Source organism: Pigmentiphaga soli (genome assembly GCF_039541095.1).
Taxonomy (GTDB): Bacteria; Pseudomonadota; Gammaproteobacteria; order Burkholderiales; family Burkholderiaceae_B; genus Pigmentiphaga; species Pigmentiphaga soli.
This window is the reverse complement of sequence record NZ_BAABFO010000018.1, coordinates 56,375-108,976: the sequence shown is the minus strand read 5'-3', so window position 1 is coordinate 108,976 and position 52,602 is coordinate 56,375. Positions and strand designations below refer to the sequence as shown.

Genomic DNA, 52,602 nt, shown 5'->3' with positions numbered 1-52,602 from the left:
CAGGGGGTCAGTTTTACCTCGGCGCCAGGGGTCAGTATTACTTCGGCGCTGACACGTATCGTCAATGCGCGCCGTACGCAGAGCCAATTGCAGAGCTTTACACAGGGGATCGATGTGGTTTCCCTGGTGTATCCAACGCCGTTGGCCGGGCAAGATGGGTGAAGTTAGCTAACCGGCAAGCAGGTCATCTATCTTCACTTCGCCTTATTCGCACCTGGTGCTCAACGGGCATCTTGCTCTGCGAGGCGCGTGGAACTCGGTCGTGATGACGAGGCTATCTGCCGAAGGCCATGCCGTTTTTTTAGCGGCTAAAATCACATGCAGCAGGAAAGTGCTCGGTGATCTCATTCCTTCGGACCTGGCTTCCTGAGCGTCCATTCGTCAATCATGTCCGCCCAATCCTGTAGCATCGCCGTCCGCTGCTCGCGGTACTCGGCTTTGTTGTACACAGCCCTGACGCCTCTCTGCTCGTGCGCTAGGCACTTCTCGATCCAGTCCGTGTTGTAGCCGGCCTCATGCAACAGCGTGCTGGCCGTACGGCGCAGGTCATGCGGCCCAAATTTGGCTAGCGATTTCCCCTCCTTCTGCGCCAGTCGGTATGTCAACGTCAGCACCTGGTTGAGTGTGGCACTGCTCATGGGTAGGTCCGAGTCATACCGCGACGGAAGCACATAGGCCGATCCGCCGGCAAAAGTCTTGAGGGCGATGAAGATGTCCAGCGCCTGCCGGGATAGGAATACCAAGTGCGGATTGCGCCGCTTCATCCGCTCCTTGGGGATTGTCCAAAGCGCCTCGCTGAAATTGATTTCGCTCCAGGTAGCGTTGGTCAACTCGCTTTTGCGCACCATCGTTAGAAGCAACAGCTTCGCGGCTGCCCGGATGGATGGTGTCGTGCCGATCCGCTCCATGTACTGGTACATCAAGCCGATTTCATCGGGTGTCAACGCACGGTCACGCGGCTCGAATTTGGCGATGGTCGTCGGTCGCACCAGTTCTGCCGGGTTCTCCACCTTCTGACCACGCTCAATGGCCCAGCGATAAACCTGCAACACGATCTCGCGGGAATGCACCGCAGTCGCTGGCGCACCGCGCTCGACAATGGCATCGGTTAGTGCCCTCAAATCTTCGTGGGTGATCTCGATCAGCTTCTGATTGCCGAATTTCGGCTTCAACTCACGCTCGTACACCGAACGACGCATATCGCGGGTGGAGTCCGCCATCTGATAGCCCCGCAGCCACTTTTCCGCCCAGGCTCCGAACGTCTCAGCGCCCTTGACACGGGCTTTATCGCGCGCCTTCTCCTTGGCAGGTGACTTGCCGGCTGCGATCAGCTTCTTTGCCTCCCCCAGCCGCTCGCGCGCTTCTGCGAGAGAGATGCCGCCGAGACCGTAGCGTCCGAAGGTGATCGTCTCCTGCCTGCCGTGAATTGAGTAGTTGTAGCGGAACGAAATCGAACCCGCCGGAGTGACCGCCACGTAGAGGCCATCACGGTCATTCACCTTGTAGAGCTTGTCCTTTGGCTTGAGGTTGCGCAGCTTGGTATCAGTCAGCATGGTTCGTGCAATTCTCCATGTCAAAATACCATGCTCAGAGACGCCCGCATTTCTCAACAAAAATCTTTATAGATCAATGCGTTATCTAAATTCAATACCATGACAACCCTGTCATAGACAGCATGGTATCGAGCGCCAAACATGGCATCAGGTTCAGATAGTACCACCTACCATGCCATACAAACGGCGTGCTTGGCGATGCGAAAATTTGCCAGACAGTGCCGGACTCAGAATAGAAAAAGCCCGCAGTTACGCGGTCTTAGAGGTGGTTTCGTGCTCTTTGGTGCCGGTCTATGCCGGACGCGGGATCATTCCCACTCGATCGTCGCCGGCGGTTTCGACGAAACGTCATAAACCACCCGATTGATCCCCCTGACCTCATTGATAATCCGCCCCGATACCTTCGCCAGCAAGGGATACGGCAACGGCGCCCAATCCGCCGTCATGAAATCCGACGTCTGCACCGCCCGCAACGCGACCACGTAGTCATAGGTACGCCCGTCCCCCATCACCCCCACCGACCGCACCGGCAGGAACACCGCAAACGCCTGTGCCGTCAGGTCGTACCAGCTCTTGCCGGATTCATCCTTGAAGTTGCGCAGTTCCTCGATGAAGATGGCATCGGCTCGCCGCAGCAGATCGGCGTATTCCTTCTTGACCTCGCCCAGGATCCGCACGCCCAACCCAGGCCCCGGGAACGGATGCCGATACACCATCTCGGGCGGCAGCCCCAGCGCCACGCCAAGCTTGCGCACCTCATCCTTGAACAGTTCGCGCAGCGGCTCCAGCAGCTTGAGATGCAGCGTATCCGGCAGCCCGCCCACATTGTGGTGCGATTTGATCGTGACGGCCTTGCCCGTCTTGGCCCCAGCCGATTCGATCACGTCGGGGTAGATCGTGCCCTGCGCCAGCCACTTGGCGCCCTTGAGCTTACCCGCCTCGCGCTGGAACACTTCCACGAATTCGCGGCCGATGATCTTGCGCTTGGCCTCCGGATCGCTAACGCCAGCCAGCTTGCCCATGAAGTCATCGGTGGCGTCGACATGAATGACCTTGACACCCATGTTGTCGGCGAAGGTCTTCAGCACCTGTTCGGCTTCGTTCAAGCGCAGCAGGCCATGATCGACGAACACGCACGTGAGCTTGTCCCCGATCGCCTTGTGGATCAGCGCCGCCGCCACCGACGAATCGACCCCGCCCGACAGCCCGAGAATGACTTCGTCGTCGCCCACCTGCCGGCGAATGGCTTCGACAGCCTCGCTCACATAATCCGGCATGTTCCAGTCATGCGCACAACCGCAGATCTCATGCACGAACCGGGACAGCATCGCCTGCCCCTGCACGGTATGCGTGACCTCCGGGTGGAACTGCACCCCGTAGTAATGCCGCTGCACATCGGCCATCCCGGCGATCGGGCACGACGGCGTGGACGCCATCAGCTTGAACCCCGGCGGCAGTTCGGTAACCTTGTCGCCATGGCTCATCCACACCTTGAGCATGCCATGCCCCTCCGGCGTGGAGAAGTCCTCGATGCCCTGGAACAGCGGCGTATGCCCATGCGCCCGCACCTCGGCATAGCCGAATTCGCGATGGTCGCTGAAGCTCACCTTCCCGCCCAGCTGCATCGCCATGGTCTGCATGCCGTAGCAGATGCCCAGCACCGGCACCCCGACCTCGAACACGGCCTGCGGCGCGCGCATGGAAGCCTCGTCATAGGCCGATGCATGGCTGCCCGACAAAATGACGCCCTTGAGCCCCTTGCCCAGTTCCGCGCGGATGAAGTCGTCGGAAACGTCGTAGGGATGGATTTCGCAGTAGACCTGCGTTTCGCGCACGCGGCGCGCGATCAGCTGGGTGACCTGGGAGCCGAAGTCGAGGATCAGGATGCGGTCGTGCACGCTCATTCCATGCGGTAGTTGGGGGCTTCTTTGGTGATCTGCACGTCGTGGACGTGCGATTCGCGCATGCCGGCGCTGGTGATCTCGACGAATTCGCTCTTGGTGCGCATATCGTCGATGGTGGCGCAGCCGCAGTAACCCATCGAGGCGCGGATGCCGCCCACCAGCTGGAAGATGATGGCGGTGACGCTGCCCTTGTAGGGCACGCGGCCTTCGATGCCTTCGGGCACCAGCTTGTCGGCGTTGTTGGCCGGATCCTGGAAGTAGCGGTCGGCCGAGCCGTCCGTCATCGCGCCCAGGCTGCCCATGCCGCGGTAGCTCTTGTACGAGCGGCCCTGGTAGAGCACCACTTCGCCCGGCGCTTCTTCGGTGCCGGCGAACATGCTGCCCATCATCACGCTGTAGGCGCCGGCCGACAGGGCCTTGGCGATGTCGCCGGAATAACGCACGCCGCCGTCGGAGATCAGCGGCACGCCGGTGCCTTCCAGCGCGCGGGCCACGCTGTCGATGGCGGTGATCTGCGGCACGCCCACGCCGGCCACGACGCGGGTGGTGCAGATGGAGCCGGGGCCGATGCCGACCTTGACGCCGTCGGCGCCGGCTTCGACCAGCGCGCGGGCGGCTTCGCCGGTGGCGATGTTGCCGCCGATCACCTGCATGCCGGGGTAGTGTTTCTTGATCCAGCGCACGCGTTCGATCACGCCGGCCGAGTGGCCGTGGGCGGTATCGACCACGAGTACGTCGGCGCCGGCGGCAACCAGCTTCTCGACCCGTTCCTCGGTGCCTTCGCCCACGCCCACCGCCGCGCCCACGCGCAGCTTGCCCTGGGCATCTTTGCAGGCATTGGGGTGTTCGGTGGTCTTGATGATGTCTTTGACGGTGATCAGGCCGCGCAGCTCGAAGGCGCTGTTGACCACCAGCACGCGTTCCAGGCGGTGCTTGTGCATCAGCGCCTGGGCGGCTTCCAGCGGCGCGCCCTCGGGCACGGTGATCAGGCGCTCGCGCGGCGTCATGACCGTGCGCACCGGTTCGTCGAGGCGGTCTTCGAAGCGCAGGTCGCGGTTGGTGACGATGCCGACCACCTGCCGGCCTTCCACCACCGGCAGGCCGGAGATGCCGTGCTGGCGCTGCAGGGCGATGGCGTCGCGCACTTTCATGTGGGGCGCCAGCGTGATCGGGTCGGACACGATGCCCGATTCGTAACGCTTGACCTTGGTGACTTCGCGCGCCTGCTCGTCTGCCGTGAGGTTCTTGTGGACGATGCCCAGGCCGCCTTCCTGCGCCATCGCGATGGCCAGGCGGGCTTCGGTGACGGTGTCCATGGCGGCCGACAGCAGCGGGATGTTGAGCCAGATGTCGCGGGTGAGCTTGGTGCGCAGACTGGTGTCGCGCGGCAGCACCGAGGAGTAGGCTGGCACCAGCAGGACGTCGTCGAAGGTATACGCTTTCTGCACGAGACGCATCGGGAACCCCATTTGCCGCAATAAACCGAATATTGTAGCGCAGCGCCATGGCTGGCGCCGGTTGCCGGGGCGGGCGCGGCGTCTTGCGGAGGCGGCCGTTGCGCCGCGGCAAAAGCATCGCGGCAAATCGCACCGCAAGGCCGCGGCGGCGGCTGCGCTCAGCGTTTGGCCGGCGGCGTCCGGGCCGCGGGCCGGCGGCCCTTGGCCGCCTTGTGCGCGGCGCGCCGGCGACGCGACTCCATCGGATCGAAAACCAGCGGGCGGTAGATTTCGACCCGGTCGTGGTCGCTCAACACATGGTCCAGGGGCCGCGCGTGGCCGTACACCCCGGTGCCCGCCCGTTCCGGATCGACGTCCGGAAAGGCTTGGCGGAAACCGCTGGCCTCGATGGCCCGGGCCACGGTGGCGCCGGCCGCCAGCCGCACGGTGCGCAGCCAGGGCTGGCCGGTCGGCGCATGGCACACCGTGACTTCGATTTCGCCCTGCCCCGCCCGGCCGCCAGGAGCGGTGCCGGCATCATCCTCGCCGGCCTGCGCCTGGCCGGCCTTGCCGGCCCCGCCGTCAACCGCCGTAGCAGGCATCGGCCCGTTGCGTAAAAGCATCGATGAAACTCGTGGCGATGCGGTTGAACACCGGCCCGATCACCATCTCCAGCGTGCGGCTGGCGAATTCGTACTGCATCGTGAACACCACCTTGCAGGCGTCCTCGGCCAGCGGATGGAATTCCCAGCGGCCCTGCAAGGCGGAGAACGGCCCGTCGACCAGGGCCAGTTCGATGCTGTCGGGATAGTGATGGGTGTTGCGGGTGCGGAAGCGCTGGCGCAGCCCCGCGAACTGGATCACCACCGAGGCTTCGATGCCGTTCTCGTCGCGGTGGTGGACCTCCGCGCCGCCGCACCAGGGCATGAACTTGGGATAGTCCTCGACCTTGGCGACGAGGTCGAACATCTGCCCGGCGCTGTAGGGCACCAATACCGACCGTTGCACTTTATGCATGCGTGATTGAACCGAGGTGGCAGTTGCTAGAATGGGGGATTTTACCGGCCCGGCGAAGGTCCGCCCGAATGAGCATCATCGACAACCGCAAGGCATTCCACGATTACTTCATCGACGAGCGCTTCGAGGCCGGCCTGGTCCTGGAGGGCTGGGAGGTGAAGGCGATCCGTGCCGGCCGCGTGCAGCTCAAGGAAAGCTACGTGATCGTGCGCAACGGCGAGCTGTGGCTGCTGGGGATGCACGTCAGCCCGCTGGAAACGGCGTCGACCCACATCCATCCCGACGCCACGCGCACCCGCAAGCTGCTGCTCAAGGCCGAGGAAATCAGCAAGCTGATCGGCAAGGTCGAACAGCGCGGCTTCACCCTGATACCGCTGAATCTGCACTACAAGGGCTCGCGCATCAAGCTGGAGTTCGGCCTGGCGCGCGGCAAGAAGCTGTACGACAAGCGAGATACCGAGCGCGAGCGCGACTGGCTGCGCGAGAAAGCCCAGATCATGAAGCACGACACGCGGCAGCGGGGCTGACGCCCGCGGCCCTTACTTCGCCTGCACCACCCCGCCGCCCTGCGTGGCCTTGACCACCGTCATCGCCGAGGCGATCAGCCCGCCGATGTCGCTGACGTTGGCCGGCACGATCAGCGTGTTGTTGGTCTTGGCCAGGTTGCCGAAGGCGTCCACGTAGCGTTCGGCCACCTTGAGGTTGACTGCCTCCATGCCGCCGGGCTGCCGCACCGCCTCGGCCACCTGGGTAATGGCGCGCGCTGTGGCTTCGGCGATCGCCACCACGGCGGCCGCCTCGCCCTGCGCCTGGTTGATCTGCGCCTGCTTCTCGCCCTCGGAGCGCGCGATGGAGGCTTCGCGCTCGCCGGTGGCGATGTTGATCTGTTCCTGCCGGCGGCCTTCGGAGGCCGCGATCAGCGCGCGCTTTTCGCGCTCGGCGGTGATCTGCGCCTGCATCGCGCGCAGGATTTCGTTGGGCGGGGTCAGATCCTTGATTTCGTAGCGCAGTACCTTCACGCCCCAGTTCAGCGCGGCCTCGTCGAGCGCGCTGACGATGCTGCTGTTGATCTGTTCGCGTTCCTCGAAGGTCTTGTCCAGCTCCAGCTTGCCGATCACCGAGCGCAGCGTGGTCTGCGCCAGCTGAGTGATGGCGATGATGTAGTTGGACGAGCCGTACGAGGCCCGCATGGCGTCGGTGACCTGGAAGTACAGGATGCCGTCGACCTGCAGCTGGGTATTGTCGCGCGTGATGCAGACCTGGCTCGGCACGTCGAGCGGGATTTCCTTCAGCGAATGCTTGTAGGCGACCCGCTCGATGAACGGAATGACGAAACCCGCGCCGGGCGACAGCACGCGGTCGAACTTGCCCAGGCGCTCGACGACCCAGGCGTTCTGCTGGGGCACGATGGCAATGGCCTTGACGACGATGACAATCGCCAGGAACAGAATGACCAGCAGCACTATGGTGGCTTCGCTCACGATGCTTCCCTCATGGTGAACCTTCCGGGCGACAGGAGTGGACGAAACCGGCCGCGGGCCCGCTCCCGCGGCCGGTTCGGGCAATCAGAATTGCGGCGTCAGCACGAGGCAGTTGCCGCGCAGTTCCGTAATGACGTACTGGCCGGGCGCGGCAACCGCGCCCGGCGCCAGCGCGGCTTCCCAGTGAGCGCCGCGGTACCACACGCGGGCGGTGCCGTCCGCGTTCCAGGCATCCACCTTGACCGTTCCGCCGATGTCGAGGTTGACGTCGGCATTGCGCGAGGGGGCGGTGGCCGGCCGCTTGCGCAGCACGCCCACGCGCCGCAGGATCAGCATCGCGGCCACCACGGCCACCGCGCAGACGGCCAGCTGCCAGGCGAAATCCAGCCCGCCCCAGGCGGCCGCGGCCGCGATCGCGCAGCCGGCGGCCACCACCAGCAGGTAGAACGTTCCGGTCATGACCTCGCCGATCAGGGCCAGGGCCGCGAGCCCCAGCCAAATCCAAGCGGGATTCATAGCAGCCTCCGTGGTTGAGGCCCCTATTATGACGGCAGCCGGTGACTGCGCAAGCTCGCTGACACGCCGGAACCTGGCACGATGTCATCCAGGATGCGGCGGATCCGGCTCCGCCGGGCCGCCCGCATCGCCCCCTGGGGCGCGCGTGAGCGCGTAGGCGGGAACCCTCACCCGGCCAGCTTGTTCCAGGTGTCGACGACTGTATCGGGGTTCAAGGACATCGACAGAATGCCCTGCTCCTTCAGCCACAGCGCGAAATCCGGATGGTCGGACGGCCCCTGGCCGCAGATGCCGACGTACTTGCCGGCCTTCAGGCAGGCCGAGATGGCCCGCTTGAGCAGTTCCTGGACGGCCGGGTCGCGCTCGTCGAAGTCGGCCGCCAGCAGTTCCAGGCCGGAGTCGCGGTCCAGGCCCAGCGTGAGCTGGGTCAGGTCGTTGGAGCCGATCGAGAAGCCGTCGAAGTATTCCAGGAAGCGTTCGGCCAGCACCGCGTTGGACGGCACCTCGCACATCATGATGAGCTTGAGGCCGTTCTCGCCCCGCTTGAGCTTGTTCTGCTCCAGCAGCTTGACCACGCTCTCGGCCTGGTGCAGCGTTCGCACGAACGGCACCATGATCTCGACGTTGGCCAGCCCCATGGTTTCGCGCACCCGCTTGAGCGCCTCGCACTCGAGCCGGAAGCACTCCTCGAAATCGGGCGAGATGTAGCGCGACGCGCCGCGGAAGCCCAGCATGGGGTTCTCTTCCTCGGGCTCGTAGCGCGAACCGCCGATCAGCTTGCGGTATTCGTTCGACTTGAAGTCGGACAGCCGCACGATCACCGGCTTGGGCCAGAACGCGGCGGCGATGGTGCCCACGCCTTCGGCCAGCTTCTCGACGAAGAAGGCGCGCGGGCTGGCGTAGCCGCGGGCCACCGATTCCACCGCCTTTTTCAGGTCGCCGTCGACGTTGGGATAGTCGAGGATGGCCTTGGGGTGGACGCCGATGTTGTTGTTGATGATGAATTCCAGCCGCGCCAGGCCCACGCCGGCGTTGGGGATCTGGGCGAAGTCGTAGGCCAGCTGCGGGTTGCCCACGTTCATCATGACCTTGACGTCGATCTCGGGCATCGCGCCGCGGCGCACTTCCTCCACCTCGGTCTCGATCAGGCCGTCGTAGATGCGGCCCTCGTCGCCCTCGGCGCAGGACACGGTGACCGGCTTGCCGTCTTGCAGCAGGTCGGTGGCGTCATTGCAGCCCACCACGGCCGGGATGCCGAGCTCGCGCGCGATGATGGCCGCGTGGCAGGTGCGGCCGCCGCGGTTGGTGACGATGGCCGAGGCGCGCTTCATCACCGGCTCCCAGTTGGGATCGGTCATGTCGGTGACCAGCACGTCGCCGGGCTGGACTTTGTCCATGTCGGACACGTCGGCCACCAGGCGCACCGGGCCCGAGCCGATCTTCTGGCCGATGGCGCGGCCGGTGACCAGCACGTTGCCGGTGGCCTTCAGGCGGTAGCGCTGCTGCACGTCGCTGCCCGACTGGCGCGATTTGACCGTTTCCGGGCGCGCCTGCAGGATGTAGAGCTTGCCGTCGACGCCGTCGCGGCCCCATTCGATGTCCATCGGCCGGCCGTAGTGCTGCTCGATGATGACGGCATAGCGCGCCAGCTCGATCACTTCGTCGTCCGACAGCGAGAAGCGGTTGCGCAGTTCGGGGGCGACGTTGACCGTGCGCACGGCGTGGCCGTTGGTGCGCTGCGGGTCGAACTCCATCTTGATCTGCTTGGAGCCGATGCGGCGGCCCACGATCGGGTAGTGGCCGGAGGCCAGGGTGGGCTTGAAGACGTAGAACTCGTCGGGGTTGACGGCGCCCTGCACCACGGTTTCGCCCAGGCCGTACGACGAGGTGACGAACACCACGTCGCGGAAGCCCGATTCGGTGTCGAGCGTGAAGGCCACGCCGGCCGAGCCGGAATCGGAACGCACCATGCGCTGCACGCCGGCCGACAGGGCCACGCCGGCATGGGCGAAGCCCTTGTGCACGCGGTAGGAAATGGCGCGGTCGTTGTACAGCGAAGCGAACACGTGGCGGATCTTGTCGAGCACGTCGTCGATGCCGACCACGTTCAGGTAGGTTTCCTGCTGGCCGGCGAACGAGGCGTCGGGCAGGTCTTCGGCGGTGGCCGAGGAACGGACCGCGAACGAGCCCTTGCCGTCGGCGTCGAGGCTGGCGAAGGCGGCTCGGATTTCCTGCTCGAAGCGGGCCGGCAGCGGCGCTTCGACGATCCACTGGCGGATCTTGGCGCCGGTGTCGGCGAGCGCGCGCACGTCTTCGGGATTGAGCGAAGACAGCGTTTCGCCGATGCGGGCGTCGAGCCCGGAATCGGCCAGGAAGTCGCGGAACGCCTGGGCGGTGGTCGCGAAGCCGCCCGGCACCCTGACTCCGGCGCCGGCCAGCTGGCTGATCATCTCTCCGAGTGAAGCGTTCTTTCCCCCTACCGAGTCAACATCCGTCATCCGGAGCTGCTCGAACGGTACGACATAAGACATGGAAGTCCCCTATTACAATGGCAAGAAAGCATGTTTGGCCAACGTACCGGCGCCCGGCGCCGGTGCGCTCGCCAAACGGGTTTCGAAGCGCGGCCGGCCGCGCACCATTTGGGGGAACTCCGGCATTGTACGCTGGCCCCCCGGAGCGTCGCAGCGCGGTTTTTCCGCTTTTGTTACTTTTCTGTTCCGCTTTTCCACCACGCTTCCATCGCAGGGCGCCTCATGCCAGTCAACGCTTCCGATTCCCCGTATCTGCGCACCGTGTTCGTGGTGTCCGACGGCACCGGCATCACGGCCGAAACCTTCGGCCATTCGGTGCTGGCCCAGTTCGAGGATGCGCGGTTCCGGCATATCCGGCTGCCGTTCATCGACTCGCTGGAGAAGGCGGCCGACGCGGCGGCGCGCATCGACCAGACCTGCCTGACCGACGGCCACCGGCCGATCGTGTTCAGCACCCTGGTCAACCCCGAGATCAACCAGCGCGTGCGCCAGGCCAATGCGCTGTTCCTGGACCTGTTCTCCACCTTCGTGGAGCCGATCGAACAAGAGCTGGGCGTGAAGTCCAGCCATTCGATCGGCCGCTCGCATACCGTCAGCAACGCCGCCAAGTACCAGGGCCGGATCGAGGCGATCAATTTCAGCCTTTCCCACGACGACGGCCAGTTCGTCAAGACCCTGGGCCAGGCCGACGTGATCCTGGTGGGCGTTTCCCGCTGCGGCAAGACGCCCACCAGCCTGTACCTGGCGATGCAGTACGGCGTGAAGGCGGCCAACGTGCCGCTGATTCCCGACGATTTCGAGCGCGACGCCCTGCCGTCGTCGCTGCTGCCGTACCGCTCCAAGCTGTTCGGCCTGACCATCCAGCCCGAGCGGCTGGCCGAGGTGCGCAACGAACGGCGGCCCGACAGCCGCTACGCCTCGCTGGAACAATGCCGCTACGAAGTGGCCGAGGCCGAGAAGCTGATGCGGCGCGAAGGCATCCGCTGGCTGTCGACCACCACCAAGTCGATCGAGGAAATCTCGACCACGGTGCTGCAGAAGATCGGGCTGGAAGGCCGGTTCTACTGACCGGCGCGGCGCGCCTGCCGCCGCTGCTCGAACAGGCACACGGCCGCCGCGGCGGCGACGTTGAGCGATTCGGCGGCGGGTTCCTGGTCGATGCGCAGGCGCAGCGCGGCGGCGCGTTGCAGGGCGGGGTCGACGCCCTGGCCTTCGTTGCCGAACACCCAGGCGGCGCGGGGCGGCAGGTCGGCGCGGAGGAGGTCGACGGCGTCGTCCAGCGTGGTGGCCAGCAGGGGAACGTCGAGCCGGGCGGACAAGGCAAGCAGGTCGACGTCTTCGTGGATCGTCAGCGAAAAATGCGCGCCCTGCCCCGAGCGCAGCACCTTGGTCGACCAGGCGTAGGCGGTGTCGGCCGACAGGAAGACGCGGCGCACGCCGGCGGCGGCGCAGCTGCGCAGGATGGAGCCGACGTTGCCGGGATCCTGGATCCGGTCCAGCAGCACGCAGTTCTCGTCCGCCCGGGCCGGCAGCGGCGGCGCCGGCGTGTCGATCACGAACACCACGCCCTGGCCGCTGCGAACGGTTTCCAGGCCGTCGACCAGGCCCGGCTCCAGCCATGCCTGGCAGGCCGGCGGCACGGCGTCGCGCAGCGCGCGCAGCTCGCCCGATTCCGAGCGGACAGCGTCGAACACCGCGTGGCGCGGCGTGCCGCCCCACTGCAGATAGGCCTGGCACAGGTGCACGCCTTCCAGCAGCGCCAGCCCCTGGCGGCGCGCGTGGGCGCCTTGCGCCAGCCGGCGCAGTTCCTTGTACAGCGGGTTGTCGCGCGAGGCGATGCGCTTCATCGGTCCAGCGCGTCGCGCACCGGGGCGAAGCTGCGCCGGTGCTCGGGGCACGGCCCGTGCTCGAACAGCGCCGACAGGTGCTGCGGCGTGCCGTAGCCCTTGTGCTGGTGGAAGCCGTAGGCCGGATAGAGCTCGTGCAGGCGCACCAGTTCGGCGTCGCGCGCCGTCTTGGCCAGGATCGACGCCGCCGAGATGGCTGGCACCTGCGCGTCGCCGCCGATCACGGTGCGCACCCGGCAGCGCAGCGCCGGCGCGCGGTTGCCGTCGATCTCGGCCAGGTCGATGGCGACGTTCAGCGCGTCCACCGCGCGCCGCATCGCCAGCATGGTCGCATTCAGGATGTTCAGGCTGTCGATTTCCTGCACGCTGGCGCTGGCCACGGCCCAGGCGTGCGCGCGGGCACGGATCAGCACCGCCAGCGCGTCGCGTTCTTCGGCCTCCAGCGCCTTGGAATCGGCCAGCCCGAGGATCGGGCGGTCGGGATCGAGCACGACGGCGGCGGCGTAGACCGGGCCGGCCAGCGGCCCGCGGCCGGCCTCGTCGACCCCGGCGCGCACCAGCACGGCGGTGGTTTCGAGGCTGGCGAGGTCCAGCTCGGCCCAGCCGAAATCCGTTTGTATCCAGCCGCGCTCGGGAGCGCCGTCCATTTCGATGTCGTCGGCGCCGCGCCGTGGCGCCCGTCCGCCCCTACCCGCCATGCCCCGCCACCTCCAGAATCGCATTGCTCGCCAGCGCCGGCGTATCGCGCACGAGTTCATCATGCAACGCAGTGAAACGCAAGACCAGTTCCCGGTTGCGGCGCTCGTCGGTCAGCGCCTGCCAGGCGGCGTCGGCCAGCGCCTGCGGCGTGGCGGCGTCCTGCAGCAGCTCCGGCACGACGAATTCGCGGCACAGGACGTTGGGCAGGCCGACCCACGGCAGATAGGCCTTGCGCCGCATGATCCAGTACGACAGCCGCGGCAGCACGTAGGAAATCACCATCGGCCGCTTGAACAGCGCGGCCTCCAGCGTGGCGGTGCCGCTGGCCACCAGCACCGCGTCGCAGGCCGCCAGCACGTCCTGCGAACCGCCCGCCACGACATGCAGGCCGGCCATGCCGCCCAGCCGCGCCGCGCAGGCCTCGAACTGGCGCTGTCGTTCGGCGCCGGCCATCGGCGCCCACAATTGCAGCCCCGGGTCGCGCCGCTGCAGCAGCCGGCCGGCTTCGAGAAAGCGCGGCGCCAGGTGGGCGATCTCGCCGGCGCGGCTGCCGGGCATCAGCGCCAAAACCCGCTGCGAGGAATCGATACCCAGGCGCCGGCGGGCCGCGGCGCGGTCGGGCTCGCGCGGGATGACCCCGGCCAGCGGATGGCCGATATAGGTGACGGGCACGCCGGCATCCTGGTAGATCTTGGCCTCGAACGGAAACACCACCAGCATGTGCGACACCGCCTCGCGGATGCGATGGATGCGCTCGCCGCGCCAGGCCCACAGCGAAGGGCCGATGAAATGCACGGTGGGAATGCCGGCGGCGCGCAGCGCGTGTTCGAGCGTGAAATTGAAATCCGGCGCGTCGACGCCGACGAAGGCCGCCGGCGGCTCGGCCAGCCAGCGCCGGCGAAGATCGGCGCGGATGCCCAGCAACTCGGGCAGGTGGCGCAATACGTCGGCATAGCCGTTGACGGCCAGCTTCTGCATCGGATACCAGGCGTCGAAGCCCTGGGCCAGCATTCTCGGCCCCCCTACGCCGGCCACTCGCAGGCCGGGCGCCCGCGCATGCAGCGCGGCGATCACCGGGGCGGCCAGCAGGTCTCCGGAAGGTTCGCCCGCCACCATGCCGATGACGGGGTCGGCACCTGCCACGCCGGCCCCGTCAGCGCACGATACCGCGCGTGGCGGTATCGAGGAAATCCAGCAGGGTGCGCAGCGAAGGTTCGAGTTCCGGGTCGGCTGCCTGCGCGCGCAGCGCCGCCTTGGCCTCTTCCAGCGTCAGGCCCTGCCGGTACAGCGTCTTGTACGCGGCGCGCAGCCCCGATACCTGGGCCGGCGTGAAACCGCGCCGCTTCAGGCCTTCGACGTTCATGCCCACCGGCCGCGCCGGGCTGCCGGCGCAGGTGACGAAGGGCGGCAGGTCCTGCAGCAGCGTGGCGTGCACGCCGGTCATCGCGTGCGCGCCGATCTTGACGAACTGGTGCACGCCCGTCATGCCGCCCAGGATGACGTGGTCGCCCAGATGCACGTGGCCGGCCAGTTGCGTGCCGTTGGCCAGGATGATGTTGCTGCCGAGCTGGCAGTCGTGCGCGATGTGCACGTAGGCCATGATCCAGTTGTCGTTGCCGAGCCGGGTCACGCCGACGTCCTGGATGGTGCCCGTGTTGACGGTGCACGATTCGCGGATCGTGTTGCGGTCGCCGATTTCGAGCCGGGTCGGCTCGCCGCCGTATTTCTTGTCCTGCGGCGGGCCGCCGATGGCCACCGAGGCGTAGAAGCGGTTGTCGCGCCCGATCGTGGTGTGGCCTTCGATCGTGGCGTGCGGGCCGATCTGCGTATTGGCGCCGATGCGCACGTGCGGGCCGATCACCGTGAACGGGCCGACCGTGACGCCGTCGTCGAGCTGGGCGGCCGGATCGACGATGGCGGTGGGATGGATCCGGGTCACCATGGCCGCGGCCTCAGCATTCGAGCGAACGCATGGTGCACATCAGGTCGGCTTCGGCCGCCAGCTGGCCGTCGACCTTGGCACAGCCCTTGTATTTCCAGATGCCGCGCGAGGTGCGCTCCACCGTGACTTCCAGCCGCAGCTGGTCGCCCGGCAGCACCGGCCGCTTGAAGCGGGCGCCGTCGATGCCGACGAAGTAGTACACGGTGTTGTCGTCGGGCTTCTTGCCGGCCGAGGTGAACGAGACGATGGCCGCCGCCTGCGCCAGCGCTTCCAGGATCAGCACGCCCGGCATGACCGGGTGGTGCGGGAAATGCCCGGTGAAAAACGGCTCGTTGATCGACACGTTCTTCAGCGCGGTGATCGATTCCCCCGGCACCACGTTGAGCACGCGGTCGATCAGCAGCATCGGATAGCGATGCGGCAGATGCTCGAGGATCCCCTTGATGTCCAGTTCCATGAATGTTTCCAGTCGTATGGGCGCCCGCCGGCCGTGCGCGCGGGCCTACCCTTTTTTCTCGAGCGCCTTGACCCGGCGCGCCAGGTCGGCCAGGTGGCGGACCGCCACGGCGTTGCGCTCCCATTCGCGGTGCTCGGTGCCGGGAAAGATGCCAGTGTAGCGGCCCGGCTTTTCCAGGTTCGAGAACACCGCCGTGGCGCCCGACACGAACACGTCGTCGCCGATGCGCAGGTGGCCGCCGATCATCGCCGCGCCGGCGATCATGCAGCGCGAGCCGATGGTGGTGGAGCCGGCGATGCCGACGCAGGCCGCCATCGCGGTGTGGTCGCCGACCTGGCAGTTGTGGGCGATCATGATCTGGTTGTCGAGCTTGACGCCGTTGCCGATCACCGTGTCGTCGAGCGCGCCGCGGTCGATCGTGGTGTTGGCGCCGATGTCGACGTCGTCGCCGATGCACACGCCGCCGAACTGCGGGATCCTGGTCCACGCGCCCTTGGCGCGGGTGGAGTCGGGAGCGAAGCCGAAGCCGTCGGCGCCGAGCACGGCGCCGGAATGGATCACGGCGCGCGCGCCCACCCGCACGCCGGCGTACAGCGTGACGCGCGGATGCAGCAGGCTGTCGGGGCCGATCTGGCAGCCGCGGCCGATCATGCAGCCGGCGCCGATCACGGCGCCGGCGCCGATGCGGGCGCCCGGTTCGATCACGGCCAGCGGCCCCACGCTGGCCGTGGGGTCGAGCACGGCGTCGGCGGCAATGACGGCCGACGGATGCACCTGCCCCGGCGGGGTGTCGCGCCGCTGGCGTTCGAACCACAGCCCGACGCGGGCGTACATCAGGTAGGGGTCGGCGCAGACGACCAGCACCGCGTTGCCGCCGGCCTCGCGATGGGCGCGCGCGACGGCATCGGTAACGATGACGGCGCCGGCCTGGGCGCCGGCGAGCTGGTCTTGATAGCGGGGGTTGGCGATGAAGGCCAGCTCCTGCGCGCCGGCATGCTCCAGCGCGGCGATGCCGGCGATGGCGCGCTCGCCGGCGCCGGCCGGGTCGAGCCGCCAATCCAGGCCCGTGGTGTCGGTCTCTTGCAGCAGGCGGGCCAGCGTGGGCGCCCGGGCCGGATCAAGCAGTATCGGCATACGCGGTCAGCAGACGGCCCGGGCCAGGCCCGGGCGGGCGTTTTCCGGCGTCACTTGGCGCCGGCGTTCAGGGCGGCGAGGACCTTGTCGGTGATGTCGACGCGGGGGCTGACCACCACGGCTTCCTGCAGGATCAGATCGTAGTTTTCCTGCTCGGCGATCTGCTTGATGACGCGGTTGGCGCGCTCCAGGATCTGCGACAGCTCTTCGTTGCGGCGCTGGTTCAGGTCTTCCTGGAACTCGCGGCGCTTGCGCTGGAAATCCTTGTCGAGATCGCTCAGCTCGCGCTGGCGGCGGGTGCGGTCGGCGTCGGACAGCACGGCGCTGTCCTTGTCGAGCTGGTCGGACATCGTGCGCAGGCGGGCGGCCATGTCTTGCAGGTCGGCATCGCGCTTCTTGAAATCGGCCTCGATCTTGGCCTGCGCCGCCTTGGCCGGCGCCGCGTCGCGGAAGATGCGTTCGGTGTTGACGAAGCCGATCTTGACCGGACCGTTGCCGTTGCGGGCGGTGGCGGGGGCTGCCGCGGCGGCCGGCGCCTGCTGTTGCTGAGCATGAGCCGCGCCGACGGCGGCGCCCGAGAGCGCCAGTACTGCCAGGACGCGGCCTGCCCCCTTGACGGCAGACGAAGCAGTCAGGCGTGCGGCAGACGTCGAAAACTTGCGGATCATGTAATTCTCGCTCGGAAATAATCGGATATTTTGCCACTAATGCCGCGCGCCGGGGCAAGCCCGGCGCGGGCCCAAGGGTAAACGGTTGTACCAGAAAAATGCCGTCAGGCGCCTGCTTGCCGGGTCAGAAGCCGGTGCCGATCTGGAACTGGAACGCCTGGGTGCGGTCGCCGGGCTTGGCGTTGAGGGCGTGGCCAAAAGAGATCTTCAGCGGTCCGATCGGCGACTGCCAGCTCAGGCCGACACCGACCGAGTAGCGCAGATCGCCCAGCGAGATGTTCTCGTCGTCGGCGTACACATTGCCGGCGTCGGTGAACAGGAACCAGCGCAGCGTACGGTCCTGCTGGCTGCCGGGGAACGGCAGCAGCAGCTCGGCGTTGGCGATGACCCGCTTGGCGCCGCCCAGGCTGTCGCCGTTCTTGGCGTCGCGCGGGCCGAGCGAGCCGCCGTCGAAGCCGCGGATCGACCCGATACCGCCTGCGTACATGTTCTTCAGCAGCGGGTAGGGTTTGCCGGCGAAGCCCTTGCCGTAGTCGACCTGACCGTTCAGCGCCAGCGTCATGCTGCGGTTGATGGGCCAGTAGTACTGGTGCTGGTAGCTGCCCTTGTAGTAGCGCAGGTCGCCGAAGGTGGAGGTCTCGGCGGCGGCGCGCTGATAGTAGCCGCGCGTGGGCGCCAGCGCGCTGTCGCGGTGGTCGTTGCTCCAGCCCACCGACCAGATGAAGGCGGTGCTGCGCGGGCCGAAGTCGCGCACGTAGTCGATGAAGCGCTGCGGGCTGTTGTCGTACAGCTTGATGTCGTTGAATTCCAGCGTGCCGCCGAAGAACACGCGCTGGGTTTCGGTGAACGGCACGCCGAAGGTCAGGCCGGCGCCGGCGGTGCGGATTTCGTAGTCGCCGGTGTTGATCGCCAGCGGCCGCAGCGTGCGGTAGTAGACGCTGGTGGAACGGCTGATGCCGTCCTGCGTGAAGTACGGGTTGGTCTGGCTGACCGCGATGGTGCGGTAGGTCTTGCCGGTGTTCAGCTCGATGCCGGCGGTGGTGCCGCTGCCGAAGATGTTGTCCTGGTTCAGGCCGGCCGACAGCACGACCTTGTCGGTACTGCTGAAGCCCGCGCCCAGGTTGATCATGCCGGTGGGCTTTTCCTGCACGTTGACGTTGACGTCGACCTGGTCGGGCGTGCCGGGCACCGGCGGCGTTTCCAGCGTGATGTTCTGGAAGTAGCCCAGGCGGTCGATCCGGTCGCGCGACAGCTGGATCTGGCCGGCGTCGTACCAGGCGCTTTCGAGCTGGCGCATTTCGCGGCGGATGACGACGTCGCGCGTGCGGGTATTGCCGCCGATGTTGACGCGCCGCACGTACACGCGGCGGTTCGGGTCGACGAAGAAGGTCAGGTCGGCCGTCTTGTGCTCGCGGTCGACCGCCGGGTTGGCGTTGACATTGCTGAACGCGTAGCCCAGCTTGCCGAGGTAATCCGTGATGGCCTTGCTGGAGGCGTTGACCTTCTCGGCCGAGAAGGTTTCGCCCGGCTTGACGGTGATCAGCTTGCGCAGGTCGTCGTCCAGGCCCAGCAGTTCGCCGGCCAGCTTGACGTCGCTGACGGTGTATTTGTCGCCTTCGGTGATCGACAGGGTGATGAAGATGTCCTTGCGGTCGGGCGAGATGGTGACCTGCGGCGAATCCACATTGAATTCCAGGTAGCCGCGGTTCATGTAGTACGAGCGCAGGGTTTCGATGTCGCCCTGCAGCTTCTGGCGCGAGTACTGGTCGGCCTTGGTGTACCAGGTGAGCCAGCCGGGCGTGGTGAGCTGCAGCTGGGACAGCAGTTCCTTTTCCGGGATGGCCTTGGCGCCGATGATCTTGATGCCGGCGATGCGGGCCACGTCGCCCTCGAACACGTCGAAGGTGATGCCGACGCGGTTGCGCTCCAGCGGCGTGATGGTGGGCACGATCTCGACCGAGTACTTGCCGCGCGCCAGGTACTGGCGCTTGAGTTCCTGCTCGGCGCGTTCGAGCAGCGCGCGGTCGAAGATGCGGGCCTCGGCGAAGCCGACCTCGGCCAGCGACTTCAGCACGTTGGCCGATTCGAATTCTTTCATGCCGTTGAACGAGATCGACGCGATCGCGGGGCGTTCGTCGACGATCACGACCACGACGTCGTTCTCCACCTCGATCCGCACGTCGCGGAAGAAGCCGGTGGCGAACAGCGCGCGCACCGCCTGCGTGGCCTGCTCTTCGGTGAAACGTTCGCCCACCTTGACGGGCAGATAGCCGAAAACCGTTCCTGCCTCGGTGCGCTGGATGCCTTCGACGCGGATGTCCTTGACGACGAAGGGTTCGAAAGCATGGGCCAAAGGGGCGACCGCCATGGCCAGCAGAAAAGTCAGCAGACGCGGCAAGCGCCGGGCGCGGTTGGTCATTCGTGATCCCGGGTGATTATCGAGTGGCGGACAGGACGGAAACTTCCCCCAATGCGGGCCGGACGGGCCGGCATGCGGTCGCGATACGGGGGGCAAGAATCATGGAATCCTATGTCAGCAGGCGCGAAAAGTCGTTGAACAGGGCGACGGCCATCAACAGCATCAGCAGGCCGAAGCCGGCCCGTTGGCCCATTTCCATCCATCGTTCGGGCGGCGGGCTGCCGCGGACGATTTCGACGAGATAATACAGCAGGTGCCCGCCGTCCAGCATCGGAATGGGCAACAGGTTCAGCACGCCCAGGCTTACGCTGACCAGCGCCAGGAAGGCCACGTACGATTCCAGCCCCATGCGGGCGGTCTGGCCGGCGTAGTCGGCGATGGTGACGGGCCCGCTCAGATTGCGCAGCGACACGTCGCCCACCACCATCTTGCCCAGCATCCGCAGCGAGAACCACGACACCTCGGCGGTGCGGCGGGTGCCCAGCGCCAGGCTGGCGAGCGGGCCGTGGCGGATGACCACCAGTTCGATGTCGCCGCCGATCTGCGCGCCGATCCGCCCCACGGTGGCGCCCGACTGGGCGTCGTGCTCGGCGTGCGGGACCACGTTCAGCGTGAGCGGCGCGCCGTCGCGCACCACCGCCAGCGCCAGCGGCTGGCCGGCATGGCGCTGGATGGTCTCGATCAGTTCGGTGGCCGACGGCTCGGCCTGGCCCTCGACGGCGGTGATGCGGTCGCCGGCCCGCAGGCCGGCCTCGGCCGCGGCGCTGCCGTCCATCACGGCCCGCACCACCGGACGCGGCGTGGCCAGCGACAGCCCCTGGCGGCCCAGCACGTCGCCCTCCATGTCGGCCAGCGAGGCCGAGGAGAAATCCAGCGTGCGCAGGTGGCGGGTGCCGTCGGCCGCCTGTACCGTGACCGCGGCCTGCTCGCGGTCGGTCAGCCGTTTCAGCAGGATCCAGCGGGCGTCGCTCCAGCTGGCGACGGGTTCGCCGTCGACCTCGACGATGCGGTCGCCGCGCGCCACCCCGGCCGCCGCGGCCACGCTGCCGGCTTGCGGCGCGGCCAGCACCGGCGCGGGCTCCTTGACGCCCGCCATGCTCAGCGCGGCGTACAGCAGCGCCGCCAGCGCCAGGTTGAACAGCGGCCCGGCGGCGACGATGGCGATGCGGCTGGCCACCGGCTTGGCGTTGAACGCCTGGTGGCGCAGCGCTTCGGGCACCTCGCCCTCGCGCTCGTCGAGCATCTTGACGTAGCCGCCCAGCGGGATCGCCGACAGCGCCCATTCGGTGCCCCGGCGGTCGACCCGGCGCGCCAGCACCCGGCCGAAACCGACCGAAAAGCGCAGGATCTTGACGCCGCAGGCGCGGGCGACGAGGTAGTGGCCGAGCTCGTGGATCACCACCAGGATGCCGAGCGCGACGGCGAAGGCTGCCAGGGTCAGGAGCATGGGAGTCTCCGGTATCGTTGCTGAAAGCGGCCGCTGCGGGCGGCCGGCAGGTTGCCCACTGTACCGCAGGCGGCGCCTCCGGTGGGCGCGGCGAGCGGCGCACGGCGTGCCGGCCGGAACCGCGGCGGCGCCGGCTGGAGACCGGACCGGCTCACGCGCCCGCCGTCAAGCGCCCGATGCGGTCGCGGGCGCATGCGCGGGCGTGGGCGTCGCAGGCCAGCAGCGCATCGAGGGAGGCCTCGGGAGCGGCGCGGCCGGCAGTGGCATCGAGCACGCTTTCGATCGCGGCGGGAATGTGGGTGTAGCGCAGCCCGCCGCGCAGGAAGGCGTCGACGGCGACCTCGTTGGCGGCGTTCAGCGCCACGCAGGCGCCCTGCCCGGCCTCCAGCGCCTGGAACGCCAGCCGCAGGCACGGGAAGCGCGCGAAATCGGGGTCTTCGAAATCCAGCCGGCCCAGCCGTGCCAGGTCGAGCGCCGTGACGCCCGCCTCGATCCGGTCGGGAAACGCCAGCCCATAGGCGATCGGCGTGCGCATGTCGGGCTGGCCGAGCTGGGCCAGCACCGAACCGTCGTCGTATTCGACCATCGAATGCACGACGCTCTGCGGATGCACCACCACCGAAATGCGGCTGGCCGGCATCGCGAACAGCCAGTGCGCTTCGATCACCTCCAGCCCTTTGTTGAGCATGGTGGCCGAGTCGACCGAGATCTTGCGGCCCATCGACCAGTTGGGATGGGCGCAGGCCTGGTCGGGCGTGACCTCGTCCAGCTCGTGCAGCGGACGGGTGCGGAACGGCCCGCCCGAGGCGGTCAGCAGCAGCCGCCGCACGCCGGCCGCCGGCTGGCGCGGCGCATGGGCGCGGGCGCCGCCGCGCGGCAGGCACTGGAAGATGGCGTTGTGTTCGCTGTCGATGGGCAGCAGTTCGGCGCCGTGCTCGCGCACCGCGTCCATGAACAGGACGCCGGCCACCACCAGCGCCTCTTTGTTGGCCAGCAGCACCCGCTTGCCGGCGCGCGCCGCGGCCAGCGCCGACGGCAGCCCGGCGGCGCCGACGATGGCGGCCATCACGGTATCGCTGGCCGGATCGGCGGCCGTATCGGCCAGCGCCTGCGCGCCCACGCGCACCTCGGGCAGGCCGCCGGCCCCGGCCGGCCAGGCGGCCGCGAAGCGCGCCGCCGCCGCGTCGTCCGGCACCACCACCGCCCGCGCGCGGCTGGCCGCGGCCTGCGCCGCCAGCACCTCCATCCGGCTATAGGCGCTGAGCGCCTCGACCCGGTAGCGGCCGGGATGGCGGGCGATGACGTCCAGCGTGCTGATGCCGATCGAGCCGGTGGCCCCCAGGACAGTAATGCGGCGAACGCTCAATCCACTATCACTCATCGCTACGCGACATCTTCATAACAATCCCCATGGTGCCACAACCCGCTCAGGACGCCGCGGATCCGGCTTCGCCGGTCCGCCAGCGTCGCCCCTTGAGCGGCGCGCGAAGCGCGTAGGGGTGGGCTCATACCAGCAACATGGCCAATGGCAGCACCGGAATCAAGGCGTCGATGCGGTCGTAGACGCCGCCGTGTCCCGGCAGCAGCGCGCTCGAATCCTTGTAGCCGGCGCGCCGTTTCAGCAGCGATTCGAACAGGTCGCCGGCGATCGACAGGGCCGCCAGCAGCAGCGCCGCCAGCGCGGCGCCGCCCCAGCCCCAGCGGGCCGCCAGCGCGGCGCCGAAGGTGCCGTCGAAGGCGGCGCAGGCCAGCACCAGCACCACCGCGCAGGCAATGCCGCCCACCGCGCCTTCGAGGGTCTTGCCGGGGCTGATGTGCGGCGCCAGCTTGCGGCGGCCGAAGGCCTTGCCGGTGAAATAGGCGCCGATGTCGGCCACCCACACCAGCGCCAGCAAGGTCAGCAGGAAGGCGATGCCGCGCCCGTGGGCGGCGGCCAGCGCCGACCAGGCGGCCAGCAGCGCCACCGGCGCGAACAGGGTCAGCAGCGCGCTGCGGGGCGGCGCGGCGGCATCGGCCCGCGCCAGCGAAGGCGCGACGCCAAGCACCCAGACCGCCGACATGGCGATCCACAGCCAGCGCCAGCCGGGCGCTTCCGGCGGGCCGCCCGCCTGCCAGCGCCAGGCGATCAGCGCCGCGCCGAACACGATGCCGGCCGCGGTTTCGGGCAGGCGCAGGCGGCCGTCCTGCGGCCGCCCCAGGGTCAGCCGCCACCATTCCCACAGCGCGCAGCCGACGAACACGGCCATCAGGGCCTCGAACGGCAGCGGCGACGGCGCCGCCAGCGCGCCGGCCAGGATGGCCAGCAGCACGACGGCGGTAATGACGCGTTGTTTCAGCATGGAAGCTCAGTGGCCCGCCGCCGGCTCGGACGCGATCGCCTCGGCCTCGAGCTGGGCGCTGGTGCGCCCGAAGCGGCGTTCGCGGCGCCGGTAGGACTCGCAGGCCAGGTCGAACTGCGCGGCGTCGAAGTCGGGCCAGAAGCAGTCGGTGAAGTACAGCTCGGTATAGGCCAGCTGCCAGATCAGGAAGTTGGAGATGCGCTTTTCGCCGCCGGTGCGGATGAACAGGTCGGGTTCGGGCGCATAGGCCATGGCCAGGAAGGGCGACAGCAGCGCCTCGTCGAGGCGCTCGGGCTGGTCGGCCAGCTCTGGATGGGCCAGCAGCGCGCGCCGCATCGCCTGCAGGATGTCCCAGCGCCCGCCGTAGTTGGCGGCGATGGTCAGCGTCAGGCGCCGGTTGTCGGCCGTGCGGGCTTCGACCTCGCGTATCAGTTCCTGCAGCCGCGGCTCGAAGGCGGTGATGTCGCCCACCACCTTGAGCCGGATGCCGTTGCGGTCGAGCTTGGTGACCTCGCGTTCGAGCGCGTGGATGAACAGCCGCATCAGCAGCGACACTTCATCCGGCGGGCGCCGCCAGTTCTCGGAACTGAACGCGAACAGCGTCAGGAACTCCACGCCGCGCTCGGCGCAGGCTTCGACGATGGTGCGCACCGCGTCGACGCCCTTCTTGTGGCCCGCGACGCGCGGCAGGAAGCGCCGCGTCGCCCAGCGGCCATTGCCGTCCATGATGATGGCGACGTGCCGGGGCACGCTCGCCGCCTGCGGGATGCCGAGGGTGGAACTCAAGGCCATGTGGAAGGCGCCTCCGGGGCTGGGACGGGGTTCAAACCGTCATGATCTCGGCCTCTTTCTGAGCCACCAGCTTGTCGATCTCGGCCACGTAGCGATCGGTCAGCTTCTGGACGTCGTCCTGCGCGCGGCGCTCGTCGTCTTCCGAGATTTCCTTTTCCTTGACCAGCTTCTTGAGCTGTTCGTTGGCGTCGCGGCGCAGGTTGCGCACCGCCACCTTGGCGTCTTCGCCCTCGCCGCGCACGACCTTGGTCAGCTCGCGCCGGCGCTCTTCGGTCAGCGCCGGCATCGGCACCCGGATCAGTTCGCCCATGGACTGCGGATTGAGACCGAGGTCGGACTCGCGGATCGCTTTTTCGATCACCTGCGCCATCTTCTTTTCCCACGGCTGGACGCTGATGGTGCGCGCGTCGATCAGCGACAGGTTGGCGACCTGGCTGAGCGGCACCTGCGAGCCATAGTACTCGACGTGGACGTGGTCGAGGATGCCGGCATGCGCCCGGCCGGTGCGGATCTTCGACAGGCTGGCCTTGAGCGTCTCGATGGACTTGCCCATTTTGCCTTCCGCGTTCTTCTTGACGTCGGCGATGCTCATTGGAAACTCCTGAATGCGATGCGATCAGACGTGGACCAGCGTCCCTTCGTCGTCGCCGGACACCACCCGCCTGAGCGCGCCCGGCTTGTTGATCGAGAAAACCTTGATCGGCAGCTTCTGGTCGCGGCACAGCGCGAAGGCGGTGGCATCCATCACCTCCAGCCGCCTGACGATGGCCTCGTCGAAGCTGATGCGGCTGTAGCGGGTGGCGCTGGGATCCTTCTTCGGATCGGCCGAATAGATGCCGTCGACCTTGGTGGCCTTGAGCACGATCTCGGCGCCGATCTCCGCCCCGCGCAGCGCCGCCGCGGTATCGGTGGTGAAGAAGGGGTTGCCCGTGCCGGCGGCGAAGATCACCACCTTGCCCTCTTCCAGGTAGCGTAGCGCCTTCGGGCGGATGTAGGGCTCCACCACTTGCTCGATATTCAGCGCCGACTGCACGCGGGCGTCGACGCCGCGGCGCTTGAGGGCGTCCTGCAGCGCGAGCGAATTCATGATGGTGGCCATCATGCCCATGTAGTCGGCGGTGGCGCGGTCCATGCCCTGCGCGCCCGGCGCCACGCCGCGGAAGATGTTGCCGCCGCCGATCACCAGCGCCAGTTCCACCCCCAGCTCCGCCACCTCGGCGATTTCTTCCACCATCCGGGCGATGGTGCTGCGGTTGATGCCGAACGCATCGTCGCCCATCAGCGCTTCGCCGGAAAGTTTGAGCAGCACCCGCTTGTACGCGCCCGGCGCGAGCCCGCCCGAAGCACTGATCTCTACCGTCATACCTTGTTCCTATCCGTGACCGGCCGAACCGGATGCGCCGCGCGGGGGCGCCGCAGCCGCCCCCGCAAGGCCCCTACTGCTCAACAGCGATCAACCGCGCGCGGCAGCGGCCTGGGCAGCGACTTCGGCGGCGAAGTCGGTGGTTTTCTTCTCGATGCCTTCGCCGACCACGTACAGCACGAACTGCTGCACCGCCGACTGCTTCGACTTGAGGACCTGCTCGACCGACTGCTTGTCGTCCTTGACGAACGGTTGCGACAGTAGCGTAACCTCTTTCAGGAACTTCTGGACCGATCCTTCCACCATCTTGGCGGCGATCTCGGCCGGCTTGCCCGATTCGGCCGCCTTTTGCTGGGCCACCGAGCGCTCGCGCTGGATGTCTTCTTCCGACACGCCGGTGGCGTTGAGCGCCTTCGGCTTGGTGGCGGCCACGTGCATGGCGATGTCCTTGCCCAGGGCGTCGTCGCCGCTGTATTCGACCAGCACGCCGATCTTGCCGCCATGCAGGTAGGAGGCCAGCTTGTTGGCGGTCTGGATGCGCGCGAAGCGGCGGATCGAGATGTTTTCGCCGATCTTGCCCACCAGCGCCAGGCGCACGCTGTCGACCGTGCCGTCACGGAACGGCAGCGCGGCCAGCGCGGCGACGTCGGCCGGGTCGGCGCCGGCCACCAGTTCGGCCACTTCCTTGGTGAAGGCCACGAAATCGTCGTTCTTGGCCACGAAATCGGTTTCGCTGTTGACTTCGACCAGCGCGCCCACGGTGGCGTCGGGCGCCACGTACAGGCCGATCAGCCCTTCGGCGGCGATGCGCGAGGCGGCCTTGCTGGCCTTGCTGCCGAGCTTGACGCGCAGCAGTTCCTCGGCCTTGGCCATGTCGCCGCCGGCCTCGGTCAGCGCCTTCTTGCATTCCATCATCGGGGCGTCGGTCTTTTCGCGCAGTTCCTTGACCAGCGCTGCGGTAATTTCGGCCATGATTGCTCCTGGGGTCGTCCGCCGGATCGCCGGCGGTAAGAATATTGGACTAAAAAGAAGGGGCGCTAGGCCCCTTCAGACGATTCAGCAGTAAACCTGCTTCAGCCGTACGGGCGATCAGGCCTCGTCGTTGACTTCCACGAACTCGTCGTCGCCGCCTTCGGCGACCGCCTCCACCACGCCTTGCAGCGCCTGTTCGCGGCCTTCCAGCACGGCATCGGCGATGCCCCGCGCGTACAGCGCGATGGCCTTGGCGGAGTCGTCGTTGCCCGGGATGACGTGGGCCACGCCGTCCGGCGAGTGGTTAGTATCCACCACGGCAACTACCGGGATGTTAAGCGCCTTGGCCTCGGTCACGGCGATCTTGTGGTAACCGACGTCGATGATGAAGATGGCGTCGGGCAGGCCGTTCATGTCCTTGATGCCGCCGATCGACTTGTTCAGCTTGGCCAGCTCGCGCTCGAACATCAGCGCTTCCTTCTTGCTCATGCGCTCGGTGGCGCCCTCGGCCTGCATGGCTTCCATGTCTTTCAGGCGCTTGATCGAGGTCTTGACCGTCTTGAAATTGGTCAGCATGCCGCCGAGCCAGCGGGCGTCGACGAAAGGCATGCCGCAGCGGGCGGCTTCCTCGGCGATGATCTCGCGGGCGGCGCGCTTGGTGCTGACGAAAAGGATGGTGCCGCGGCGGGCCGACAGCTGGCGGACGAACTTCAGCGCGTCCTGGTAGAGCGCCATCGTCTTTTCGAGGTTGATGATGTGGATCTTGTTGCGATGGCCGAAAATGAAGGGGGCCATCTTGGGGTTCCAGAAGCGCGTCTGGTGCCCGAAATGGACACCGGCTTCCAGCATTTCACGCATGGTAACGGACATGGTCTGCTCCGAGGGTTGGGTCTGGCGCCGCGCCCGTATCGCGGACGGCGCCCGGGCCTACCCGGCCCGGCCGCGCCGCCCGCGACACCCTGGGTGGCGCGGCGTGCGATTTCCCTGCGACGGCGGCCAAATCGGCCCAAATCGGCCCGAGTCGCTGGCACCACCGCGCAAAGGATGCGTTTCCTTGCAGCTTTGCACGACGTTTTATCGTCGGAAAGGCTAGGAAAGCCTATAATTCTACTATTTTCCGGGCGCCCCGCTCAAGCGGCCGGCCAGGCCGGCCACAGGCGCCCTCCTGCCGCCACCGCCCGGCCGTTACAATCTGGTACCAAATATGAGCATCAGCATCAAGAACGCCCAGGAAATCGAGCAGATGCGCCTCGCCTGCCAGGATGCCGCCCGCATCCTGGATTTCCTCACGCCTTACGTCAAGCCCGGGGTGACCACCGGCGAACTCGACCGCCTGTGCCTGGACTACCTCACCAACGAACTGAAGGTGAAGTCCGCCACGATCGGCTACGCGCCGCCCGGCTACCCGCCCTTCACCGGCTCGATCTGCACCTCGGTCAACCACCAGGTGTGCCACGGCATCCCCGGCCCCAAGGTGCTGAAGAACGGCGACATCCTGAACATCGACGTCACCATCATCAAGGACGGCTGGCACGGCGACACCAGCCGCATGTACTACGTGGGCGAGCCCTCGGTGCTGGCCCGCCGGCTGACCGAAACCACCTACGAATGCATGTGGCTGGGCATCGAGCAGGTGCGGCCCGGCGCCCGCCTGGGCGACATCGGCCACGCCATCCAGAAGCACGCCGAAGGGCGAGGCTACAGCGTGGTGCGCGAATTCTGCGGCCACGGCATCGGCCGCGTGTTCCACGAAGACCCGCAGATCCTGCACTACGGCAAGCCGGGCGCCGGCCTCGAACTGCAGCCCGGCATGGTCTTCACCATCGAGCCGATGATCAACGCCGGCCGCCGCGAGATCCGCGAACTGGCCGACGGCTGGACCATCGTCACCCGCGACCACAGCCTGTCGGCCCAATGGGAGCACACCGTGCTGGTGACGGCCACCGGCTATGAAGTGCTGACCGTCTCGGCCGGCATGCCGGCGCCGCCCGCCTTCGTGCTGGACCACGCCGCGGCGTGAACGACCTCCCGCGGGCCGCCGCGCCCGCAGCCTGCGCCATGAACGCCGCCCTCCCCCTCCCGCCCGCCACCCTGGCCGACCTGCGGGCCGACATGCGCGCCGCCCGCCAGCGCGCCATCGACGCCTTCCGCGACCACCGCCGGCCCGACACCCTGCTGACCGAACTGCGGCGCGTGGTCGACCACACCTTGCTGGCGCTGCTGGCGCTGCACCCGCTGCCCGACGGCGCCGCGCTGGCGGCCGTGGGCGGCTACGGGCGCGGCGAGCTCTACCCGTTCTCCGACGTCGACATCCTGGTCCTGCTGCACCGCCCGCCGGAAGGCGCCGACGAAGAACGCATCGCCGGCCTGGTGACGGCGCTGTGGGACATCGGCCTGGAGCCCGGGCACAGCGCGCGCACGGTGGACGAATGCATGGCCGAGGCCGCCAAGGACATCACGGTCGAGACCGCGCTGCTGGAGGCCCGCTACCTGGCCGGCAGCCGGGCCCTGATGCGGCGCTTCGAAACGGCGATGCAGGAGCACCTGGACAAGCGCGCCTTCTTCAGCGCCAAGCTGCTGGAGATGCGCCAGCGCCACACCAAGTACAACTACACCCCGTACGCGCTGGAGCCCAACTGCAAGGAATCGCCCGGCGGCCTGCGCGACCTGCAGGTGATCCTGTGGATGGCGCGCGCCGCCGGCTTCGGCAAGAACTGGGGCCAGGTGGCCCGCGCCGGCCTGCTCACCACCGACGAGGCCCGCCAGCTGCGCCGCGCCGAGCAGGCCTTCAAGCGGCTGCGCATCGAACTGCACCTCCTGACCGGCCGCCGCGAAGACCGCGTGGTGTTCGACGTGCAGGCCGCGCTGGCCGAGGTGTACGGCTTCAAGTCGAGCGGGCCGCGGCGCGCCAGCGAACTGCTGATGCAGCGCTATTACTGGGCCGCCAAGCTGGTCACCCAGCTCAACACCATCCTGGTGCAGAACATCGAGGAACGGCTGTTCCCGCGCCCCGGCGAACAGGCGCAAGACATCGACGACGATTTCTACTGCCTGCACGACCGGCTGGAAATCCGCCGCGACGACGCCTTCGAGCGCAACCCCTCCCTGCTGCTGCGCGCCTTTCTGGCCATGCAGCAGAACGCCACGCTGACCGGCATGTCGGCGCGCACGCTGCGCGCCATCTGGCACGCGCGCCACCTGATCGACGCGCAGTTCCGCCGCAACCCGGTCAACCGCCACCTGTTCGTGACCATCCTGCAGCAGCCGCGCGGCATCGTGCACGAACTGCGGCGCATGAACGACCTCAGCATCCTGCCGCGCTACCTGCCGCCGTTCCGGCGCATCGTGGGGCAGATGCAGCACGACCTGTTCCACGCCTACACGGTGGACCAGCACATCCTGATGGTGGTGCGCAATCTGCGCCGCTTCACGATGCCGGAACACGCGCACGAATATCCGCTGTGCAGCCAGCTGATCGCCGATTTCGACCGCCGCTGGCTGCTGTACCTGGCAGCGCTGTTCCACGACATCGCCAAGGGGCGCGGCGGCGACCACTCCGAGCTGGGCGCCATCGACGCCCGCAAGTTCGCGCGCGACCACGGCCTGGCGCCGGCCGACGCCGAACTGCTGGAATTCCTGGTGCGCGAACACCTCACCCTGTCGTCGGTGGCGCAGAAGCAGGACCTGTCCGACCCCGGGGTGATCCACCAGTTCGCGCAGCGGATGGGCGACACCCGCCACCTGACCGCGCTCTACCTGCTGACGGTGGCCGACATCCGCGGCACCAGCCCCAAGGTGTGGAACGCCTGGAAAGGCAAGCTGCTGGAAGACCTGTTCCTGATGACCCGGCGCGTGCTGGGCGGCGACGCGCCCGACCCGACCGCCGTGCTCGAGAACCGCAAGCACGAGGCGATGCGCATCCTGCGCCTGTACGGCCTGGCCGACGGCGTGCAGAAGCCGCTGTGGAACCAGCTCGATGTGGCCTATTTCATGCGCCACGACGCGCCCGAGATCGCCTGGCACACGCGCCACCTGTATCGCGCCGTCAACAGCGAGGAGCCCATCGTCCGGGCCCGTATCGCGCCGGCCGGCGAAGGGCTGCAGATCGTGGTCTACCTGAAAGACCGGCCCGACCTGTTCGCCCGCATCTGCGGCTATTTCGACGAACGCCGGCTGAGCGTGCAGGACGCCCGCATCCACACCACCCGCCACGGCTGGGCGCTCGACAGCTTCATCGTGCTCACCCAGGGCACCGCCAGCGAGCAGCGCTCGCTGCTGAGCCTGGTCGAACACGAACTGAAGGAATGGCTGTCGCAGGAAGCTGCGCCGGCCGGCCGGCCGCGGCCGGCCTACGGGCCGCTGGGCGGCCGCCAGTCGCGCCAGTCGCGGCTGTTCCCGATCTCGCCCAGCGTCGACCTGCGCCCCGACGAACGCGGCCAGTCGTGGATCCTGAGCGTGACGGCGTCCGACCGCACCGGGCTGCTGTATTCGCTGGCCCGCACCTTCGCCCGGCACGGCATCAACCTCAAGACCGCCAAAGTCATGACGCTGGGCGAACGGGTGGAAGACACCTTCCTGATCGACGGCCCGACGCTGAACAACGCCCGCAGCCAGATCCAGTTCGAGCAGGACGTGCTCGACGCGCTGCAATAGCGCCCCGCCGCGGCGACGCAGCACGACGCCGCCGGCGGAGCGCATCCCGGCGGGTCGGCGCCCCGGCGCGCCCGAGCTTAACGAATTGAAAGCCCGTCTTGCGCCGTGCAACAATTGAACGCAACAATAAGCCCTCAGGGCCGCGCCGCCGCGCCCGCCGCCAAGCCCTTCGAGGAGCATCGCCTGTGTCCGCCATCGCCACCGCCGCCCCGACCGTGCCCGAAATCGAGGACGACCGTACCTCGCTGACCAAGGAAGGCCTGAAGCGCGCCTTCTTCGACCACCTGTTCTACACGCTGGGCAAGTTCCCGGCCATCGCCGGCAAGAACGACATGTACCTCGCGCTGGCCCACGCCGTGCGCGACCGCACCCTGCAGCGCTGGATCTGCAGCGCCGCCGAGTACATGGACCAGGCCCCGCGCACCGTGGCCTACCTGTCGGCCGAATTCCTGATGGGCCCGCACCTGGGCAACAACCTCATCAACCTGGGCATCTACGACGAAGTGCGCGAGGCCGTGCGCGAGATGGGGCTCGATTTCGCCGAGCTGCTGCGGCAAGAGGAAGAGCCGGGCCTGGGCAACGGCGGCCTGGGCCGGCTGGCGGCCTGTTTCATCGACTCGCTGGCCACCGCCGAGGTGCCCACCATCGGCTACGGCATCCGCTACGAATACGGCATCTTCTACCAGACCATCATCGACGGCTACCAGGTCGAGAACACCGACAAATGGCTGCGCTACGGCAATCCCTGGGAGATCCGGCGCGCCGAATGGGCGGTGGAGGTCAAGCTGGGCGGCCACACCGAGCAGTATTCCGACGACCACGGCAGGCTGCACGTGCGCTGGGCGCACGACAAGACGGTGATGGGCGTGCCGTTCGATTCGCCCATCCTGGGCTACCGCGTCAACACCACCAACACGCTGCGCCTGTGGCGCGCCGAGGCCACCGAGGCCTTCGACTTCTCGGTGTTCAACCGCGGCGACTACCTCGGCGCCGTCAGCAAGAAGGTCACCTCCGAAAACCTGACCAAGGCGCTCTACCCCAACGACGAAACCCCGCAAGGCAAGGAGCTGCGGCTGGAGCAGCAGTACTTCTTCGTGTCGTGCTCGCTGCAGGACATGCTGCGACTGCACCTGATCCGCAAGCTGCCGCTGGAACAGTTCGACCAGAAGTTCGCGATCCAGCTCAACGACACTCACCCGGCGATCGCCGTGGCCGAACTGATGCGGCTGCTGGTGGACGAGCACCAGATGGCGTGGGACGATGCCTGGCGCATCACCACCCGCACCTTCTCGTACACCAACCACACGCTGCTGCCGGAAGCGCTCGAACGCTGGCCGCTGGAGCTGTTCCAGCGCATCCTGCCGCGCCACCTGGAAATCATCTACGAGATCAACGCGCGCTTCCTGAACGACGTGCGGATCCGCTTCATGGGCGACGAATCGCGCATCGTGCGGCTGTCGCTGATCGACGAAAGCGGCGAGCGCTACGTGCGCATGGCGCACCTGGCCTGCGTCGGCAGCCACACCATCAACGGCGTGGCGGAGCTGCATTCGGAATTGCTCAAGCAGGACGTGCTGCGCGACTTCTACGAGATGTGGCCCGAGAAGTTCACCAACGTCACCAACGGCGTCACGCCGCGCCGCTGGATGGTGCTGAGCAACCCGCGCCTGACCGGCCTGATCACCGAGACCATCGGCGACGACTGGATCACCGACCTGCCCCGCCTGGCCGGGCTCGAGTCCCATGCCGCCGACGCCGGCTTCCGCGACGCCTGGCGCAAGGTCAAGCGCGACAACAAGATCGACCTGGCGGCGCTGATCAGGCGCCGCACCGGCGTGGTGGTTGCGCCCGATTCGATGTTCGACGTGATGGTCAAGCGCATCCACGAATACAAGCGCCAGCACCTGGCGGTGCTGCACATCGCCACGCTGTACCACCGGATCAAGTCGGGCCGCGACGGCGACATCGTGCCGCGCACCTTCGTGTTCGGCGGCAAGGCCGCGCCCGGCTATCACATGGCCAAGCTGATCATCAAGCTGATCACCTCGGTGGCCGACGTGGTCAACAACGATCCGGGCGTGCGCGACCTGCTCAAGGTGGTGTTCCTGCCGAACTTCAACGTCACCCACGGCCAGTGCGTGTATCCGGGCGCAGAACTGTCGGAACAGATCTCGCTGGCCGGCAAGGAGGCCTCGGGCACCGGCAACATGAAATTCGCGATGAACGGCGCGCTCACCATCGGCACGATGGACGGCGCCAACATCGAGATCCGCCAGCAGGTAGGGGCCGAGAACTTCTTCCTGTTCGGCCATACCGCGCAGGAAGTGCAGGAGATCAAGTCGCGCGGCTACCGGCCGCGCGACTTCTACGAAGCCAACGCCGAGCTGCGCGCGGTGCTGGGGCTGATCCAGAGCGGGTTCTTCTCGCGCGGCGACCAGGACCTGTTCAAGCCCATCGTCGAAGGCCTGCTGGGCTGGGATCCGTATCTGCTGCTGTCGGACTACGCTTCCTACATCCAGTGCCAGGAGCGGGTCAACGCCGCCTACCTCGATGCCGAAGCGTGGACCCGGATGTCCATCGTCAACTGCGCCAACTCGGGGCAGTTTTCCTCTGACCGCAGCGTGGCCGAGTACTGCCGCAACATCTGGCGCGTCGGCCCGCGGCCGATCTCGCTGCACGCCAAGGAAGAACTGCAGAGCCTGCCGCCCGACGGCGCCGGCCGCTACGGCCGCTACGACCGCTAACCCCCCGTTCCCGCGCACTCTCCCCAGGATGCGGCGGATCCGGCTCGGCCGGTCCGCCCGCATCGCCCCCTGGGGGGCGCGCGAAGCGCGTAGGGGGGTCCCCTCACCCTCCCACCAGTTCGCCCAGGATGCGGTGGACGTCCTGCATCGTATCGTCGACCGTGTCGCGGATCTCTTCCATCGAGATCGCCTCGCTGCTCGCTCCCTTGCCGGCCGCGTAATTGGTGACCACGCACAGCGCGGCGTAGTCGATCTCCAGTTCGCGGGCGAGCCCGGCCTCGGGCATGCCGGTCATGCCGACCATGTCGCAGCCGTCGCGCTCCATGCGCCGGATCTCGGCCGCGGTCTCCAGCCGCGGCCCCTGCGTGCAGCCGTACACGCCGCCGTCGCGCACCGCGATCCCGCAGCGCGCGGCGGCCGCCAGCAGGTCGCGGCGCATCGCCTCGCCGTAGGGCAGCGTCATGTCGACGTGCACCACCGGCTGGTCGCCGCCTTCGTAGAAGGTGCTCTGGCGGCTGGTGGTGTAGTCGACGATCTGGTCGGGCACCGCCAGCGTGCCCGGCGCCAGGCCTTCGCCGATGCCGCCCACCGACGCCACCGACACGATGCGCCGCGCGCCGGCCTCGTGCAGCGCCCACAGGTTGGCGCGATAGTTGATCCGGTGCGGCGGGAACGCATGGCCGTGGCCATGGCGGGCCAGGAAGATGATCTCCTCGCCGTTGCCGATGCGGCCGTAGGTGAGCGCGCCCGACGGTTCGCCGTACGGCGAACGCACCGCCCGCCGGCGCGTGACGGTCAGGCCCGTGAGCTTGTAGAGACCGGTGCCGCCTATGATTGCCTGCATTGTCCTTCCTTGGCCATGTGGGCCGCGTTATTTGGCCAGCAGCGCGCGCAGCCCGTCTTCGTCGAGCACCGCGATGCCCAGTTCGCGCGCCTTGGCCAGCTTGCTGCCGGCCTCTTCGCCCGCGACCACGTAGTGGGTCTTCTTGGAGACCGAGCCGGTGACCTTGCCGCCGGCCGCGGCGATGAGTTCGGCCGCCTCCTCGCGCGTGAGCGTGGGCAGCGTGCCGGTCAGCACGAAGATCTTGCCGGCGATGGGGCCCGCCATGCGGTCGATCTTGGGCTCGGGCTTCGGCTGCACGCCCTTGCCGAGCAGCGCGGCGATCACCTCGCGGTTGTGCGGTTCGGCGAAGAAGCGATGAATGGACGCCGCCACGATGGGCCCGACGTCGCTGACCTGCAGCAGTTCGTTCTCGCCGGCGTCCATCACGGCTTGCAGCGTGCCGAAATGCCGCGCCAGGTCGCGCGCGGTGGATTCGCCCACGTGGCGGATGCCGAGCGCGAACAGGAAGCGGCCGAGCGGCGGCGTGCGCGCGCCGTCGATGGCGGCCACCAGGTTCTGCGCGGATTTCGGGCCCATGCGCTCCAGCCCGGCCAGTTCCTCGGCCCGCAGCGTGAACACGTCGGCCAGGGTATGGACGCGGCCGCCGTCGACCAGTTGGTCGACCAGCTTCTCGCCCAGGCCTTCGATGTCGAGCGCCTTGCGCTGCACCGCGTGCAGCAGCGCCTGCTTGCGCTGCGCGGCGCAGAACAGTCCGCCGGTACAGCGCGCGATGGATTCGTCTTCCGGCCGCTCGATGGCCGAACCGCAGACCGGACAGTGGGTCGGCATGACGAACAGGCGGGCGCTCGGCGGGCGCTTTTCGAGCACCGGCATCACCACCTCGGGAATCACGTCGCCCGCGCGCCGCACCACGACGGTATCGCCGATGCGCACGTCCTTGCGCGCAACCTCGTCTTCGTTGTGCAGCGTGGCATTGGTAACCGTGACGCCGCCCACGAAAACCGGCTTGAGCCGCGCCACCGGCGTGATGGCGCCGGTGCGCCCGACCTGCACCTCGATGTCGAGCAGTTCGGTGGTGGCCTCTTCGGCCGGGAATTTGTGCGCGATGGCGAAGCGCGGCGCGCGCGACACGAAGCCGAGCCGGCGCTGGGCCGCCAGCGAATCGACCTTGTAGACCACGCCGTCGATGTCGAACGGCAGCGAGGGGCGCAGCGCCTGGATGCGGCGGTAATAGCCCAGCATGCCGTCGGCGCCTTCGACGCGTTCGCGCTCGCGGCCCACCGGCAGCCCGAGTTCGGCCAGCCACTGCATCAGGCCGATGTGAGAATCGAAGGGCGGTGCGTCTTCGGGCGCATCGACGATCTGGCCGTCGCGGCCGGCCACCCTTACCTCGCCCACGCCATAGGCGAAAAAGCGCAGCGGGCGCCGCGCGGTGATGCGCGGGTCGAGCTGGCGCAGGCTGCCGGCGGCGGCGTTGCGCGGGTTGATGAAGACTTTTTCGCCGGCTTCGCGCTGGGCGTCGTTCAGGCGTTCGAAATCGGCGCGCAGCAGCAGCACCTCGCCGCGCACCTCGAGCACGGGCGGCGGCGCGCCGCGCAGCGTGAGCGGCAGCGAGCGCAGCGTGCGGACGTTGGCGGTAACGTCTTCGCCGGTCTGGCCGTCGCCGCGCGTGGCGGCCTGCACGAAGCGGCCGTTCTCGTAGCGCAGGCTCATCGCCAGGCCGTCGAGCTTGAGCTCGCAGGCATAACAGACGGCCTCGCCTTCGGCCAGTTCCAGGCCGTCGCGCACGCGCTTGTCGAAGGCGCGCACGTCTTCCTCTTCGAAGGCGTTGTTCAGCGACAGCATCGGCTGCGCGTGCCGCACCGCGCCGAACGCGGCCAGCGGCGCGCCGCCCACGCGCTGGGTGGGCGAATCGGGCGTGACCAGCAGCGGGTACTGCCGTTCCAGTCCGGACAGCTCGGCGAACAGCTTGTCGTACTCGGCATCCGAAATGACCGGCGCGTCGAGCACGTAATAACGGTAGTTATGCGCGGCCAGTTCCTCGCGCAGCTCGGCGGCGCGCTGGCGCGCTTCGTTCTCGCGGTCGAGGCCGGAGGGCGTGTCGGTCATGGGCCTACCCGAACACCCTCAAAGCGCGGGAGGAGCCGGCCTGCAGGCCGGCCGCTTCCAGGCGGCCGTACAGCTCTTGCAGCTGGCGGTCGATCGCGGCTTCGGCGCCGTCGGCCAGCGGCCGGCCCGAATCGTCCACCAGTTGCGCATCCAGGCGGGCGGCCAGTACCCGGCCGACCTGGGCCATGCCGGCGAAGGCCTGCGGATCGGCCGGCGCGCGCGGCACGTCGAGCAGCAGGCTGAGCTGGGCGATCGCCGCCGGCCCGGGCGAGCCGAGCGACACGCCGTCGCTGCGGCCCAGCGTGAAACGCACGATGCCGTCGCCGCCGGCCCACGGCAGGCGGCCGTCCTGCAGGCTGCCGAAACCGGCCTGGCGCGCTGCATCCAGCACGTCGGCGGCCGACCAGCGGCGGTCGCGCGCGGCCAGCGTCAGGCCTACCTGGGCGTCGAGCGCGGCGCTGGCGGCATCCAGGGCCGAAGCCCGCTCCAGCACGCCCTGGGTGTCGGCAGCCTCTACCGTGCCGTCGAAGCGATCGGCCAGCACCCGCGCGCGCGACAGCGCCTCGGCCCATTCGCCGGCATTCAGCGCGCCGCTGCGGTTGGCCAGCAGCACGGCGACCTGCACCGACGCGTACCGTTCGCCGGACCGGATCAGGCTGCGGTGCAGGCCTTCCACCGTTTCCGCGAACACCCGCAGCGGCTTCTGGCCAGCGTGCCGGATGCCCTGGGTGAAGGCGGCCAGTTCGTCGCCCGCCACCGGCTCGGGAAACACCACGTCGATCACGGTTTCGCAGGCTTCGTCGGGCTCTTCGGGATCGTGGCCGGATACCGTGGCGGCGGCAACGGCCTCGGCCGCGCCGTCGGCAGCGGCGGCCCCATGGCCGATGCCCGGCTCGCGCCGCAGCGGCATCCCGCCGCCGGCGGCCGGCGCGGCCGGATCGGCGCCGTGCAGCAGCGGATCGCGCCCGGTATCGGGAAAGCGGTCCTGGATCTGCTTGCGCGCGCGGCGGTCCTGCCACCAGTTCAGGCCGAGGACGATGACGATCGCCAGGACGCCGAGGGCGATCAGGCCGGTTTGTAGATCAGTCATGGGTGCAATTCCCGGTATGGGGCGCTGGAAAATGGAATGGAGTGGATCGGGGCCGCCGCGCGCAGGCGCGGTGCCATCATGCCGCCTCGACGGCGAGCTGCATCGCCGAATCGATGTCGACCGCGACGATACGCGAAACGCCCTGCTCCTGCATCGTCACCCCCACCAGCTGGTGCGCCATCTCCATCGCGATCTTGTTGTGCGAGATGAACAGGAACTGGGTCTGGTCGCTCATGCGGCGCACCAGATTGGCGTAGCGCTCGGTATTGGCGTCGTCCAGCGGCGCGTCGACCTCGTCGAGCAGGCAGAACGGCGCGGGGTTGAGCCGGAACAGCGCGAACACCAGCGCGGTGGCGGTCAGCGCCTTCTCGCCGCCCGACAGCAGGTGGATGGTGCTGTTGCGCTTGCCCGGCGGCTGCGCCATGACCTGCACGCCGGCGTCGAGGATCTCGTCGCCGGTCATCACCAGCTTGGCCTCGCCGCCGCCGAACAGCGACGGGAACAGCTCGCCGAAGTTGCGGTTGACGGTGTCGAAGGTTTCCTGCAGCAGCTGGCGGGTTTCGCGGTCGATCTTGCGGATCGCGTCTTCCAGCGTGTCGATGGCGGACTGCAGGTCGGCCTGCTGGGCGTCGAGGTAGGTCTTGCGCTCGCGCGCGGCGTTCAGTTCGTCGAGCGCGGCCAGGTTGACGGCGCCCAGCGCGGCGATGTCGCGCGCCAGCCGCTGCAGCTCGGATTGCAGCCAGTTGGGCCGCTGCCATTCCCTGGGCAGCGCGTCGAGCTCGGCGCCGAGCGCGTCGAGGTCGGCCTGGACGCCGGCCAGTTGCTCGGCGAACTGTTCCTGCGCCAGGCGCGCGGCCTGTTCCTTGAGCTGCAGCTCGGTGATGCGGGCGCGGCGCGGCTCCAGCGAACGTTCGATGCCCAGGCGGCCCTCGTCGGCGGTGCGCAGCGCCGCGGCCAGCGTGTCGAGCTCGATGCGCGCGCGCGCCAGCACCTGTTCGCGCTCGGCGCGCAGCTCCAGCGCCGCCTGCAGGCCGGCCTGGGCCGCCGCGTCGTCGAGCACCTGCAATTCCTGCTGCACCCGTTCGGCTTCGGCGGCGGCGCGCTGGCGCTGTTCGCCGGCCAGCTGCAGCGAGCGCCGGAGTTCGTCGATGCGGGCGCGCAGCCCGCGTTCGGCGAAGCCGGCTTCCTGCGCCGCGCGTTCGAGTTCGCGCAGGCGGTCGCGCGCGCGCTGGGCGTCGGCCTCGCGCTGTTCCTGCGCCATCTGCGCTTCCTCGAAGGCGGATTGCTGCTCGCCCAGTTGTTCGTCGAGCGATTCGAAGCGGGCCTCGGCTTCTTCCTTGCGGATGCGGGCCTCTTCTTCCTGCGCGTCGAGCTCGGCCCGTTCGTCGCGGATGCGCGCCGAGCGTTCCTCGGACTGCGCGGCCAGCTGCGACAGCCGCGAATGTTCGAGCTGGATCGCGTGCAGCCGCTGGGTGGTTTCGACCAGGCGCTGGCGGGCGGCCGGCATCGCCTGCGCCTGCTGCTGGTAGGCCGCCTCGGCGCGCGCCGCGGCCGAACGCGCCTCGTCGGCGATCAGCTGCTGCGCCTTGACCTGGCGCTGCAGGTTCTCGATTTCCTGCTGGCGCGCCAGCATGCCGGCCTGTTCGGAATCGGGAGCGTGGAAGCGCACGCTATGGGCGCCCACCATGTGGCCTTCCCTGACCACGAAATACCCGCCCGGCGGCAGCTGGGCGCGCGCGGCCAGGGCCTGGGCGGCATCGGCGGCGGTGTAGACGTCGCGCAGCCAGTCGTTCATCAGCGTGCGCAGCGCCGGATCGGAGATCCGCAGCAGCGAGGCCAGCGGCGTCAGGCCGTTTTCGGCGGCCGGCGCGGGGGCCGGCGTCGGCATCTGGTAGAAGGCCAGCCGGGCCGGCGGGGCGTCGCCGAAGAAGGCGCGCGCCCAGTCGAGGTTGCTGACTTCCAGCGCCGCCATCCGTTCGCGCAGCACGGCTTCCAGCGCCGCTTCCCAGCCCGGCTCCACGTGCAGCTTCTGCCACAGGCGGCCGAGCTGCGACAGCTCGTGCTTTTCCAGCCAGGGGTGCAGCGCGCCCTGCTTCTGCACGTCCTGCTGCAGGCGGACCAGCGCCGACAGCCGCGCCTCGGTCTGCGCCACCGCGGCGGCTTCCTTCTGCGCGGCCTCCTGCGCCTGGCGGCGGGCGGCGTCGGCCTGCGGCAGCTGGCTTTCGAGCGCCGACAGTTCTTCCTGGGCCTGCGCCACGCGCTGTTCGGTGTCGGCCAGGTCGCCCGCGAGCTGTTCCAGCCGCGCGGTATCGGGCCGCTGCAGGCCGCGTTCTTCCTGGTCCAGGCGTTCGCGCCGCTGGGCCAGCGCCTGCAACTGGCGATCGGCGTCGCGCTGGGTCTGGGCGGTCAACGCCAGGTCTTGTTCGACCTGGGCCAGCGCGGCCCGCAGCTGCGCCAGCCCGGCGGCGGCGTCGCGCACGCCGGATTCGGCCGCCGGCAGCTGCGCCTGCGCCTCTTCGGCCACGATGCGCGCCTCTTCGGCGCGCGCCTCGCCGATGGCCAGGTCTTCCTCGGCCCGGGCCAGGTCGTCGCTGCCGGTTTCATGCTGTTCGGCCCACTGCGCGATCTGCTGCTGCAACTGCGCCAGCTGGGCCTGCATGCGGTTGCGCGACTCGACCACGTATTTGATCTCGGCCTCGAGCCGGCTGACCTCGGCATTGGCCTCGTACAGGCCGCCCTGAGCGGCATGCACCGCGTCGCCCGCCTGGTAGTGGGCCTGGCGGGTGCTTTCCAGCCCGGCCTCGAGCTTGCGCAGGTCGGCCGTGGCGGCTTCGAGTTCGGTCTGCGCCTGCTCGATCTGCAAGGCATAGGACTGACGGTCGGCGTCGGCCTCGCGCTTTTTCAGCAGCCACAGGAAGCGCTGCTTCTGTTCGGTTTCGGCCTGCAGGGACTGGTAGCGCTGGGCCACCTCGGCCTGGCCTTCCAGCTTTTCGAGCTGGGTGGACAGTTCGCGCAGGATGTCTTCGACCCGGGTCATGTTCTCGCGGGTGTCGGACAGGCGGTTCTCGGTTTCGCGCCGGCGTTCCTTGTAGCGCGACACGCCGGCCGCCTCTTCCAGGAACACCCGCAGTTCGTCGGGCCGCGCCTCGATGATGCGGGCGATCATGCCCTGGCCGATGATGGCGTAGCCGCGCGCGCCCAGGCCGGTGCCCAGGAAGATGTCGTGGATGTCGCGGCGGCGCACCGTCTGGTTGTTGACGAAGTAGCTGCTGTTGCCGTCGCGCGTGAGCACGCGCTTGACGGCGATCTCGCCGTACTGGCCCCATTGGCCGGAGGCGCGGCCTTCGGAATTGTCGAATACCAGCTCCACCGAAGCGCGGGCGGCCGGCTTGCGGTTGACCGAGCCGTTGAAGATCACGTCCTGCATCGACTCGCCGCGCAGTTCCGAGGCCTTGGATTCGCCCAGCACCCAGCGCACCGCGTCGATGATGTTCGACTTGCCGCAGCCGTTCGGGCCCACCACGCCCACCAGCTGGCTCGGCACCTGGATGGAAGTGGGATCGACGAAGGATTTGAATCCTGCGAGTTTTATCTGGGTGAGTCGCACCGGAAGCAGTATCGGCTAAGAATGATTGGACCGAGCCGCAGCCTGTGGAGCCGGGTCGCGAGGTGCTCCGTATAATACCAAAGGGCTATAGTGAGTGCCTTCGGGGCGCCATCCGGCCGCCCGTTTTTTCCATTTCGTTACGTTCTGTGCCTCCGCCATGCCTTCTCAGCCGTCCAAGACCCTCGATACCTTCGCCAACCCCAGCCCGGGGCGCGATTTCCATATCCACATCGAGGTGCCCGAATTCACCTGCCTGTGCCCGATGACGGGGCAGCCCGATTTCGCCGTGCTGCTGATCGACTACATCCCCGACCAGAAATGCGTGGAGCTCAAGAGCCTGAAGCTGTATTCGTGGAGTTTCCGCAACGAGGGCAAATTCCACGAAGCCGTCACCAACGAGATCCTGGACGACCTGGTGGCCGCGCTGGCGCCGCGCTTCATGCGCATCACGGCCAAATGGTACGTGCGCGGCGGCATTTTCACCAACGTGGTGGCCGAGCATCGGCAGCCGGGTTGGGAACCTCAGCCGGCGGTCCACCTCCAAGCCTTTTCCCAGGGCAGCAACACCCGCGGCTGAAGGCGCCCGGGTAAACCCCCGCAAGCCCCGCAGGCGGCAATGAAATTGTCCCGTCCGTGCGCAGCGCGCGTGCTATAACTCGCGCCACGATGCAGCCGCCGCATCCCGCCGCACCAGCCTCCGGATACCGGCGCCCTGGCCGAACCACTCACCACAATAGGCTCGAGTCGACCCATCCGATGAGACGAGGCTTTTACCTGATCATGGCAGCGCAGTTTTTCTCGTCGCTGGCCGATAATGCCCTGTTCATCGCCGCCGTGGCCCTCATCCAGCAGCTCGACGGACCTGACTGGATGACGCCGATGATCAAATGGTCGTTCGCGCTGTCGTACGTGGTGCTGGCCGCCTTCGTGGGCGCCTTCGCCGACTCCTTCCCCAAGGGAAGGGTCATGTTCTTCACCAATACCATCAAGATCCTGGGCTGCCTGATGATGTTCGTCTACGCCCACCTCGGGCTGGCGCAGCACCACCAGGTCTATGTGGTGTGCCTGGCCTACGCGCTGGTGGGCATCGGCGCCGCGGCCTATTCGCCGGCCAAGTACGGCATCATCACCGAGCTGCTGCCGCCCGAGCAGCTGGTCAAGGGCAACAGCTGGATCGAAGGGCTCACGGTGGTGTCCATCATCCTGGGCGTGGTGCTGGGCGGCGCGCTGATCAGCCCCAAGGTGTCGGGCTGGCTGCTGTCGATCCGCGTGCCGGGCATGTCGTTCGGCGTCGAGACGCCGGCCGAGGCGGCCATCGTGGTGATCGCGCTGGTCTACCTGGTGGCCGCCATTTTCAATCTGCTGATCCCGCTGACCGGCGTGGATTATCCGCGCCAGGAGCGCAATCCGGTGCGCCTGCTCGTCAAGTTCGGCTGCTTCGTCGGCACGCTGTGGCGCGACCGGCTGGGGCAGATCTCGCTGGCGGTGACCACGCTGTTCTGGGGCGCGGGCGCCACGCTGCAACTGATCGTGATCGAATGGGGCCGCGTGCAGCTCGGCCTGCCGCTGAACCGCGCCTCGATCCTGATGGGCGTGGCCTCGATCGGCACCATCATCGGCGCCATGCTGGCCGGCCGCATCCCGCTGCGGCGGGCGCTGGCGGTGCTGCCGGTGGGCGTGCTGATGGGGCTGACGGTGATGCTGATGCCGGTGGTGTACCACCGGGTATTCGTGTACGGGCTGCTGATCCTGATCGGCGCGCTGGGCGGCTTCTTCGTGGTGCCGATGAACGCGCTGCTGCAGCACCGGGGGCACGTGCTGCTGTCGGCCGGGCATTCGATCGCGGTGCAGAACTTCAACGAACAGCTCAACATCCTGCTGATGGTGGCCGTGTATTCGCTGATGCTGGGCCTGCACTGGCCGATCAACACCATCATCATCGTATTCGGCACCGTGGTGGCGCTGCTGATGCTGCTGATCATGGGCTGGAACCGCTACAACCACCGCTACCACCCCGATCTGGACCTGGTGATAGGCAGCCGCGCCCACGGCACCGCGCTGCGCTGCGAGTAGAGGCTCCCCCCTACGCGCTTCGCGCGCCCCCAGGGGGCGATGCGCGCGGACCGGCGGAGCCGGATTCGCCGCATCCTGGATAGGGTGGCGTTCTTGCGGGGGGCAGCGCATCCGCGGTGACGGGGGAAGACGGCGGAGCTTCTTTTAGCCCGCGGCGAGGCTTAGGCTCTCGGCTAGTTGGAGGTCTTGCCAGGCTTTGGATTTTTCGTGCGGGCTGCGCAGCAGGTAGGCGGGGTGGTAGCTGACCACCACGGGTACCTTGCGGCCCTGGACGTCGGTATGGTGCACGCGGCCGCGCAGACTGCCGATGCGGGCGTCGGTGTTGAGCAAAGTCTGCGCCGCGAAGCGCCCCAGCACCAGGATCGCCGCCGGCTGCACCAGTTCGATCTGGCGCATCAGATAAGGGCTGCACTGGGCCACTTCTTCCGGCTGCGGATCGCGGTTGCCCGGCGGCCGGCACTTGATCACGTTGGCGATGAACACGCCGCGCTCGCGCGAGCGGCCCACGGCGGCCAGCATGGCGTCGAGCAGCTTGCCGGAGCGGCCGACGAAGGGCTTGCCCTGCCGGTCTTCCTGCTCGCCCGGCGCCTCGCCCACGATCATCCAGCTCGCCTGGCGCGCGCCGACGCCGAACACGGTTTGCGTGCGGCCCTGGCACAGGCCGCAGCGGGTGCAGTGGGCGACCTCCTCTTGCAGGCGCGCCCATGCTTCATCGTCGGATATGGGCGGCTGGACGGCGGCGGGCGGCGTGTCCTGGCCTACCGCCGGCGAAGCGACAGCGGGCAAAAGCGCCCCGCCGGCGACCGCCGCGCCGGATGCCGCTTCAACGGTACGCGCGGCCGCAGCCGCCGTGGCCGGCGCGCGCCAGATGCGTTCGATGCCCAGCTCGCGCAGCCATGCGCGCCGCATGGGGGTCAGCGCCACGCCGCCCGCGCCGGAAGGATGGCCGCTCATGGCGCACCCCCGACCGGTGCGGCACCGCCGGCGATGCCGTCGAACGTCTTGCGCATCACGATCGCGTCCTCGCGGCCGCGGGCCGCGGGATAGTAGCCGCGGCGGATACCGATGCGCCGGTAGCCGTGGCGTTCGTAGAAGCCGAGGGCGACCAGGTTGGACGGCCGCACTTCCAGCAATACGCTGAGCGCCGACAGCGCGCGCGCCCGGCGCTCCACCCAGTCGAGCAGCGCCCGTCCCAGCCCATGGCCCTGCGCGGCCGGCGCCACGCTGATGTTCAGCAGGTGGACCTCGTCGAGCACCAGCATCATGACGCAGTAGGCCAGCAGGCGGCCGTCGTCGCGCACCACCCAGGCGTCGTAGCCGGCGTCGACGGAGTCGGCGAAGTTGCCCTTGCTCCAGGGGAAGGAGTAGATCTCGGATTCGAGCCGGCCGACGTCGCGCAGGTCGCCCTCGGCCATCGGCCGGCAGCGGCTTTCCCATTGCGCGATGACGGCGGACACGTCGGCGGGCGCGATGGCGTAGCGTGCGCTCATCGTCGGTCCTCCCCGCGAAAGGCGGCGCGCCCGTCGGGCGGCCGGGCATCCAGACGCACGATATTCATGCCCCGCCCTCCTGCGCGATGGCCGCCACGCGCGGATTGCCGCCCGCGCCGGCCAGCCGTTCGGCCGTGGTGAAGGCGACCTTGTCGCGCACGTACAGCGGCGTCGCCTGCTCGGGCGCCACCGCCTCGCCGCGCCGCCAGGCCTGCCGGGCCAGCCGCGCGACGGCGGCGGCCGTGGGGCGAAGCGGCGCATCGGCCGGCTGCCCGCCCAGCGCGGCGAAATGGTCCGGATGAACCAGCGCGGCGTCGCCGCACAGGCGGAAAGCTCCGCCCGGCGCCCATTGCGCGAGCCGCGGCGCCAGCCATTCATCGAGCCCGTCGAGCGGCGCCAGCAGCGGCGCCAGCAGTGTCTCGAAGCTGCCGTCGCCCCGTTCGCGGTACGCCGCCAGATAGACTTCCCGCATCCGCGCATCCATGGCCACCAGCGCCACCTGCCCCGGCGCGAGCGCCAGCTGCGCCGCTACCGCCGCGTGCGACACGACGGGCAGCACCGGCACGCCGAGCGCGAAGCCCAGGCCCTGCGCGACCCCGCAGGCCACCCGCAGCCCCGTGAAGCCGCCCGGCCCCTGGCCGAACGCCACCGCGCCGATGGCCGCGCGCGATAGCCCGGCCTCGGCCAGAACTTCGCCGATCATCGGCAGCAGGCGTTCGGAATGTTCCTGCACGCCTTCGTGCTCGCGCAGATGGATGACGGGACGGCCGTCGGCGGCATCGCGCAGCAGCGCGACGCCACACCAGGCGGAAGACGTTTCGAGGGCGAGAATGGGCAGCGGCATCAGCGACGATTGTAGACGCTCGGCGCCGCCCGGGACGGAGTCAGCGCTTCTTGTTGCGGTAGGATTCGTAGACTTCTTCGCCGGCCGTCCGGATGTCCTGGCGCAATTCCATGCGCTCGGCGTCGGACAGCCGCCGCGGCGTCTGCTGCCTTTCGTCGGCCCTGACCGGGCCGGCCCACGGGGCGCCGCCGCGGTGCACCGCGATCGGGTGAAATATCACCGGCGCATCCTGCTGGCCCGGGCCCACCACCGCCTGCACCAGCGCGGCGGGCACTGAAGACGCGCCGGCTTTCTCGCTGGTTTGTGCTATGACCAGCCCTGCCGATACGACGGCCAGCAGCGCGCCGGCCGTTGCGGCCGCAACGGTCGGGAAACGCCCCTTCGGGCCCGGCGAAAGAATGTTTCTCTTGTCCACGACGTGATGATACGCCCCTCGGGAAGATGCCTTTTTATGCTTGAGTGACCAAAGCCGGATTTCTGTAACAAGCAATGTCCCCAACTGGATTGATCCAAATCTGTCCGTTACATTCGCCGCATGTCACTAGCCAACGCCCCCAAAAAAATCCTGGTCGTCGACGACGACGTGCGGCTGCGCGACCTGCTCCGCCGCTATCTCGCTGAGCAAGGCTTTTCCGTGTGGGTGGCAGAGAATGCCCAGACGATGAACAAGCTTTGGCAGCGCGAGCGGTTCGACCTGCTCGTGCTTGACCTGATGCTGCCCGGCGAAGACGGTCTGTCGATCTGCCGGCGCCTGCGCGGCGCCCGCGACACCACGCCCATCATCATGTTGACGGCCAAGGCCGAAGACGTGGACCGCATCGTCGGCCTGGAGATGGGCGCCGACGACTACCTTCCCAAACCTTTCAACCCCCGCGAGCTGCTGGCGCGGGTCAACGCGGTGCTGCGGCGGCGCGGCCCGGAAGAGCATCCCGGCGCACCCAGCCAGGACAACGAATCGGTCAGCTTCGGCCCTTATGTGCTCAACCTGGCCACCCGCACCCTCACGCGCGACAACGAGCCGGTGGCACTGACCACCGGCGAGTTCTCGGTGCTGAAGGTGTTCGCCCGCCACCCGAAGATCCCGCTGTCGCGCGACAAGCTGATGGAACTGGCGCGCGGCCGCGAGTACGAGGCCTTCGACCGCAGCCTCGACGTGCAGATATCCCGGCTTCGCAAACTGATCGAACCCGATCCGGCCAAGCCTGTCTTCATCCAAACCGTGTGGGGTCTGGGCTACGTATTCGTACCCGACGGCGGAAGCTGATCCACGTAGAGTTCCCATGTCGGTCGCTCTGCGCGTCGCGTCCCGGCTGGGACTGTTCAGCCGTACCTTCCTGCTGCTGACGGTCTTGATGACGGCCAGCCTGGCCGCCTGGCTGCAGGCCTTCCGCAGCATGGAAGTCGAACCGCGGGCCCAGCAGGTGGCCCAGCAAATCGTCACCGTGGTCAACATCACCCGCGCGGCGCTGATCCACTCGGCGCCGCGCGAGCGCCGCTACCTGTTGCTCGACCTGGCCACCAACGAAGGCATCCAGGTCTATCCCCACGAAAGCACCGACGAGACGGTGCCCATTCCCGATCGCGAAGTGCTGCAGCGGGTCGCCGCCGAGGTGGTCGACCGGCTGGGGCCGGAAACCATCGTCGCCTGGGAGGTCAACCACATCCCCGGGCTGTGGGTGAGCTTCTCGATCGACGACGACGATTACTGGATGGTGGTCGAGCGCGACCGCGCCGAGCGCGTGCCGGGCGTCGAATGGCTGGGCTGGGGCGCGGCGGCGCTGCTGCTGTCGCTGCTGGGCGCGGCGGTGATCGTGGGCTTCGTCAACCGGCCGCTGTCGCGGCTGTCGCGCGCCACGCAGGCGCTGTCGCGCGGCGAGACGCCGGCGCCCTTGCCCGAGAGCGGGCCCGAAGAGATCCGGCGGGTCAATACCAACTTCAACCGGATGGTCGAGGAACTCGATCGTGCAGAGGCGGACCGGGCGCTGATGCTGGCCGGCATCTCGCACGACCTGCGCACGCCGCTGGCCCGCCTGCGGCTGGAGATCGAGCTGAGCGGGTTGCCCGAGTCCAGCCGCGAGGCGATCGACGAAGACGTCACGCAGATCGACCGTACGATCGGCCAGTTCATGGAATACGCGCGGCCGTCGTCGTCGCCGGACCGCAACAACAATATCTCGGAACTGGTGCGCGAGCTGATCGAGCGCGAGCGCGCCCACACCGAAACGCTGGGCGGCACGCTCACCGCCCGCATCGCGCCGAACCTGTGGGCCCACGTGGCCGGTCCCGACCTGCAGCGCGCGGTCAGCAACCTGGTGGAAAACGCGCGCCGCTACGGGCATCCGCACGACCAGCCGCCCAACATCACCATCACCGTGCAGGCGCAAGGCCAGGATCTGGTCGTGGAAGTATGCGACCGCGGCCCCGGCATCAAGGCCGAAGACGTGCCGCGCCTGCTGCGGCCCTTCACGCGCGGCTCCGACGCGCGCACCAACGCCGGCGGCGCCGGCCTCGGGCTGGCCATCGTGCGGCGGCTGCTGCAGCGGGCGGGGGGTACCCTCACCCTGCATTCCCGGCCCGGGGGCGGATTGATCGCCCGCATCACACTGCCGGCTGCGCAGAAACCTCCGCTATAGCCGTATCTCATTCGAGATACACTAAGGGCAGCTTATTCCCTGGAGAATCGAACATGGCTGCTCAGACCTCCATGTTGCATGTCCGCGTCGATGAACAACTGAAAGCGCAAGCCACCGAGGTATTGGCCAATGTCGGCCTGACGGTTTCCGATGCCGTGCGGATATTGCTGACGCGTGTCACCAAGGAGGGAGGCCTGCCGGCTGGCCTCACCACCGATCCCCAAGCGCACGACGTGTGGTTCCGTTCCAAGGTTCAGGAAGCCTTGGCCGATACCCGACCCGCAATTCCCCACCGACACGTCATGGACGAAGCCCAGGCCCTGCTCGACAGCAAGCGCCTTGCCCGTTCTTGAGTGGCTGCAAACGGCGCGTTCCGATTTGCTGGCCATCGTCGACTACATCTCCGATGACAATCCCGACGCGGCGCAGCGGTTGAAAGATGACATCGAGGCCCTGGTATCAGCGCTGATTGAGCATCCCAGGTTGTACCGAACCGGACGCGTGCCGGGTACGCGGGAAATGGTGGTCCGTTCAAACTACATCGTTGTATACGTCGAAGATGCGCGCGCCATAACCGTTCTTCGCGTCCTGCACGCAGCCCAGCAATGGCCCTCGACGCCGCCGGGCGCTTGAGATCCGGCTTCAGATCCGTGAACGTCTGGGCGGCCAAAATGTGACTGACTTAAGGGGACGAAGCCCTAGCCGCGCGCTAGCATCGCTACCGCGGTGGCCGCGATGCCTTCCTTGCGGCCGAGGAAGCCGAGGGATTCGTTGGTCTTGGCCTTGATGTTGACGCGGCCGGCCGGCACCTGCAGGTCGGCGGCGACGTGGGCCGCCATGGCGGCCGCGTGGGGGCCGATCTTGGGGGCCTGGGCGTGGACGGTGGCGTCGACGTTGACGACCCGCCAGCCTGCCTCGCGCACGCGGGCGAAGGCGGCGCGCAGCAGGACGCGGCTGTCGGCGCCGGCGTATTCGGCGGCGGTGTCGGGGAAGTGGCGGCCGATGTCGCCCAGGGCGGCGGCGCCGAGGATGGCGTCGGTGATCGCGTGCAGCAGCACGTCGGCGTCGGAATGGCCCAGCAGGCCGTGCGTGTGCGGGATGCGGACGCCGCCGATGATCAGCGGGCGGCCGGGGACCAGGGCGTGGACGTCGAAGCCCTGGCCGATGCGGTAGGGAAAATCGTCTGGCGGTTCGGTGGTGGCGAGCGTCGGGTCAGTCATGGATCAGTTTTTCCATCAAATCGAAATCCTGCGGCCAGGTCACCTTGAAGTTCAGCAGCGAGCCCGGCACCAGGCAGGGGGCCAGCCCGAGGGCCTCGACCGCGCCGGCCTCGTCGGTGACCGCCAGGCCGCGCACGCGCGCGTGCGCCAGCGCCCGGGCCAGTACGCTGGCGCGGAACATCTGCGGCGTCTGCGCCTGCCACAGGCCGTCGCGCGGCACGGTGCGGGCCACGCGCGGCGGGCCCGGCTCGGCAGGGCCGTCGGCCTTGATGGTGTCGGCCACCGGCAGCGCCACCAGGCCCCCCACCTCGTCCCGCAGGCAGGTGTCGATCAGCGCGCCCAACACCGGCAAAGGCAGGCCAGGACGGGCGGCGTCGTGGACCAGGATCCAGTCCTCGGCGGCGGCGCCGCAGCGGGCCAGCGCGTTGGCCACGGTATCGGCGCGGGTGGCGCCGCCGCATTCCAGCCAGGCGACGCGCGGCAGGCCGGCCAGGGCCGCTTCCACCCATGGGTCGCCGGCGCTCACCGCCACCAGCACGCGGTCGATGCGCGGGTCGGCCAGCAAGGCCGATACGGCGCGGCGCAACATGGGGCGGCCGGCGACGTTCCGGTACTGCTTGGGCAGGGGGCGCTCACCGGCCGCGGCCGGCTCGGCAGGCGCCGCGCGCGCGCCGATGCCGGCGGCCGGCACGATGGCGATCAGGCGGGGGGATGAAACGGGCGGGGCGGGCAAAGTCATGGCTTCTATAATACGGAATTGCCGTCACGATCGCCGGCCGCGGGTGTTGCGCCCGCAGCGCCCGCCGTTCCCGAATCGATGTCTTCGTCCCCCGTTTCCGCGCCGCCTTCCACCCGCCCCGCCGCCCCCGCTGCGCCGGCCGCCCAGCCTTCCGCGCTGGCCCGCGCGCTGCTGGCGGCGCTCAGGCCGGGCGAGCGCTACGCCCAGCCCTGTCCGCCCGGCGCCGGCGATGCCTGGCTGCTGGCCGACGTGGCGCGCGCCGCCGGCCGGCCGCTCTTGGTGCTGGCGGCCGACCCGCTCGATGCCCAGCGGCTGGCGGCCGAGATCCCGCTGTTCGCGCCCGGCCTGCGCGTGCACCAGTTCCCCGACTGGGAAACCCTGCCCTACGACGCGTTCTCGCCGCACGAAGACCTGATCTCCGAACGCCTGCGCGCGCTGCACGCGCTGCTGCAGCAAAAGGTGGACGTGCTGACCGTGCCGGTGACCACGGCGCTGTACCGGCTGGCGCCGCCCGCCTTCCTGGCGGCCTATACCTTCTCGTTCAAGCAGGGCGACCGGCTCGACGAGGCCGCGCTGCGCGCCCAGCTCACGCTGGCCAACTACACCCACGTGACCCAGGTCACGGCGCCGGGCGAATTCTGCATCCGCGGCAGCCTGATCGACCTGTTCCCGATGGGCTCGGCCCTGCCCTACCGGCTCGACCTGTTCGACGACACGATCGAGTCGATCCGCAGCTTCGACATCGACACCCAGCGCAGCCTGTACCCGGTCAAGGAAGTGCAGATGCTGCCGGGCCGCGAGTTCCCGATGGACGAGGCCGCGCGCAACGAATTCCGCGCCCGCTTTCGCGAGACCTTCGAAGGCGACCCGTCGCGCGCCATGCCGTACAAGGACATCGGCAACGGCATCGCCTTCCCCGGCGTCGAATACTACCTGCCGCTGTTCTTCGACGACACCGCCACGCTGTTCGACTACCTGGCACCCGGCACGCTGGCCGTCACGCTGGGCGATACCGAAGACGCGATCCGCCGCTTCGCGCAGGACACCGCCAGCCGCTACGGATTCCTGAAGAGCGACCGCGAGCGGCCGGTGCTGCCGCCCGAGCGCATCTTCCTCGACGGCGAGTCGCTGTTCGGCCAGCTGCGCCGCTTCGCCCGGCTGGCGCTGGCGGACGAGCGCAACCATCCCGCCTTCACGCGGCCGCCGGACGTGGCGGTGCAGCGCAAGGCCGACGATCCGGTCGGCCGGCTGCGCGCGCTGGCGCAGCGCCACGCCGGCCGCGTGCTGCTGTGCGCCGAATCGGCGGGCCGGCGCGAAACCATCTCGCAGATGCTGGCCGAGTTCGACCTGCACCCGCAGCAGGTCGATTCGGCGCAAGACTTCCTGGCCGGCGACGCCGCGTTCGCGCTGGGCGTGGCGCCGCTGTCGGCCGGTTTCGGCCTGGCCGAGCCGCCGCTGCTGTTCCTGACCGAGAGCGACCTGTTCGCCGGCCACAGCGCGCCGCGCGGCCGCCGCGGGCAGGAGCGCGCCAGCAACGTCGAATCGATGGTGCGCGACCTGGCCGAGCTGCGGGTGGGCGACCCGGTGGTCCACGCCCAGCACGGCATCGGCCGCTACCACGGCCTGGTCAGCATGGACATCGGCGAAGGCGAGATGGAGTTCCTGCACCTGGAGTACGCCGGCGGCAGCACGCTGTACGTGCCGGTGTCCCAATTGCACGTGATCTCGCGCTACAGCGGCGCCGACCCCGACACCGCGCCATTGCACCAGCTAGGTTCGGGCCAGTGGGAAAAGGCGCGCCGCAAGGCCGCCGGGCAGGCGCGCGACGCAGCCGCCGAACTGCTGAACATCTACGCCCGCCGCGCGCTGCGCGAAGGCTATGCCTTCAAGCTGCCGCTGGCCGACTACGAAACCTTCGCCGAGTCGTTCGGCTTCGAGGAAACCGCCGACCAGGCGGCCGCCATCCAGGCCGTGATCGGCGACATGACCTCGGGCAAGCCGATGGACCGCCTGGTGTGCGGCGACGTCGGCTTCGGCAA

46 protein-coding genes (1 of these 46 running past the window's edge) are annotated in these 52,602 nt (G+C 68.4%); 12 read left to right on the top strand and 34 right to left on the bottom strand.

Features of this window, described 5'->3' with window-relative positions:
- Positions 1-344: 344 nt before the first annotated feature.
- The 5 genes from ABD927_RS17610 to ABD927_RS17590 form a co-directional block, all read right to left on the bottom strand.
- Complete coding sequence (locus tag ABD927_RS17610) at positions 345-1,553, bottom strand: tyrosine-type recombinase/integrase (RefSeq protein WP_345251149.1); 1,209 nt, start codon at positions 1,551-1,553, stop codon at positions 345-347.
- A 308-nt stretch (positions 1,554-1,861) separates the two neighbouring features.
- On the bottom strand, positions 1,862-3,451 hold the full coding sequence (gene guaA, locus ABD927_RS17605; RefSeq protein WP_345251148.1) for a glutamine-hydrolyzing GMP synthase: 1,590 nt from the start codon (positions 3,449-3,451) through the stop codon (positions 1,862-1,864).
- Between the two features lie 2 nt (positions 3,452-3,453).
- Entirely contained in the window at positions 3,454-4,914 is a 1,461-nt protein-coding gene (guaB, locus tag ABD927_RS17600) for an IMP dehydrogenase (RefSeq protein WP_345251147.1), read from the bottom strand.
- 158 nt (positions 4,915-5,072) lie between these two features.
- Positions 5,073-5,495 carry an RnfH family protein gene (locus ABD927_RS17595; RefSeq protein ID WP_425570294.1) on the bottom strand — a complete coding sequence of 141 codons (423 nt, stop codon included), beginning with the start codon at positions 5,493-5,495 and terminating at the stop codon, positions 5,073-5,075.
- Complete coding sequence (locus tag ABD927_RS17590; RefSeq protein WP_345251146.1) at positions 5,476-5,910, bottom strand: type II toxin-antitoxin system RatA family toxin; 435 nt, start codon at positions 5,908-5,910, stop codon at positions 5,476-5,478. The genes ABD927_RS17595 and ABD927_RS17590 overlap by 20 nt, the downstream gene beginning before the upstream one ends.
- Positions 5,911-5,978: 68 nt before the next feature.
- Between ABD927_RS17590 and smpB the strand changes: the two genes are divergently transcribed.
- On the top strand, positions 5,979-6,437 hold the full coding sequence (gene smpB / locus ABD927_RS17585) for an SsrA-binding protein SmpB (RefSeq protein WP_345251145.1): 459 nt from the start codon (positions 5,979-5,981) through the stop codon (positions 6,435-6,437).
- 12 nt (positions 6,438-6,449) lie between these two features.
- Here the strand turns inward: smpB and ABD927_RS17580 are convergent, their stop codons facing one another.
- The 3 genes from ABD927_RS17580 to ppsA form a co-directional block, all read right to left on the bottom strand.
- Entirely contained in the window at positions 6,450-7,391 is a 942-nt protein-coding gene (locus ABD927_RS17580) for an SPFH domain-containing protein (RefSeq protein WP_425570293.1), read from the bottom strand.
- A gap of 84 nt (positions 7,392-7,475) precedes the next feature.
- Positions 7,476-7,907 carry an NfeD family protein gene (locus ABD927_RS17575; protein WP_345251144.1) on the bottom strand — a complete coding sequence of 144 codons (432 nt, stop codon included), beginning with the start codon at positions 7,905-7,907 and terminating at the stop codon, positions 7,476-7,478.
- A gap of 167 nt (positions 7,908-8,074) precedes the next feature.
- Complete coding sequence (gene ppsA / locus ABD927_RS17570; protein WP_345251143.1) at positions 8,075-10,438, bottom strand: phosphoenolpyruvate synthase; 2,364 nt, start codon at positions 10,436-10,438, stop codon at positions 8,075-8,077.
- A 222-nt stretch (positions 10,439-10,660) separates the two neighbouring features.
- Between ppsA and ppsR the strand changes: the two genes are divergently transcribed.
- Positions 10,661-11,506: a posphoenolpyruvate synthetase regulatory kinase/phosphorylase PpsR gene (gene ppsR / locus ABD927_RS17565; protein WP_345251142.1), complete on the top strand. Its 846-nt coding sequence runs from the start codon at positions 10,661-10,663 to the stop codon at positions 11,504-11,506.
- Here the strand turns inward: ppsR and ABD927_RS17560 are convergent.
- From ABD927_RS17560 to rpsB, 16 genes are all read right to left on the bottom strand, one after another.
- On the bottom strand, positions 11,500-12,285 hold the full coding sequence (locus tag ABD927_RS17560) for a TrmH family RNA methyltransferase (protein ID WP_345251141.1): 786 nt from the start codon (positions 12,283-12,285) through the stop codon (positions 11,500-11,502). The two genes, ppsR and ABD927_RS17560, sit on opposite strands and share 7 nt — an antisense overlap.
- A complete protein-coding gene (gene rnhB, locus ABD927_RS17555) occupies positions 12,282-12,983 on the bottom strand; it encodes a ribonuclease HII (RefSeq protein ID WP_345251140.1) in 702 nt (233 codons plus the stop codon). Before rnhB ends, ABD927_RS17560 begins: the two co-directional genes overlap by 4 nt.
- Entirely contained in the window at positions 12,973-14,100 is a 1,128-nt protein-coding gene (gene lpxB / locus ABD927_RS17550; RefSeq protein WP_345251153.1) for a lipid-A-disaccharide synthase, read from the bottom strand. Before lpxB ends, rnhB begins: the two co-directional genes overlap by 11 nt.
- A gap of 37 nt (positions 14,101-14,137) precedes the next feature.
- Positions 14,138-14,926, bottom strand: a complete 789-nt coding sequence (gene lpxA, locus ABD927_RS17545; protein ID WP_345251139.1) for an acyl-ACP--UDP-N-acetylglucosamine O-acyltransferase — start codon at positions 14,924-14,926, stop codon at positions 14,138-14,140.
- 10 nt (positions 14,927-14,936) lie between these two features.
- Positions 14,937-15,383, bottom strand: coding sequence for a 3-hydroxyacyl-ACP dehydratase FabZ (fabZ, locus tag ABD927_RS17540; RefSeq protein ID WP_345251138.1), 447 nt, complete (start codon positions 15,381-15,383; stop codon positions 14,937-14,939).
- A 45-nt stretch (positions 15,384-15,428) separates the two neighbouring features.
- A complete protein-coding gene (gene lpxD, locus ABD927_RS17535; RefSeq protein ID WP_345251137.1) occupies positions 15,429-16,517 on the bottom strand; it encodes a UDP-3-O-(3-hydroxymyristoyl)glucosamine N-acyltransferase in 1,089 nt (362 codons plus the stop codon).
- A gap of 50 nt (positions 16,518-16,567) precedes the next feature.
- On the bottom strand, positions 16,568-17,185 hold the full coding sequence (locus tag ABD927_RS17530; RefSeq protein ID WP_345251136.1) for an OmpH/Skp family outer membrane protein: 618 nt from the start codon (positions 17,183-17,185) through the stop codon (positions 16,568-16,570).
- Positions 17,186-17,309: 124 nt separating this feature from the next.
- On the bottom strand, positions 17,310-19,604 hold the full coding sequence (bamA, locus tag ABD927_RS17525) for an outer membrane protein assembly factor BamA (protein WP_345251135.1): 2,295 nt from the start codon (positions 19,602-19,604) through the stop codon (positions 17,310-17,312).
- Between the two features lie 109 nt (positions 19,605-19,713).
- Complete coding sequence (rseP, locus tag ABD927_RS17520; protein ID WP_345251134.1) at positions 19,714-21,051, bottom strand: RIP metalloprotease RseP; 1,338 nt, start codon at positions 21,049-21,051, stop codon at positions 19,714-19,716.
- 151 nt (positions 21,052-21,202) lie between these two features.
- Entirely contained in the window at positions 21,203-22,417 is a 1,215-nt protein-coding gene (gene ispC, locus ABD927_RS17515; RefSeq protein WP_345251133.1) for a 1-deoxy-D-xylulose-5-phosphate reductoisomerase, read from the bottom strand.
- Between the two features lie 139 nt (positions 22,418-22,556).
- Complete coding sequence (locus ABD927_RS17510) at positions 22,557-23,390, bottom strand: phosphatidate cytidylyltransferase (RefSeq protein ID WP_345251132.1); 834 nt, start codon at positions 23,388-23,390, stop codon at positions 22,557-22,559.
- Between the two features lie 6 nt (positions 23,391-23,396).
- The gene (gene uppS, locus ABD927_RS17505) at positions 23,397-24,182 is read right to left on the bottom strand and encodes a polyprenyl diphosphate synthase (RefSeq protein ID WP_345251131.1); all 786 of its coding nucleotides are present in this window, start codon (positions 24,180-24,182) and stop codon (positions 23,397-23,399) included.
- 31 nt (positions 24,183-24,213) lie between these two features.
- Positions 24,214-24,774 carry a ribosome recycling factor gene (frr, locus tag ABD927_RS17500; RefSeq protein WP_345251130.1) on the bottom strand — a complete coding sequence of 187 codons (561 nt, stop codon included), beginning with the start codon at positions 24,772-24,774 and terminating at the stop codon, positions 24,214-24,216.
- 24 nt (positions 24,775-24,798) lie between these two features.
- A complete protein-coding gene (pyrH, locus tag ABD927_RS17495) occupies positions 24,799-25,545 on the bottom strand; it encodes a UMP kinase (protein WP_345251129.1) in 747 nt (248 codons plus the stop codon).
- A 90-nt stretch (positions 25,546-25,635) separates the two neighbouring features.
- A complete protein-coding gene (tsf, locus tag ABD927_RS17490; RefSeq protein WP_345251128.1) occupies positions 25,636-26,517 on the bottom strand; it encodes a translation elongation factor Ts in 882 nt (293 codons plus the stop codon).
- Between the two features lie 117 nt (positions 26,518-26,634).
- Entirely contained in the window at positions 26,635-27,387 is a 753-nt protein-coding gene (rpsB, locus tag ABD927_RS17485; protein ID WP_345251127.1) for a 30S ribosomal protein S2, read from the bottom strand.
- Positions 27,388-27,721: 334 nt separating this feature from the next.
- Between rpsB and map the strand changes: the two genes are divergently transcribed.
- The 3 genes from map (at position 27,722) to ABD927_RS17470 (ending at position 33,914) form a co-directional block, all read left to right on the top strand.
- Positions 27,722-28,537, top strand: coding sequence for a type I methionyl aminopeptidase (gene map / locus ABD927_RS17480; protein ID WP_345251126.1), 816 nt, complete (start codon positions 27,722-27,724; stop codon positions 28,535-28,537).
- A 38-nt stretch (positions 28,538-28,575) separates the two neighbouring features.
- Positions 28,576-31,170: a [protein-PII] uridylyltransferase gene (locus tag ABD927_RS17475; RefSeq protein WP_345251125.1), complete on the top strand. Its 2,595-nt coding sequence runs from the start codon at positions 28,576-28,578 to the stop codon at positions 31,168-31,170.
- Between the two features lie 185 nt (positions 31,171-31,355).
- A complete protein-coding gene (locus ABD927_RS17470) occupies positions 31,356-33,914 on the top strand; it encodes a glycogen/starch/alpha-glucan phosphorylase (protein ID WP_345251124.1) in 2,559 nt (852 codons plus the stop codon).
- A gap of 103 nt (positions 33,915-34,017) precedes the next feature.
- Here the strand turns inward: ABD927_RS17470 and ABD927_RS17465 are convergent, their stop codons facing one another.
- The 4 genes from ABD927_RS17465 to smc all read right to left on the bottom strand — a co-directional run bounded on the left by ABD927_RS17465 (position 34,018) and on the right by smc (position 41,564).
- On the bottom strand, positions 34,018-34,758 hold the full coding sequence (locus ABD927_RS17465) for an S-methyl-5'-thioinosine phosphorylase (protein ID WP_345251123.1): 741 nt from the start codon (positions 34,756-34,758) through the stop codon (positions 34,018-34,020).
- A 27-nt stretch (positions 34,759-34,785) separates the two neighbouring features.
- Positions 34,786-36,867 (bottom strand): NAD-dependent DNA ligase LigA, encoded by a 2,082-nt coding sequence (gene ligA / locus ABD927_RS17460; protein ID WP_345251122.1) that lies wholly within the window; start codon positions 36,865-36,867, stop codon positions 34,786-34,788.
- Positions 36,868-36,871: 4 nt separating this feature from the next.
- On the bottom strand, positions 36,872-37,957 hold the full coding sequence (locus ABD927_RS17455) for a cell division protein ZipA C-terminal FtsZ-binding domain-containing protein (RefSeq protein ID WP_345251121.1): 1,086 nt from the start codon (positions 37,955-37,957) through the stop codon (positions 36,872-36,874).
- Positions 37,958-38,033: 76 nt separating this feature from the next.
- On the bottom strand, positions 38,034-41,564 hold the full coding sequence (smc, locus tag ABD927_RS17450) for a chromosome segregation protein SMC (RefSeq protein WP_345251120.1): 3,531 nt from the start codon (positions 41,562-41,564) through the stop codon (positions 38,034-38,036).
- A 157-nt stretch (positions 41,565-41,721) separates the two neighbouring features.
- Here smc and queF point away from each other — a divergent pair, with 157 nt between their 5' ends.
- Positions 41,722-42,141, top strand: coding sequence for a preQ(1) synthase (gene queF, locus ABD927_RS17445; protein WP_345251119.1), 420 nt, complete (start codon positions 41,722-41,724; stop codon positions 42,139-42,141).
- A gap of 179 nt (positions 42,142-42,320) precedes the next feature.
- Positions 42,321-43,637 carry a lysophospholipid transporter LplT gene (lplT, locus tag ABD927_RS17440; protein WP_345251118.1) on the top strand — a complete coding sequence of 439 codons (1,317 nt, stop codon included), beginning with the start codon at positions 42,321-42,323 and terminating at the stop codon, positions 43,635-43,637.
- 144 nt (positions 43,638-43,781) lie between these two features.
- Here lplT and ABD927_RS17435 read toward each other — a convergent pair whose 3' ends face one another.
- From ABD927_RS17435 to ABD927_RS17420, 4 genes are all read right to left on the bottom strand, one after another.
- Entirely contained in the window at positions 43,782-44,591 is an 810-nt protein-coding gene (locus tag ABD927_RS17435) for a uracil-DNA glycosylase (protein ID WP_345251117.1), read from the bottom strand.
- Positions 44,588-45,127, bottom strand: a complete 540-nt coding sequence (gene rimI / locus ABD927_RS17430; RefSeq protein ID WP_345251116.1) for a ribosomal protein S18-alanine N-acetyltransferase — start codon at positions 45,125-45,127, stop codon at positions 44,588-44,590. Before rimI ends, ABD927_RS17435 begins: the two co-directional genes overlap by 4 nt.
- Before the next feature lie 64 nt (positions 45,128-45,191).
- Positions 45,192-45,971, bottom strand: coding sequence for a tRNA (adenosine(37)-N6)-threonylcarbamoyltransferase complex dimerization subunit type 1 TsaB (gene tsaB, locus ABD927_RS17425; protein WP_345251115.1), 780 nt, complete (start codon positions 45,969-45,971; stop codon positions 45,192-45,194).
- 40 nt (positions 45,972-46,011) lie between these two features.
- Positions 46,012-46,386: a hypothetical protein gene (locus ABD927_RS17420; protein WP_345251114.1), complete on the bottom strand. Its 375-nt coding sequence runs from the start codon at positions 46,384-46,386 to the stop codon at positions 46,012-46,014.
- Positions 46,387-46,506: 120 nt separating this feature from the next.
- Here ABD927_RS17420 and ompR point away from each other — a divergent pair, with 120 nt between their 5' ends.
- From ompR to ABD927_RS17400, 4 genes are read left to right on the top strand one after another with little or no spacing between them, the layout of a single operon-like run.
- A complete protein-coding gene (gene ompR, locus ABD927_RS17415) occupies positions 46,507-47,235 on the top strand; it encodes an osmolarity response regulator transcription factor OmpR (protein WP_345251113.1) in 729 nt (242 codons plus the stop codon).
- A gap of 16 nt (positions 47,236-47,251) precedes the next feature.
- Entirely contained in the window at positions 47,252-48,604 is a 1,353-nt protein-coding gene (locus ABD927_RS17410; RefSeq protein WP_345251112.1) for a sensor histidine kinase, read from the top strand.
- A 53-nt stretch (positions 48,605-48,657) separates the two neighbouring features.
- A complete protein-coding gene (locus ABD927_RS17405) occupies positions 48,658-48,957 on the top strand; it encodes a type II toxin-antitoxin system RelB/DinJ family antitoxin (RefSeq protein ID WP_345251111.1) in 300 nt (99 codons plus the stop codon).
- Positions 48,944-49,237, top strand: coding sequence for a type II toxin-antitoxin system RelE/ParE family toxin (locus ABD927_RS17400; RefSeq protein ID WP_345251110.1), 294 nt, complete (start codon positions 48,944-48,946; stop codon positions 49,235-49,237). Before ABD927_RS17405 ends, ABD927_RS17400 begins: the two co-directional genes overlap by 14 nt.
- 65 nt (positions 49,238-49,302) lie before the next feature.
- On the opposite strand, the gene ispF is transcribed toward ABD927_RS17400, so the two are convergent.
- Both ispF and ispD read right to left on the bottom strand, forming a co-directional pair.
- Entirely contained in the window at positions 49,303-49,824 is a 522-nt protein-coding gene (ispF, locus tag ABD927_RS17395; RefSeq protein WP_345251109.1) for a 2-C-methyl-D-erythritol 2,4-cyclodiphosphate synthase, read from the bottom strand.
- Positions 49,817-50,563 (bottom strand): 2-C-methyl-D-erythritol 4-phosphate cytidylyltransferase, encoded by a 747-nt coding sequence (gene ispD / locus ABD927_RS17390; RefSeq protein ID WP_345251108.1) that lies wholly within the window; start codon positions 50,561-50,563, stop codon positions 49,817-49,819. Before ispD ends, ispF begins: the two co-directional genes overlap by 8 nt.
- 78 nt (positions 50,564-50,641) lie before the next feature.
- Between ispD and mfd the strand changes: the two genes are divergently transcribed.
- Positions 50,642-52,602, top strand: the 5' portion of a protein-coding gene (gene mfd / locus ABD927_RS17385) for a transcription-repair coupling factor (protein ID WP_345251107.1). Its footprint extends 1,528 nt past the window's final position; the window shows 1,961 of its 3,489 coding nt (coding positions 1-1,961); its start codon is at positions 50,642-50,644; its stop codon lies off the right edge, out of view.

Excerpts from the sequence above, each read along its gene's own strand:
- ABD927_RS17610 (WP_345251149.1), bottom strand. The coding sequence starts at position 1,553 with ATGCTGACTGATACCAAGCTGCGCAACCTCAAGCCAAAGGACAAGCTC.
- guaB (WP_345251147.1), bottom strand. The coding sequence starts at position 4,914 with ATGCGTCTCGTGCAGAAAGCGTATACCTTCGACGACGTCCTGCTGGTG.
- ABD927_RS17595 (WP_425570294.1), bottom strand. The coding sequence starts at position 5,495 with ATGCCTGCTACGGCGGTTGACGGCGGGGCCGGCAAGGCCGGCCAGGCG.
- ABD927_RS17590 (WP_345251146.1), bottom strand. The coding sequence starts at position 5,910 with ATGCATAAAGTGCAACGGTCGGTATTGGTGCCCTACAGCGCCGGGCAG.
- smpB (WP_345251145.1), top strand. The coding sequence starts at position 5,979 with ATGAGCATCATCGACAACCGCAAGGCATTCCACGATTACTTCATCGAC.
- ABD927_RS17575 (WP_345251144.1), bottom strand. The coding sequence starts at position 7,907 with ATGAATCCCGCTTGGATTTGGCTGGGGCTCGCGGCCCTGGCCCTGATC.
- ppsA (WP_345251143.1), bottom strand. The coding sequence starts at position 10,438 with ATGTCTTATGTCGTACCGTTCGAGCAGCTCCGGATGACGGATGTTGAC.
- ppsR (WP_345251142.1), top strand. The coding sequence starts at position 10,661 with ATGCCAGTCAACGCTTCCGATTCCCCGTATCTGCGCACCGTGTTCGTG.
- ABD927_RS17560 (WP_345251141.1), bottom strand. The coding sequence starts at position 12,285 with ATGAAGCGCATCGCCTCGCGCGACAACCCGCTGTACAAGGAACTGCGC.
- rnhB (WP_345251140.1), bottom strand. The coding sequence starts at position 12,983 with ATGGCGGGTAGGGGCGGACGGGCGCCACGGCGCGGCGCCGACGACATC.
- lpxB (WP_345251153.1), bottom strand. The coding sequence starts at position 14,100 with ATGGTGGCGGGCGAACCTTCCGGAGACCTGCTGGCCGCCCCGGTGATC.
- lpxA (WP_345251139.1), bottom strand. The coding sequence starts at position 14,926 with ATGGTGACCCGGATCCATCCCACCGCCATCGTCGATCCGGCCGCCCAG.
- fabZ (WP_345251138.1), bottom strand. The coding sequence starts at position 15,383 with ATGGAACTGGACATCAAGGGGATCCTCGAGCATCTGCCGCATCGCTAT.
- lpxD (WP_345251137.1), bottom strand. The coding sequence starts at position 16,517 with ATGCCGATACTGCTTGATCCGGCCCGGGCGCCCACGCTGGCCCGCCTG.
- ABD927_RS17530 (WP_345251136.1), bottom strand. The coding sequence starts at position 17,185 with ATGATCCGCAAGTTTTCGACGTCTGCCGCACGCCTGACTGCTTCGTCT.
- bamA (WP_345251135.1), bottom strand. The coding sequence starts at position 19,604 with ATGACCAACCGCGCCCGGCGCTTGCCGCGTCTGCTGACTTTTCTGCTG.
- rseP (WP_345251134.1), bottom strand. The coding sequence starts at position 21,051 with ATGCTCCTGACCCTGGCAGCCTTCGCCGTCGCGCTCGGCATCCTGGTG.
- ABD927_RS17510 (WP_345251132.1), bottom strand. The coding sequence starts at position 23,390 with ATGCTGAAACAACGCGTCATTACCGCCGTCGTGCTGCTGGCCATCCTG.
- uppS (WP_345251131.1), bottom strand. The coding sequence starts at position 24,182 with ATGGCCTTGAGTTCCACCCTCGGCATCCCGCAGGCGGCGAGCGTGCCC.
- frr (WP_345251130.1), bottom strand. The coding sequence starts at position 24,774 with ATGAGCATCGCCGACGTCAAGAAGAACGCGGAAGGCAAAATGGGCAAG.
- pyrH (WP_345251129.1), bottom strand. The coding sequence starts at position 25,545 with ATGACGGTAGAGATCAGTGCTTCGGGCGGGCTCGCGCCGGGCGCGTAC.
- tsf (WP_345251128.1), bottom strand. The coding sequence starts at position 26,517 with ATGGCCGAAATTACCGCAGCGCTGGTCAAGGAACTGCGCGAAAAGACC.
- rpsB (WP_345251127.1), bottom strand. The coding sequence starts at position 27,387 with ATGTCCGTTACCATGCGTGAAATGCTGGAAGCCGGTGTCCATTTCGGG.
- map (WP_345251126.1), top strand. The coding sequence starts at position 27,722 with ATGAGCATCAGCATCAAGAACGCCCAGGAAATCGAGCAGATGCGCCTC.
- ABD927_RS17475 (WP_345251125.1), top strand. The coding sequence starts at position 28,576 with ATGAACGCCGCCCTCCCCCTCCCGCCCGCCACCCTGGCCGACCTGCGG.
- ABD927_RS17465 (WP_345251123.1), bottom strand. The coding sequence starts at position 34,758 with ATGCAGGCAATCATAGGCGGCACCGGTCTCTACAAGCTCACGGGCCTG.
- ligA (WP_345251122.1), bottom strand. The coding sequence starts at position 36,867 with ATGACCGACACGCCCTCCGGCCTCGACCGCGAGAACGAAGCGCGCCAG.
- ABD927_RS17455 (WP_345251121.1), bottom strand. The coding sequence starts at position 37,957 with ATGACTGATCTACAAACCGGCCTGATCGCCCTCGGCGTCCTGGCGATC.
- queF (WP_345251119.1), top strand. The coding sequence starts at position 41,722 with ATGCCTTCTCAGCCGTCCAAGACCCTCGATACCTTCGCCAACCCCAGC.
- lplT (WP_345251118.1), top strand. The coding sequence starts at position 42,321 with ATGAGACGAGGCTTTTACCTGATCATGGCAGCGCAGTTTTTCTCGTCG.
- ABD927_RS17435 (WP_345251117.1), bottom strand. The coding sequence starts at position 44,591 with ATGAGCGGCCATCCTTCCGGCGCGGGCGGCGTGGCGCTGACCCCCATG.
- rimI (WP_345251116.1), bottom strand. The coding sequence starts at position 45,127 with ATGAGCGCACGCTACGCCATCGCGCCCGCCGACGTGTCCGCCGTCATC.
- tsaB (WP_345251115.1), bottom strand. The coding sequence starts at position 45,971 with ATGCCGCTGCCCATTCTCGCCCTCGAAACGTCTTCCGCCTGGTGTGGC.
- ompR (WP_345251113.1), top strand. The coding sequence starts at position 46,507 with ATGTCACTAGCCAACGCCCCCAAAAAAATCCTGGTCGTCGACGACGAC.
- ABD927_RS17410 (WP_345251112.1), top strand. The coding sequence starts at position 47,252 with ATGTCGGTCGCTCTGCGCGTCGCGTCCCGGCTGGGACTGTTCAGCCGT.
- ABD927_RS17405 (WP_345251111.1), top strand. The coding sequence starts at position 48,658 with ATGGCTGCTCAGACCTCCATGTTGCATGTCCGCGTCGATGAACAACTG.
- ispF (WP_345251109.1), bottom strand. The coding sequence starts at position 49,824 with ATGACTGACCCGACGCTCGCCACCACCGAACCGCCAGACGATTTTCCC.
- ispD (WP_345251108.1), bottom strand. The coding sequence starts at position 50,563 with ATGACTTTGCCCGCCCCGCCCGTTTCATCCCCCCGCCTGATCGCCATC.